The sequence below is a fragment of the Flavobacterium aestuarii genome (assembly GCF_040049115.1).
Taxonomy (GTDB): domain Bacteria; phylum Bacteroidota; class Bacteroidia; order Flavobacteriales; family Flavobacteriaceae; genus Flavobacterium; species Flavobacterium aestuarii.
This window is the reverse complement of the sequence record NZ_JBDLZZ010000002.1, coordinates 57672-115342: the sequence shown is the minus strand read 5'-3', so window position 1 is coordinate 115342 and position 57671 is coordinate 57672. Positions and strand designations below refer to the sequence as shown.

Annotated in this window: 40 protein-coding genes and 1 tRNA gene (2 of these 41 cut by a window edge); 10 read left to right on the top strand and 31 right to left on the bottom strand. The window is 35.3% G+C overall.

Going from position 1 to position 57671, the window contains the following annotated elements; all coding sequences use genetic code 11:
• The 19 genes from ABEG11_RS02405 to ABEG11_RS02315 all read right to left on the bottom strand — a co-directional run.
• Positions 1-1309 carry the 5' portion of a gliding motility protein RemB gene (locus ABEG11_RS02405; RefSeq protein WP_348822605.1) on the bottom strand. It extends 806 nt beyond the left edge of the window, so 1309 of the gene's 2115 nt are visible here — the first part of the coding sequence; its start codon is at positions 1307-1309; the stop codon falls past the left edge of the window.
• An 18-nt stretch (positions 1310-1327) separates the two neighbouring features.
• A complete protein-coding gene (deoC, locus tag ABEG11_RS02400; RefSeq protein WP_348822604.1) occupies positions 1328-2071 on the bottom strand; it encodes a deoxyribose-phosphate aldolase in 744 nt (247 codons plus the stop codon).
• 98 nt (positions 2072-2169) lie between these two features.
• Positions 2170-2496 carry a VanZ family protein gene (locus tag ABEG11_RS02395; RefSeq protein ID WP_348822856.1) on the bottom strand — a complete coding sequence of 109 codons (327 nt, stop codon included), beginning with the start codon at positions 2494-2496 and terminating at the stop codon, positions 2170-2172.
• Positions 2497-2554: 58 nt separating this feature from the next.
• Entirely contained in the window at positions 2555-2935 is a 381-nt protein-coding gene (gene gcvH / locus ABEG11_RS02390) for a glycine cleavage system protein GcvH (RefSeq protein WP_348822603.1), read from the bottom strand.
• Positions 2936-3017: 82 nt separating this feature from the next.
• Positions 3018-10289 (bottom strand): T9SS outer membrane translocon Sov/SprA, encoded by a 7272-nt coding sequence (gene sov / locus ABEG11_RS02385; RefSeq protein WP_348822602.1) that lies wholly within the window; start codon positions 10287-10289, stop codon positions 3018-3020.
• 25 nt (positions 10290-10314) lie between these two features.
• A complete protein-coding gene (ruvA, locus tag ABEG11_RS02380) occupies positions 10315-10896 on the bottom strand; it encodes a Holliday junction branch migration protein RuvA (RefSeq protein ID WP_348822601.1) in 582 nt (193 codons plus the stop codon).
• Positions 10897-11043: 147 nt separating this feature from the next.
• Positions 11044-13329: an NADP-dependent malic enzyme gene (locus ABEG11_RS02375; RefSeq protein WP_348822600.1), complete on the bottom strand. Its 2286-nt coding sequence runs from the start codon at positions 13327-13329 to the stop codon at positions 11044-11046.
• A 149-nt stretch (positions 13330-13478) separates the two neighbouring features.
• Positions 13479-13904, bottom strand: coding sequence for a CBS domain-containing protein (locus ABEG11_RS02370; RefSeq protein ID WP_348822599.1), 426 nt, complete (start codon positions 13902-13904; stop codon positions 13479-13481).
• A gap of 187 nt (positions 13905-14091) precedes the next feature.
• Positions 14092-15018: a tRNA epoxyqueuosine(34) reductase QueG gene (gene queG / locus ABEG11_RS02365; RefSeq protein WP_348822598.1), complete on the bottom strand. Its 927-nt coding sequence runs from the start codon at positions 15016-15018 to the stop codon at positions 14092-14094.
• Complete coding sequence (locus ABEG11_RS02360; protein ID WP_348822855.1) at positions 15015-16355, bottom strand: cytochrome P450; 1341 nt, start codon at positions 16353-16355, stop codon at positions 15015-15017. Before ABEG11_RS02360 ends, queG begins: the two co-directional genes overlap by 4 nt.
• An 18-nt stretch (positions 16356-16373) precedes the next feature.
• Positions 16374-17396, bottom strand: a complete 1023-nt coding sequence (gene ruvB / locus ABEG11_RS02355) for a Holliday junction branch migration DNA helicase RuvB (protein ID WP_348822597.1) — start codon at positions 17394-17396, stop codon at positions 16374-16376.
• 83 nt (positions 17397-17479) lie between these two features.
• Positions 17480-19276: a cytochrome c oxidase subunit I gene (locus tag ABEG11_RS02350; protein WP_348822596.1), complete on the bottom strand. Its 1797-nt coding sequence runs from the start codon at positions 19274-19276 to the stop codon at positions 17480-17482.
• A 31-nt stretch (positions 19277-19307) separates the two neighbouring features.
• Positions 19308-20465 (bottom strand): cytochrome c oxidase subunit II, encoded by a 1158-nt coding sequence (locus tag ABEG11_RS02345; protein WP_348822595.1) that lies wholly within the window; start codon positions 20463-20465, stop codon positions 19308-19310.
• A gap of 19 nt (positions 20466-20484) precedes the next feature.
• The gene (locus ABEG11_RS02340) at positions 20485-21849 is read right to left on the bottom strand and encodes a quinol:cytochrome C oxidoreductase (protein ID WP_348822594.1); all 1365 of its coding nucleotides are present in this window, start codon (positions 21847-21849) and stop codon (positions 20485-20487) included.
• 30 nt (positions 21850-21879) lie between these two features.
• Complete coding sequence (locus tag ABEG11_RS02335) at positions 21880-22428, bottom strand: c-type cytochrome (protein WP_348822593.1); 549 nt, start codon at positions 22426-22428, stop codon at positions 21880-21882.
• Positions 22429-22436: 8 nt separating this feature from the next.
• The gene (locus ABEG11_RS02330) at positions 22437-22961 is read right to left on the bottom strand and encodes a DUF3341 domain-containing protein (RefSeq protein ID WP_111409729.1); all 525 of its coding nucleotides are present in this window, start codon (positions 22959-22961) and stop codon (positions 22437-22439) included.
• On the bottom strand, positions 22954-24357 hold the full coding sequence (gene nrfD, locus ABEG11_RS02325; protein WP_348822592.1) for an NrfD/PsrC family molybdoenzyme membrane anchor subunit: 1404 nt from the start codon (positions 24355-24357) through the stop codon (positions 22954-22956). The genes ABEG11_RS02330 and nrfD overlap by 8 nt, the downstream gene beginning before the upstream one ends.
• 36 nt (positions 24358-24393) lie before the next feature.
• Entirely contained in the window at positions 24394-27456 is a 3063-nt protein-coding gene (locus tag ABEG11_RS02320) for a TAT-variant-translocated molybdopterin oxidoreductase (protein WP_348822591.1), read from the bottom strand.
• Between the two features lie 83 nt (positions 27457-27539).
• Positions 27540-28877 carry a c-type cytochrome gene (locus tag ABEG11_RS02315; protein WP_348822854.1) on the bottom strand — a complete coding sequence of 446 codons (1338 nt, stop codon included), beginning with the start codon at positions 28875-28877 and terminating at the stop codon, positions 27540-27542.
• A 218-nt stretch (positions 28878-29095) separates the two neighbouring features.
• Between ABEG11_RS02315 and ABEG11_RS02310 the strand changes: the two genes are divergently transcribed.
• Entirely contained in the window at positions 29096-29485 is a 390-nt protein-coding gene (locus tag ABEG11_RS02310; protein WP_348822590.1) for an SPOR domain-containing protein, read from the top strand.
• A 29-nt stretch (positions 29486-29514) separates the two neighbouring features.
• Here ABEG11_RS02310 and ABEG11_RS02305 read toward each other — a convergent pair whose 3' ends face one another.
• The 4 genes from ABEG11_RS02305 to rimP form a co-directional block, all read right to left on the bottom strand.
• Positions 29515-30282 carry a 5'-methylthioadenosine/adenosylhomocysteine nucleosidase gene (locus tag ABEG11_RS02305; protein WP_348822589.1) on the bottom strand — a complete coding sequence of 256 codons (768 nt, stop codon included), beginning with the start codon at positions 30280-30282 and terminating at the stop codon, positions 29515-29517.
• Positions 30283-30416: 134 nt separating this feature from the next.
• Positions 30417-33323: a translation initiation factor IF-2 gene (infB, locus tag ABEG11_RS02300; protein WP_348822588.1), complete on the bottom strand. Its 2907-nt coding sequence runs from the start codon at positions 33321-33323 to the stop codon at positions 30417-30419.
• A 90-nt stretch (positions 33324-33413) separates the two neighbouring features.
• A complete protein-coding gene (gene nusA / locus ABEG11_RS02295; RefSeq protein WP_348822587.1) occupies positions 33414-34667 on the bottom strand; it encodes a transcription termination factor NusA in 1254 nt (417 codons plus the stop codon).
• A 14-nt stretch (positions 34668-34681) separates the two neighbouring features.
• On the bottom strand, positions 34682-35146 hold the full coding sequence (gene rimP, locus ABEG11_RS02290) for a ribosome assembly cofactor RimP (protein WP_348822586.1): 465 nt from the start codon (positions 35144-35146) through the stop codon (positions 34682-34684).
• A gap of 179 nt (positions 35147-35325) precedes the next feature.
• Between rimP and ABEG11_RS02285 the strand changes: the two genes are divergently transcribed.
• Positions 35326-36153: a universal stress protein gene (locus tag ABEG11_RS02285; RefSeq protein WP_348822585.1), complete on the top strand. Its 828-nt coding sequence runs from the start codon at positions 35326-35328 to the stop codon at positions 36151-36153.
• A gap of 94 nt (positions 36154-36247) precedes the next feature.
• Here ABEG11_RS02285 and ABEG11_RS02280 read toward each other — a convergent pair.
• Positions 36248-36318: transfer RNA gene (locus ABEG11_RS02280), tRNA-Gln, on the bottom strand.
• Positions 36319-36580: 262 nt separating this feature from the next.
• Here ABEG11_RS02280 and ABEG11_RS02275 point away from each other — a divergent pair.
• Together ABEG11_RS02275 and ABEG11_RS02270 are read left to right on the top strand one after the other, a co-directional pair.
• On the top strand, positions 36581-39856 hold the full coding sequence (locus tag ABEG11_RS02275; RefSeq protein ID WP_348822584.1) for a glycosyltransferase family 117 protein: 3276 nt from the start codon (positions 36581-36583) through the stop codon (positions 39854-39856).
• 180 nt (positions 39857-40036) lie between these two features.
• Positions 40037-40675: a polysaccharide deacetylase family protein gene (locus ABEG11_RS02270; RefSeq protein ID WP_348822583.1), complete on the top strand. Its 639-nt coding sequence runs from the start codon at positions 40037-40039 to the stop codon at positions 40673-40675.
• A gap of 25 nt (positions 40676-40700) precedes the next feature.
• Here ABEG11_RS02270 and ABEG11_RS02265 read toward each other — a convergent pair whose 3' ends face one another.
• Both ABEG11_RS02265 and ABEG11_RS02260 read right to left on the bottom strand, forming a co-directional pair.
• Positions 40701-40997, bottom strand: coding sequence for a thioredoxin family protein (locus ABEG11_RS02265; RefSeq protein ID WP_348822582.1), 297 nt, complete (start codon positions 40995-40997; stop codon positions 40701-40703).
• 72 nt (positions 40998-41069) lie between these two features.
• Positions 41070-42305, bottom strand: a complete 1236-nt coding sequence (locus ABEG11_RS02260) for a metallophosphoesterase (protein ID WP_348822581.1) — start codon at positions 42303-42305, stop codon at positions 41070-41072.
• Positions 42306-42634: 329 nt separating this feature from the next.
• Here ABEG11_RS02260 and polA point away from each other — a divergent pair, with 329 nt between their 5' ends.
• Positions 42635-45469 carry a DNA polymerase I gene (gene polA / locus ABEG11_RS02255; RefSeq protein WP_348822580.1) on the top strand — a complete coding sequence of 945 codons (2835 nt, stop codon included), beginning with the start codon at positions 42635-42637 and terminating at the stop codon, positions 45467-45469.
• 111 nt (positions 45470-45580) lie between these two features.
• On the opposite strand, the gene ABEG11_RS02250 is transcribed toward polA, so the two are convergent.
• The 4 genes from ABEG11_RS02250 to ABEG11_RS02235 form a co-directional block, all read right to left on the bottom strand.
• Positions 45581-46726, bottom strand: coding sequence for a hypothetical protein (locus ABEG11_RS02250; RefSeq protein WP_348822579.1), 1146 nt, complete (start codon positions 46724-46726; stop codon positions 45581-45583).
• A 40-nt stretch (positions 46727-46766) separates the two neighbouring features.
• Positions 46767-49400: a DUF5916 domain-containing protein gene (locus ABEG11_RS02245; protein WP_348822578.1), complete on the bottom strand. Its 2634-nt coding sequence runs from the start codon at positions 49398-49400 to the stop codon at positions 46767-46769.
• Between the two features lie 48 nt (positions 49401-49448).
• Positions 49449-50786, bottom strand: a complete 1338-nt coding sequence (locus ABEG11_RS02240) for an outer membrane protein assembly factor BamB family protein (protein ID WP_348822577.1) — start codon at positions 50784-50786, stop codon at positions 49449-49451.
• A gap of 90 nt (positions 50787-50876) precedes the next feature.
• On the bottom strand, positions 50877-52730 hold the full coding sequence (locus ABEG11_RS02235; RefSeq protein WP_348822576.1) for an alpha-amylase family glycosyl hydrolase: 1854 nt from the start codon (positions 52728-52730) through the stop codon (positions 50877-50879).
• Positions 52731-52938: 208 nt separating this feature from the next.
• On the opposite strand from ABEG11_RS02235, the gene ABEG11_RS02230 reads away from it, so the two are divergent.
• Positions 52939-54009, top strand: coding sequence for a sensor histidine kinase (locus tag ABEG11_RS02230; protein WP_348822575.1), 1071 nt, complete (start codon positions 52939-52941; stop codon positions 54007-54009).
• Positions 53996-54724, top strand: a complete 729-nt coding sequence (locus ABEG11_RS02225) for a LytR/AlgR family response regulator transcription factor (RefSeq protein ID WP_348822574.1) — start codon at positions 53996-53998, stop codon at positions 54722-54724. The genes ABEG11_RS02230 and ABEG11_RS02225 overlap by 14 nt, the downstream gene beginning before the upstream one ends.
• A gap of 63 nt (positions 54725-54787) precedes the next feature.
• On the opposite strand, the gene ABEG11_RS02220 is transcribed toward ABEG11_RS02225, so the two are convergent.
• The gene (locus tag ABEG11_RS02220) at positions 54788-55813 is read right to left on the bottom strand and encodes a LacI family DNA-binding transcriptional regulator (protein ID WP_348822573.1); all 1026 of its coding nucleotides are present in this window, start codon (positions 55811-55813) and stop codon (positions 54788-54790) included.
• Between the two features lie 347 nt (positions 55814-56160).
• On the opposite strand from ABEG11_RS02220, the gene rplM reads away from it, so the two are divergent.
• The 3 genes from rplM to rpsB form a co-directional block, all read left to right on the top strand.
• Positions 56161-56616: a 50S ribosomal protein L13 gene (gene rplM / locus ABEG11_RS02215; protein ID WP_348822572.1), complete on the top strand. Its 456-nt coding sequence runs from the start codon at positions 56161-56163 to the stop codon at positions 56614-56616.
• A complete protein-coding gene (gene rpsI / locus ABEG11_RS02210) occupies positions 56616-57002 on the top strand; it encodes a 30S ribosomal protein S9 (RefSeq protein ID WP_348822571.1) in 387 nt (128 codons plus the stop codon). Before rplM ends, rpsI begins: the two co-directional genes overlap by 1 nt.
• Positions 57003-57191: 189 nt before the next feature.
• A protein-coding gene (rpsB, locus tag ABEG11_RS02205; protein ID WP_348822570.1) for a 30S ribosomal protein S2 crosses the window boundary here: on the top strand, positions 57192-57671 show its 5' portion. 300 nt of this gene lie beyond the right edge of the window; the window shows 480 of its 780 coding nt (coding positions 1-480); its start codon is at positions 57192-57194; the stop codon falls past the right edge of the window.

Below are 57671 nucleotides of genomic sequence, written 5' to 3'. Positions count from 1 at the left end.
TGGATACATTCCAGCTCAAATAATGGTTTACGGCATACTTTGACGCATACGTTTTATCCACAGTAACTTCTGGGCGAACATCCTTTAGCCATACATAATCTACACTATATTTTATTTTCCAAAAATTAGCATCAATCTTAAAAAAAGGATAAGGACTGCTTCCATCACTTAAAAACAATGAACGGTATCCGTCCCCGATAAAATTTTTTCCATAACCTAATTGCAGGTCTAAAAATTTTGCGGCATTATATGAAATATTAGCATCTGCCAAAGGAAAATCATAAGCATCTGTTTTATATTGTTTGGCAATACCTATTCCAGGAATAATTGCAGGATTACCACCAGATGGTTTTATCGAATTAGCATAAGCATTATAGTAATCAGCAAAACGTCCTTGGCTTTCGTAGAAAGTAGTTGTGAAATTCAATCTCGAACCAAGTCCCCCCTTAAAATTAAGAGCTCTTGTGTTTACATACGTATAATCTGTTTTGCTTGGATTAGAAATTCCGCCCTGTACATTAAACAAAAAATTAAGAGCAAACCAATAGCCTTCACCTTGAATTTCGGCTAAATTTTCGTTCCATGTTTTTCGCCCCCACCAGCTTGTTTTATTTTTCATTAAGCCAGCATTAACTTTCTGGAAATTATAATATTTTTCAACCTCGGCATACGTATATGGTTTTGAAGCCGTATGATTGTTACTCCCAACTTGATTCATTGCCATATCAAATTGCGCATAATAGCTATGAGAAAAAGGAATGTTTAAATGACTTGTAAATTGTGGATTATCAAACTTCTTGTACACAATACTGTCTAATTCTGTCAATCCTTCATTAAAATTGATGTTTTCATTTTTAGCTTTTGCAGCAGCAGCAATTTCTTCTGGAGATAATAATGGAATTGCTATGTTTAAATTAAACTTGGAATATGTTGCATTTCCATTGTAAGTAGGAGGATCTATTGTTGGAAAGTTTCCAAAAACCCTTTTGGTTTCAGCAATAAGCTCTTCATTATTTGAATTTACAAATAAAATTTTAAACTTTCCAGTAGCATCGACTTCAAAAAGCACCTTAATAACATCTTTATATTGGTTCTGTTTTAATTTTTCTGGCACTTGAAAATTTCGGTACACCAATTGCTGCACTTCGTTAAAAAAACAATTCTCCAAATCCTGTCTTTCTAAGTTTTGACAGCTTAAAAAGACAGGAAATCGATCGTATGAAGATTCCAATGCTTTATTATCTGGAGTTTGGGCATCTGCAAAAAATACACACAATAGCAAAAGGAAAGTAAGGGCTTTTTTAATCATTTTTAAAATTTAAATCTATCAATATTGTGAAGAAGCTTCTTCCCCATTTGCAATAGCTTTGGCTCCTGAGGTTCCAATGCGTTTTACACCAAGTTCAATCATTTTTAAGGCTTCCTCATACGTTCTTACACCGCCGGCAGCCTTTACAGGAAGCGGTCCCGAATTTTCGAGCATTATTGCAATGGAAGGAACCGTAGCTCCATTTGGCAGATTATTTTCAGTTTTATAAAAACCTGTGGACGATTTTACAAAAACAGAACTATAATCTTCAGGCTTAAAATTAGCAGTCACTACATTTTTAATCAATGCCGTGAGTTCGCCCACTTGCAAGTCATTGAGCGCAGCCACCTCAATAATCCACTTCACAGCTTTGCCGTTTTCAATTCCAAGCTGAGTCCCTTTCAAAACTTCATCTTTCACTAATTCAGTTTTTCCTGCTTTGAAAGCTTCATAATTACAAACAAAATCTAGCTCATCTGCACCATTTTGAATACATTCAAGAGCTTCATCAAGCTTTTTATTTACATCCGATGTTCCTTCTGGGAAATCAATTACGGTGCCTGCTAAAACTTTAGAATCAGCATCCTTAATCATTTTTTTAGCCAAAGCTACTCTGTCTGGGCGTATCATTATCAGCTTAAATTTTTCATTTATGGCCTCTTGGATAAAATCCTTAGCAACAGCTTCATTTTCATATTCACTCAGGTCAGCTTGACTATTTGTTTTTAAATAGGTAGAATCGAGATAATCTTTAATATTCATTTTCACGATTTAAAAAGTTAGAAAGCAAAATTACATTATTCGGAGGAAACGACATCAACATGATTCAATAGAAACAAAAAAACCCACCGAGGTGGGAATTATTTTTTTAGTATTGAACTTAAAATTTTGAATTTATTGCAAATTATAACAGTAAAAACAGACAATGCTGCTCCGGCCAAATTAGCTACGCCATCCAAAACGTCTGCTTGCCTTGATACTGTCAGTAAGCCTTGCAATAATTCAATTCCAATCCCGAAAACAAACGACAACAGGAACGAAATCAATAAAGGCTTATATACAGATTCTAATTTTAATTGTTTATAAAAAAATAAAAACCAGACAAATGTAAAGACGAAATGAAAAAATGCATGAATCAATTTATCTAAATCTGGAATATTTATTACGGGAAGATCACTTGATTGCACTAAGCAAAAATAAGTTACTATTCCCGTCCAAGACAAAGCAACTAAAAAGAGAAAATATTTAGGCACCAATAAGTTCTTTATAAGCTTCACTGGAAAGCAGTTCTTCTACTTCAGAAGGATTAGATATTTTTACTTTAATCATCCATCCGTCGCCATAAGGATCAGCATTTACACTTTCTGGAGTACTTTCTAAAGCATCATTGAATTCAATAATTTCGCCAGATAATGGAAGAAACAGATCGGAAACGGTTTTTACAGCTTCAACAGTACCAAAAACTTCATCTTTGCTTAAAGTCTGATCTAATGTTTCTACTTCAACATAAACAATATCTCCTAATTCTTTTTGTGCAAAATGCGTAATTCCTACAGTTGCAATATCGCCTTCAAGACTAACCCATTCGTGATCTTTTGTATACTTTAAATTTGCTGGTATGCTCATAAAATTATAATTGATAATTAATAATTATTTTTTGCACAAATGTAACAATCTTATATGCAATTATGATTCAGATTTTAAAAAATTAATTTCCAAAATTATATCTAAAAGTGAAACCTGATCTAATATTAGTTAAAGGAAATGAAGTCGAAATAACTGGTTTGGAAAAAGAGTGATTATAATAAAAAATAATGGTCAAGTTCTTGCTCAGAGAATAATCTGCTGTGGTATTCAGTGTCCAGATGTTTTGTCCACCGCCTAATTGATTATTGTCATAATCCAAATAACGCACAATTGTCTGGTTATCTCTGTAAGTCAAATCGGCCTTTATATTAATATCACTTTTAATTACTCCTGTGGGATTATCTGCTAGTCTCGAAGAAAATGTTACGTCTTTTATTCTATATCCCAAACCAACCACATATTCAACACCATGCACCTCAGTCAGCAGATTATTATCAAAGCTCATAGACAGAGCCCTGTCCTTATTTATCTGAGTCGATAATTTAAACGAATTTTTCAGTTCGAAATCAACGCGTACCAGCGGATTAAACTGCTCTACCAAAGTAACATTAGACATAATGGTTGGGCTATAAAAATTACCGCTGTCATCTTGTCCCTCAGGGTTTTTAGCATAATTAAAATTCGATCTAAATGAATTAACAGTATACGAGGCTCTATAATTCTGGGTTAAAGAAAATCGTTTAAAGGCTTTTTTAAAAAATTCATATCGCATTAATCCATTATATTTAATTGCCCAATTGGGAATTGGAAATTTTTTAAATATGTCCAATGAAACATCATTAGCGCTTGTTCCCGAATATGCAGCTAAAAATGATGGCAATAAGACGGCTTGACTGTTTTTCCCAAATCCAACTGGATAGCCATTATTTGCAATGGTGCTTTTTCTGAATGAATTGTTTGGATTTGCCGGACTTTCAATAGGCGCAGCATTATCTTCCGGAGGCAGTGAACTAATATCATATCGCGGTACCGGCTCTCCAGCATAATGCTCATTCGCCAATCGATCTGCAACAGAAAGCCTGTTATTTCTGAACTGATCAAAAGCCGAAGATCTTACTTCATTACTGGTTGAAAATGAAGTTCCAATCAATACAGTTGAAATAGAGAATATTCCATAAGTATAAGGCGATCCAGATTTGTATTCCCCACTAGAAGAGACATCATACTGCTCCGAAAAGTTTTCAGAGTATGAACGATCCGCTAATAAATCAATTTTAAGGTCTGGAATTATTTCCAGATTTGCTGATCCTTTAAAGTCTTGTTTTTTTACTGTTGCATAGTTTTGATTAAACTCTGGATAAGTGGTTAACCAGCCGTTTTTAGCTGCCTCAAAGCGAACATCGCTCTGGCTTCCAAAAACGAAGCCTAAAGTTGGTTTGGACGATCCAAAAAAACCGACACCAGGTGTATACCCCGGCAAAACTGTTCCTTGATTTTCGGTAAATGTCAACTGAATGCTTTTGATGCTTGTAAGCACCCCTTTTAACCCATCAACAAACTGATTTTGATTAATCTTTTTTAAAGGGTCTTTCTTTACAATTTTCTCACCTGGTTTTGGAGGAGCCACAGGTTTAGGCTTTGCAGCAGCAGAACCTTTCCCAATCCCTATATACTTATACAGTGTCTCCATATTGAAGGTTGTATTAAAACTGGTTGCCTTGGCATTTTGTATTGTATTCCCCAAGTTATATGATGCGCCATCAATATCAATATCACTTAACGCTGTAGAAGTCTGCTGCCAGCTGTAATCACCAGTGTAAGAATAATTCGCTTTAATAAAACCTAAAACCGGAATTTTATTCAATGGGATTTCATAATTTAAAACAAACTGCTGCATGTGGAAATTGGCAGTTCCAGTATCTAAATAACGATCCCAGATAGTAAAATTATCTATTGGCTCATCAAATTCGTCCAAATAATTTTTAACTAAATTCCTCGATGCCGCCGTGTAGTTAATTTTTAACGATTTGGTCAGATTAAAATTAAAGCCATATTGGTAATTAAAGCCGAAATTTCTTCTGTACAATGGTTCGAAACCAATACCAATATCTTCAACTTGCCTAAACTGCTGTTCGTTGCTTTGTCTGACAATATTGGTATTAAAAGTAATATTAGAAGGCAAATAGTTAAAATTGAGATCGCTTAGAAATTTCCAATACGTGCTTTTTTTCATAAATTTCGTTTTTTGAAAAGGCTCGATGGGTTTTGGCTGGAAAGCAAAAGCATATTCGACAGTTGTTCTGGATTGCTGATCCATATTTTTTTCAATCTCAAAATCATGACGCTGCACTTCATTATAATATTGCGAAAAAGTAAAATTCTCTACATCATAGGGCATTGGCTTTTGCTCTGCAGCCCTGTCTTTTCGCACTCCAATCAAGTTAATGCTTTTACGTTTTGTATAATCTATCGCCCGATTTAGTTTTGCTTTTCTTTCAGCTTCTGTTTCTGCATCGTCCAGAACTTGTTTCAGCTTTATATCTTCAAAAAAAGGATCATATTCTGGTTTGATAATTTCTTCCCCAATTGAATAATTAAACGGTAAATTAACCCCCCATTTTTTAGGCAAAAACCTTCCAAGATTAATATTAGTCACTATATTATACTGCTGAATATCTTCTCTGCTTCTTTCATTTGGACCTTGCTCTATAGTTCCAAAACCAAAGTTTTTTATATTCCCGGTCATTGAAACTGTAGCTAAGTCTGCAAAATTTGTATCGATATTTAACAAAGCGGCAATCCCTCCTTTGTTGTCCATATCGGCCAGACGAAGCTCATTGAACCATACTTCACCTTTAATATCCTGATGGGGCTCATTGCTTTTAACTCCAAGCATAATATTACGGATCAAGCCAAGATTTGGATTTCCTTTTATTCCTAAACGCAACTTGCTGTCACCGTCCCCTCCTTCAACCGCTGGATCATCATCTGCATAATAAATTCCATCTGCCGGCAGAGTAGACTTATCAATTTTTAAATATTTCAATTTTAGATTTGTCAATTTATCTAAGGCTAAATCTATTTCATTTTCTGACGGCCAGACTAAATCGGCATTCATCGGCGGGCAATTCTTGTCACTTGAAGAGGATGAAGCCAGAGTTACTTTCAGCGGAATTTCAATTTGATAAAAATCTGTTGAATAATCGGCACCAATACGTAAGAAAGCAGCCATCTGATTGTCCTTTAATTCTATTTCCTCTGGTAAAGACTCGGCATGCAGAAACATTTTAAGATTTTTATACTGGCGCATATCAATATTAAAATTTTTGAAAGCTCCTCTCCCGTCCAATGGCTCAAGTCCTCCTCCAGAAATTTTCATAGACAGCGACTGCTCATCTTGATTAATAACCGTATTATTATTATACAGCTGTTCTCTTTGAACACTTGGCGGACTGATATAATTTATTGGACATCTGTTAGAATTCTCTTCAAGATTTACCGAAGCTGTTTCAAAAACAGTCGCATCATCATCTACATTCATATCATTAGTGTCTAATGAATTTGCATAACGTCTCCACTCCCCACGCATTAAATCCAATGATCCAAAACGCAGCGTAACTTGATCTGTAAAATCCGTCACAAACATTCTCATAAATCGGATAGACCTAAAATCTGAAATTTTTCCTATAGTATTTTGTGGTTGGGAAATTGGTATTTTGAACTGAATCCATCTGGCTTCAGTATTAGTTCCATTTGCTAAAGTGACTACTGTATTTCGTACATCCGAAACATAATTTTGCCCTACACTCATGTCTGGCTTGATGTCTATACTATATTCATAATAGGCATTTATGGTATTCATTGTATTATCCCTATTAACATCTTCCACATCTGGAATTGTTGACGAACCTCTATTTGGAGAATTGATATTTACAGTAGAGTTATTTTCGATCCCATTATAATTTTTGTAGCGGTCAAGCACTCCTCCTGTTGTATTGAGGTAATAAATATAATCATCGCCTGCTGGATCAGGATCAGATGCATAATTGTTATACACCCTTGCCTCTTCTTTTGACGAAAGCCCATCAAATCCTATATCCTGATTAGCACGGTTGCCTTCGTTATTATCAAAAGCATAAATCAGTGATTGTGATGCTGGAGCATTACCCCAAGGCGGTGTTGGATTTACCATAATCTGATTGGGACCAAATCCGTTTTCATATACCTTACGGTCATCTTTCAGGACATCTTCGGATATTTCGCCAAGATTAAAATAAATTTTACCCGAATTGGTATTAGATGTTTTTCCCTGACCTACATAAGGATCCATGACCCAAAATTGAATGTATTCAACATTGCTCTGTTCAAAATTGGTAGCGCTTAACGACCTTATAATTCCCCCAAAATTCAGCCCAGGATCATTAGAAACATCTAAGCTGTTATTATAAGGCCCTCTTTCTTTTGGGTAATAACTCAAATCCAATGTATTTACAACAAGTGATTGGCCTTGGGCAATATCTGTAAGCGGATACAGTTCCTCACTATAAACTCTCCTCGTTGCATTGGTAGACAAATCATCATTTGTAATTCCGGATGGCTTGGAGGTATAAAAAACAGGATCTACAGAATACCAAGACAATTTTGCTCTTCTAAAACCATAAGTTAAATCATTTGACTCTCCAAAAAAATCATAAGCGGGCGGTTTTTGCGCACCTTCCTTTGTTGGTGTAGAAGACAAACTCCATGCATATGGGGAACGCAGATCTATTGAAGACTGAGAGCTTTCAAAATCATCAACATATATTGTAGACTCACCTTGAAACTTATCACCATCTGAGGCATTAGGCATTAAATAAGCGACCTCTCCACTAACGGATATCGACGAAGGAGCGTCGGTATCTATATTAGGCAGCTTATTGACCAAACGGGTAAAAAAAGGAACTTGCGACGAATAATTGCCATGAAAACCAAAAATACTGTTATTGACAGATTCTTGACCATAGCTGGATTTCTGTGTAAATGGTTTTTCTTTCATATTCAAGAAAGTGGCACCTACCATAAAATTTTCTGAAATTAAATGATCTACGTTCACACCAAAAAACCTTCTGGTCTGCTGGCCAAATATTGAATTATTCTCGAGTGAAATTTCAATAGGCGTACTGGATGCCTGCAAAGAAGGATCAAGAATTTGAACTTTTCCTAATTGATAATTGACAGCATAATCCACCCCTTCGACCAAGACCCTTCCTGCAGCAGTGACTTTTACAGATCCTAAGGGAACATTGAAAGCACCAATTGGGATTCCGTCTCCTCCAACAGATTTATATTTTCCACGCAAAAGAAATTTATTCAGCTCTGGAAATTGAATTGCCTTAGCCTGCGTAACGCTGTACATATAAGGATTCACATATTTCTTTTGATTCTCATTATAAGTTGTTACATCATTATAGTTTTCTGCAGGGTCATTAGTTCTCAATTTAGAAAACAGTAATTCTCCAAAAGGTTCTTTAGTTGTAAAAATCAATCTTCCGTTTTGAGTATCAACGGTCATTCCTGGAATAAAATCAAAAAAACCGTCACCGCCTGCTTGGGGATCATTATTATAATTGAGTTTATCTACATCTAAGACTTTTAATAACGTAGTATTATCAACCTTAACTGCAGGATCGGGATTTGGCGGAAATTCAGGACCTGTAACTGGCGTAATATAATTTAAAGCAGATGGATTTTTATATAATATATTAAGCCTGAAATCTTCTTGCTGTAACTGATAAGCTCCCTGAATCTGATAAATATTTTTCATCATCAGGTTCCATACTGGATCTGCAACATTCAGCAGACTGCTTTTTAGCATTTTCAATATTAATGTTTGCGAAACAACAGTTTGGTTAGAGGGCTGGTTTCCTCCAACCACAGTAGCATCTATACCGTCATTTCCAAACTCTCCCACTTGATATACTTCATCACCAATGGAATATTCATAGGCCACAGCCAGAATTTCATCATTTCCTAACCTTTGCTGCAAGGAAATATATCCTAGTTGTGGATGAAAAGTGTATTCGTTAGGCAATAACTTTCGAGCGTTTTCTAACTTTGAATAATCCTGTCCCTCACTGGCGTTAGTGCCCCCAGGAAGCAGAAATCCATCTTTGGCGGTTACAATTTCCCTAATGCTGCTATTCAGATAACCATTGCCAGTCTTAATCCTGGCTGGATCGTAATTATTGTTTCCATTGTCAGTAGGAGAATTCGCGGGTTTAAGAAACATTCCAGCCGGTGGCCCTCCGGAAGCACCGTCTTCCAGTACTACAACCTTTCCATCTGGCAAACCTTTTAATTGAGCTTCTCCCAAATCCTGAAGCGCAATAATATTTCTTAAATTATTACTGGTAGTATTTACCCTATTCTGTTTATTGGTTACCCATACTTCTATCCTGGTAATCTGAACCCTGGATTTAATAAAAGGATAATCTTTTAAAGAAGCATCGTATTTATCTCTAAAATATTGCGACAGGAAAAAGTGCCTGTCATTATCGTAGTCTAAACCATACATTTCAAATTCCTGAATTGTTCCGCCTCCTTGTGCTGTTACACTCTTAGCTTGCGATTTTTGTTCAGAGAAAACTCCCGTAACGGTAGTTTTACCAAACTGCAATTCAGTTTTTACTCCAAATAAACTTTGAGCTCCTTGAATCAAAGTACTATTCAGAGGCATGCTTACATTTCCAACTTCAATTTTGCGGACAATATCATCATCAGCTGGCGTATATTCTAATTTTAATAAATTTTGAAAGGCAAAAGTCGACTGGGTATCAAAATTAGCATTCACATTAAGTCTTGTACCCACTTTTCCTAATAAGCTCATACTTATCCGCTGATTAAAATCAAATGAGGTATTGGTACGGTTTCTAGGCGAAAATGCAGGATTGTCTTGTTTGGTATAAAGCAACCCAAGATCTACTTCAACAGAACCAGTAGGTTTTACATCGATTGTATTGCTCCCAAAAATGGATTCGAAGAGACCTGAACGTATGTAATATCGAGGCAATAAATCTTTTTTGGCATCATCACTGCCTTTCTTATTTCCATCGATAGCGTCTAGTTTTTTTCCAAAATATTCGTTCATTGATTCCTTTAATCTCAATTTTTCATACTCAGCAGGCGTTAAAACTACTGGATAATTGATATTAAAATCATCAACGGAACTGGTGTAGACATACGTATCAGTAACTGGGTCATAGGTATATCCAGACAATATGCTCTGAGGGTTTGCCAATTGAAGCTCGCCAACATCGTATCCTTTTTTTATAGTATCCTGAACAGCATCCTGCACCTGAGCCTGAGACACAAATCCACAAAAAAATACCAGCAAAAAAAAGTAAATTTTATGCATATAAATTAGTCGTCTAAATGACCTCTTATAAATTTTTTAAAGCTTTTTTAATTATAGTTTCCACAGTAGCCTCTGGATCCTCTTTAATAATTTTTTCAATAATTTTTTCCGAAGTTTTTCTAACAAAACCAAGAACTTCTAGAGCAGATAACGCCTCATCCTTATTAGTATTGCTTTGTAACATTGAAACTTCGTCCAAATCATACAATTTTAACACTTTTTCTTTTAAATCGAGAATGGCTCTCTGTGCCGTTTTAGCTCCAATGCCTTTTATCTTTTGAATTGCTGCAACATCTCCAGAAGCAATTGCATTGATAATCTGCTTGGGTTCCAAGGACGAAAGCATTGTACGTGCTATTCCTGCACCAATTCCAGAAACTGATATCAGCATTTTAAAAATTTCTCTTTCAGACTTCTCAACAAAACCAAACAAAGTGTGCGCATCTTCCTTTATTTGCAGATAAGTAAACAGCTTAATAAAATCACTATTAGGCAACAGTGAAAAAGTATGCAGAGATATATTTACATGATAACCAACTCCTCCACATTCAATCACTACTTCTGTAGGGTTCTTCTCTACTAATTTTCCTTGTAAATGTGCTATCATAAAATAATTTATCTATTCAAATATAATAAAAATTTGAGATTAAAAGATAAATGCATTGCTGATATTAGATTACTCCTTTTTTAGGATAACCCTGCAAATGACATTTTGTTCTTAAAATCTCAAACTTAAATCTTTCGTATTTTGTATCTATTTTCCTTGTGCTCTTGCGCTTTTTTCCTGAGCGTCAATTACTGCGATTGCTGCCATATTTACCATTTCCTCTACGCTGGCTCCCAATTGAAAAACATGGACTGGATGTTTCATTCCCATCATAACTGGCCCGATTGAACCAACTTTATTTAGTTCTTTCAATAATTTATAAGTAATGTTTGCTGACTCAAGATTTGGAAAAACCAGAGTATTCACTTTTTTTCCAGCTAATTTTGAAAAAGGGAATTTAGCAGAAAGCATATCTGGATTCAAGGCAAAATCGGCTTGAACTTCTCCGTCTACAATAATGTCCGGATGATACTCATGCAAATAGGCAACTGCTTCTTTTACTTTTGAAGCGCTTACATTTCCTGAAGAACCAAAATTAGAATAGGAAACCATTGCTATAACAGGTTCAACACCAAACATTTTAGCTGTATTAGCAGTCATAACGGCAATTTTTGCCAATTCTTCTGCTGTAGGATTTACATTTATTGCTGTATCTGATAAAAACATTGGCCCTCTGCTGGTCATCATAATATTCATTGTAGCGACCAATGAAACATTAGGTGCTTTTCCAATAATTTGCAATAGTGGCTTAACAACAGTAGGGTAACTTCTGGAATGACCAGAAACCATTGCATCAGCTTCTCCTGTATTTACCATCATGGCGGCAAAATAATTACGTTCTCTCATGAACTTTTCCGCATCATAAAGTGAGGTTCCGTTTCTTTTTCTGGACTCCCACAATACAGTAGCATATCTAGTTCTTCTTTCTTGCTCCTCGTTTAGTTTTGGGTCAATAATCTGCACATCTGCATGAAAACCCAGTTCCTCTTTTAATTCTAATATAATTTCTTTATTTCCTAATAAGATCGGAAATCCAATACCTTCTTCATATACAATTTGAGCTGCTTTTAAAACGTCTAATTGTTCTGCTTCGGCAAAAACTATTCGTTTAGGATTAGTTTTGGCTCTATTGGTAATCAGACGGATCATTTTATTATCGTTCCCCAATCGATCCAATAATTCTTCCTTATACTTTTCCCAATCAGTAATTGGATTCAATGCAACCCCTGATTCCATAGCTGCTTTTGCAACTGCAGGAGCAACCTCAGATATTAATCTTGGATCAAAAGGCTTTGGGATAATATACTGCCTTCCGAAAACCAGTTTTGTAGCTCCATACGCTATATTCACTTGCTCCGGTACATTTTCTTTAGCGAGTGCTGCAAGAGATTTTACTGCAGCCATTTTCATAGCTTCATTAATCTTTGTAGCACGAACATCTAAAGCTCCTCTAAAAATATATGGAAATCCAAGCACATTATTTACTTGATTAGGATGGTCTGATCGTCCTGTCGCCATAATTACATCCTTGCGGGTAGAAATGGCAAGATTATAGGCTATTTCAGGATCTGGATTTGCCATGGCAAAAACAATTGGATTATCCGCCATTGACAGCAGCATTTCTGCAGTCATCACATTTGCAGTGGATAATCCCAAGAAAATATCAGCCCCTTTTAAGGATTCTTCAAGGCTGATAGATGGTCCATCAATAGCATATTTTAATTGCAATTCAGACAGATTAGGATTATCCTTAGTTAAAAGACCTTTGCTGTTAAACATTAAAATATTCTCCATTTTTACACCCAATAAAACATACAGATCCGCACATGCAATAGCGGCAGATCCTGCTCCGGAAACAACCATCTTTACATCTTCAGCTTTTTTACCTGCTAATTCTAATGCATTAATCAAGGCCGCCGAAGATATAATTGCTGTACCATGCTGATCATCATGCATTACAGGAATATTGAGTTCTTCTACAAGTCTGCGCTCAATTTCAAATGATTCTGGTGCTTTAATATCTTCTAAATTAATACCTCCAAATGTTGGTGCTATATTTTTTACAGTCTGTATAAATTCTTCAACATCTTTAGTTCCAATCTCAATATCAAATACATCTATATCTGAGAATATTTTAAATAAAAGACCTTTTCCCTCCATTACGGGTTTTGAAGCTTCTGGCCCAATATCACCAAGTCCCAAAACGGCTGTTCCGTTTGAGATTACTGCTACAAGGTTTCCTTTCGCTGTGTATTTATAAACATTATTTATGTCTTTAGCAATTTCCAGACACGGTTCTGCAACTCCCGGAGAATAAGCCAAAGACAAATCTCTTTGTGTTGCATATTTTTTGGTTGGAACTACTTGTATTTTCCCAGGAGTAGGTTTAGCGTGATACAATAACGCTTCGGTTCTTTTACTATTATTGTCCATTTTTATTTTTTTTCGAATAACAAAGATAAGGTACTAGCTTTAAAACTGAAGCTTTTATCACAATCTCTTTTAGTGTTTTGACATAATTTATAACAAAAAAAAATAGCTGCAATTTAATGCAGCTATTTAATAAAAATTTCAACACACAATTACTGTGAAATATATGAATCCAAATGCTTAATGGTTTCTTTTTGAACTTCAATTATAGCTTTTACAACATCTCCAATAGAGACAAGTCCAATTATCACTTCATTTTCAATCACTGGCAGATGTCTTATTCTTCTTCCGCTCATCAATCCCATGCAATATTCCAAATTATCAGAAGGTTTAACGGTTACAACATCACTCTCCATAATTTCGCTAACAGGTGTTTTCTTAGAAGACTTGTCTTTTAGAACAATTTTCCTTGCATAATCTCTTTCCGATAAAATTCCTTTTAAAACTCCATCGTCAATCACCAGTATTGCTCCAATGTTTTTCTCTCCCATAACCCGTAATGCTTCGAATACGGTAAAGTCCGAAACAATAGAATACACCTCTGATCCTTTTGTTCTTAGTATTTGATTTACAGTCATAATAGATAAATTTTAGAAAGTTAAATTTAGAAAAAAAAGATATACGAAAAGCAAAAATTAAAATTTAATCTTAAGAGCAAACCTTAAAATTTAAAGAAACTGATGGTTTTTTAAATAAACAGAGCTGTTTTTTAAGCAGTAAAAACTGATAATTTTTAAAACTAAAATGGATTGATCCAGAAAAAAACTATTCCAGAAAAAAAATATTCCGCTTTACTCCCTGAAATTTGGATCGTTTAAGAGGAGAGTCCTTAAACACTTTTTTAAAAGTCTCCTCCGTAATTTCAATCCAATCCTTTTTGGACATTGAAAGTAATTCGATGTTAGCATTTAATAAAGGTTCATTATGCGGTTTTGAAAAACGGTTCCAAGGGCAGACATCCTGACAAACATCGCATCCAAAAGCCCAGTCATCAAATTTGCCTTTCATTTCCATTGGAATATTATCTTTCAGTTCAATTGTAAAATAAGAAATACATTTACTGCCGTCAACCACATACGGAGCAACAATTGCCTGTGTGGGACATGCATCAAGACAAGCAGTACAAGAACCGCAATGATCAGTAACTGCATGATCATATTCTAAATCAAGATCTATAATAAGTTCAGCGATGAAATAAAAAGAGCCTACCTTTTGAGTGAGTAAATTGCTATTTTTTCCAATCCATCCTAAACCGCTTTTGGCAGCCCAAGCTTTATCCAAAACTGGAGCTGAATCTACAAAAGCGCGACCCGAAACTTCACCAATATGCTGCTGAATTGAAAACAGGAATTCATTAAGTTTTTCTCTGATGACAAAATGATAATCCTGACCATATGCATATTTGGAAATTTTATAAGAGTCAGGATTTTGAGTTTCCGAAGGATAATAGTTCAGCAGGAGCGAAACCACACTTTTAGCATCATCAACTAACAAAGTTGGATCTAAACGCTTATCAAAGTGATTTGCCATATAGGCCATCTGCCCATTATAATTTTTATTCAGCCAATTTTCTAAACGGGGAGCTTCCTGCTCAAGAAAGCCTGCCCTCGAGATACCGCACGATAAAAAACCGAGGCGTTTAGCTTCAGATTTTATAAATTTGGAATAGGCTTCTTTCGAATTGATTGTCATCTTTTAGCAAATAAAACTTCTACACCCACAGGTTTCAAAGTAACCAGCGGATTAAACTGAACCTCACCGCTAACGGGTTTTATCTCATATTTTTTTACAATTTTAAAAAGCGTCAGACACATTTCATAAATAGCAAAACCACTGCCAATACACATTCTGGGACCAGCCCCAAATGGATAAAAATACTGCATGGAATGTTTTTTCTGTTCACCTAAAAACCGTTCAGGATTAAACTCATCCGGTTTTTTCCAATATTTTGGATTTCGGTGCACTTCATAAATTGAAATACCAATAAGCGATCCTTTTTTTATATGATAAGAACCAATTGTATCATCGGCAACATTCTGCCTGTCCACAATCCAAGCTGGCGGATACAGACGCATGGATTCATTTAGAACAGCATTGATATAAGTCATTTTCTGCAGCTGAGTAACAGTGTCGCTTTCATGGAATTCAATTTCTGTAATCTCTTCCCAAGCTTTTTGCTGAACGTCAGGATGCTTTGCCAAAAGATAAAGCGTAAAAGTCAGGGCATTTGCAGTTGTTTCATAACCAGCTACAAAAAGGATTTTAATTTCGTCAATTAATTGAGAAATTGACATTCCTTCGCCTGTATCTTCATATCGTGTTTCAAGAAGCATATTCAGCAAATCATTAGCCTGCACATCTGAAGCTGCTCTCTCCTCTATAATTTCCTTAATTATAGTATTGTTCTCTAAAGATAATAGAAAATGTTTTTTTGTTTGTCCGCTCAAGTAAAACCACCATCCTTTATGCGGAAGCCTAACTTCTTTAATTAAGAACTTTTGTACTTCATCAACAATAAACTTTATTCTGCTCAATTTTTCTTTTGACGCAGAAAGATGAAATAATGATTTGGCAACAACATTATAAGCCAATTGACTCATCACAGGAAATATATCGACCGGTTTTTCTTCAGGCAAATTATTTAATTCAGAGACTATAATCTGTTCCATATTGATAACCAGTTCATTCATCTTCTGCTTGTGAAAAGCAGGCTGAATTAATCTTCTTTGCTTCAGCCAAAAGTCGCCATCCGAAGTCAAAAGTCCTTTCCCAAGATATTTCGATAGATATACCGTTTGAATGTTAGACTTATAATAATTTTTATGGTTTTTCTGCAGTATGTATGCAGCAATTTCATTATCCCTTGACAGCACCAGATGTTTGGTTCTGCCAATTCTAACAGAAAAAGTATCACCTAATTTGTCAAAATATTTTTTATGAAAGGGAATCGGATTTTTACGAATACCTTCAGCATCTAAAAAGAAATTAACTATTGAAAGTTTTTCAGGATAATTGTATTTCTTCTTCATCACAATTGGCACAAAATTTTAAAAAAGTCCGCCCTGAATATTCGTTTTAATTTTACCCAAATGCTTATAGGCTTTCTCCGTAACTTCTCTTCCTCTTGGTGTTCGCATAATAAACCCTTCTTGAATCAGAAAAGGTTCATAAACTTCTTCGATTGTTTCACTGCTTTCAGAAACGGCAGTTGCCAAAGTTGACAACCCAACAGGGCCTCCTTTGAACTTATCAATTATTGTATTCAGGATTTTGTTATCCATTTCATCAAGACCGTGAGCATCGACATTCAATGCTTTCAAGGCATAACGGGCAATTTCAATATCGATAGTTCCATTTCCTTTTATCTGGGCAAAATCGCGGACACGGCGCAACAGAGCATTAGCAATACGAGGTGTTCCCCTGCTTCTTCCAGCTATTTCAATAGCCGCTTCCATAGTAATCGGCATTTTAAAAATCATGGCACTGCGTTCAACGATAGTTGTCAAAAGTTCAGTTGTGTAATATTGTAATCGGGAAGAAATTCCAAAACGGGCACGCATCGGGGCAGTCAAAAGTCCTGAACGGGTTGTTGCACCAATAAGTGTAAAAGGATTCAAATTTATCTGAACCGTTCTGGCATTTGGCCCAGACTCGATCATGATATCAATTTTGAAATCCTCCATAGCCGAATATAAATATTCCTCGACTATAGGACTTAAACGATGAATTTCATCTATAAATAAAACATCGCGCTCTTCAAGATTAGTAAGCAGCCCAGCCAGATCGCCAGGTTTATCTAAAACGGGACCCGAAGTAATTTTGATACCAACGCCAAGCTCATTAGCTAAAATATTAGCCAGTGTAGTTTTTCCTAAACCTGGAGGGCCATGAAAAAGGGTATGATCCAAAGCTTCACTACGCTGATTGGCAGCAGCAACAAAAACTTTAAGATTATCCAATACCTGATCTTGACCCGAAAAATCATCAAAAGCCAAAGGCCTTAATCTTTTCTCGATATCAAGTTCTTCTGAGCTAAAATTATTATTCGTAGGATCTAAGTTCTCATTCATCCGATAAAGGTAAAAAAAGTAATCGTTGTAATAAAAAAATGCCTCTCAATAATGAAAGGCATTTATATAAATTTTTCGAAATTTTAGTGGTGTAAAACTACTTCTCCTTCTTTCATTGGAACCGTTTGAGGTACAAAATCCTCATCGTGTCCAGGGTTACTGTAGTCATAAGGCCAACGGTGTACTTCCGGAATTTCACCAGGCCAGTTTCCATGCATGTGTTCTACAGGAGTAGTCCATTCCAAAGTATTGGATTTCCATGGGTTTTGCTCTGCTTTTTTACCGTAAAAAATACTAACAAAGAAATTATACAAGAATACTAATTGAAAAGCTCCACCGATCAAGGCAAAAGTTGTAATCAATACGTTTACATTTTGCAGATCATCAAATAATGGGAAGTTTGTGTTAGTATAATAACGTCTTGGCAAACCTGCTAATCCAATAAAGTGCATTGGGAAAAATACTCCATAAGCACAAACTGCAGTTACCCAGAAGTGAACATAACCTAAGTTTTTGTTCAGCATTCTTCCAAACATTTTTGGAAACCAGTGATAGACTCCAGCAAACATTCCATAAAGAGCAGAGATACCCATTACCAAATGAAAGTGAGCAACTACGAAATAAGTATCGTGAACGTTAATATCCAAAGTACTGTCTCCAAGAATGATTCCTGTTAAACCTCCAGTGATGAAAGTAGAAACCAAACCAATTGAAAACAACATCGCAGGATTCATCTGAAGATTACCTTTCCAAAGCGTAGTAATATAGTTGAATGCTTTTACTGCAGATGGAATTGCAATTAACAATGTTGTAAATGTAAATACAGATCCCAAAAACGGATTCATACCCGAAATAAACATGTGGTGTCCCCAAACGATTGTAGACAAAAATGCAATTGCAATAATTGACATAATCATCGCTCTGTAACCAAAGATTGGCTTACGAGAGTTTGTAGCAATGATTTCAGAAGTAATACCCAATGCAGGTAAGATTACAATATAAACTTCAGGGTGTCCTAAGAACCAGAACAAGTGTTCAAAAAGAACAGGAGAACCACCTTGATAATGTAAAACTTCACCAGCAATATAAATATCAGACAAGAAGAATGAAGTACCAAAACTTCTATCAAAAATTAATAATAATGCTGCAGATAATAAAACAGGGAAAGAAACAATACCAATAATAGCTGTTACAAAGAAAGCCCAGATAGTAAGCGGCATTCTTGTCATTGACATTCCTTTAGTTCTTAAGTTAATAACTGTTACAACATAGTTCAAAGATCCCATTAAAGAAGAAGCGATGAAGATTGCCATAGAAACTAACCACAAAGTCATACCTAATCCTGAACCAGGAATTGCTTGTGGCAAGGCGCTCAATGGTGGATAGATTGTCCATCCTGCAGAAGCTGGTCCAGCTTCAACAAAAAGAGAACAGATCATGATTACACTTGACAAAAAGAATAACCAGTATGAAATCATATTCATAAAACCTGAAGCCATATCACGGGCTCCAATCTGCAGCGGTATCAGTAAATTACTAAAAGTTCCACTTAAACCAGCTGTTAATACAAAGAATACCATTATGGTACCATGTATTGTAACTAATGCCAAATAAATATCATTAGCCATTACACCATTTGGTGCAAACTTATCACCTAACAAAACATTGAAAATCTTGAAAGACTCTTCTGGCCAAGCCAATTGCATTCTGAATAGCAAAGACATACTTACACCGATAACACCCATTATGATACCAGTTAACAAATATTGCTTAGCAATCATTTTGTGATCAATACTAAAAATATATTTAGTAATGAAAGTGTCTTTATGGTGGTGTTCGTGTTCGTGATCGTGTCCGTGATCGTGACCTTCTGCTGACATATATTTATACTTTAAATTTTCTTAATAATAATTATTTCATTGCTATTTTAGCAACAGCTGCAGTATCTTTTGCTACAGCTGAATCCTTTTGTAAAGGAGCTTCGGGAGCAGCTGGTTCAGCTTTTGAAGCTTTAACTTCACTAACAAGAGTAGCCTTTTCGCTTAACCATGCTTTATAGTCTTCTGGTGTATCAACTACAACTTTCATTTGCATATTATAGTGAGAAGAACCACAAATTTTATTACATAACAACAAGTACTCAAAAGTGTATGGATCCAGAGCAGGCTCTCCTTTTGCAACTAATTCAAGACTTTTCTTAGCTCTGATTGCATTAATATTAGCAACTTTCTCAACCATATAAGGCAAAGCTTGATATTCTGCTGTAGTATAAATGGGAGTAAAAGCAAACTCAGTAACCATACCTGGAACACAGTTCATCTGAGCTCTAAAATAAGGAAAATAAGCTGAGTGCAATACATCTTGAGATCTCATTTTGAAATGAATCTTTTTACCTTTAGGGATATGCAGTTCAGAAACCACGATATCATCTTGAGAATAAGGATCAGACATATCAACACCTAAGGTATTAACACCATCAATTAATCTAACATTTGCTTTACCCAAAACATTATCAGGACCTGCATATCTTGCAGTCCATTTAAACTGCTGAGCATATAATTCAATTACGACAGTATCATCATCCTCATCAATAAACATAATATTTGTCCAAGCATATAGACCGTAAAGAATCAATCCAGCTAATACAACTGCAGGAATAACACTCCAGATAGCTTCTAACTTATTATTATCTGCAAAATATAAGGCTCTTTTATCCTTATTACCTCTGTATTTGAAAGCAAAGTAGTGCAATAACACTTGAGTAATTGCCTGAACAGTAAAAATCAACACCCATGTAATATTCATCAGGCGATCAATTAATGCTCCATGATCAGAAGCTGGAGTATGGAGGACCAAAGGTCCCCATGTATAAACTCCATATATAGTAAAAATATAGATGAAGGCTAAAAAACCAAACATCAAATATCCTTGAACATTGTTATCATCATCAGTTGCAACCTGCGAACTGTCCGAAGTCGAAGCAACCTGCGTTAAATCGAATATCTTGGTCAATTGCCATATTGCAACGGCTAATAAAACCAGAACTATAATTACCAACAAACTCGTCATCTGTTTATCTCTTTAAATATTAATAATGAAAATGTTTACTCTCTTCTATAAATGGATTTCTTTTTGGCAACAAAGGAGCTTTAGTTAATGCTGTAAATACAACAAAAATAAATAATCCAAGAAAGAATGAAACGGATGCAATCTCTGGAATACCAATAAACCAGCTATTACCAACAGTACCAGGCATAATCATATTAAAGAAGTCAATATAATGACCCGCTAATATTACAATTCCAGCCATAACTAGAACCCAAGTGATTCGTTTGAAATCGGTATTGATCAAGATTAATACAGGAAACAAGAAATTCATGACAACAGCACCAAAGAAAGGCAGGTTATACTCTTGAATCCTGGTAATGAAGTAAGTAATCTCTTCAGGAATATTAGCATACCAAATCAACATAAATTGAGAAAACCATAGGTAAGTCCAGAATACGCTGATACCAAACATAAACTTAGCTAAGTCATGAATATGGCTAGTGTTTACGTGTTCTAAATATCCGTTAGATTTCAAGTAAAGTGCTACCATACAAATCATAGTGATACCACTCACAAAGAAACTTGCAAATACATACCATCCGAACAGAGTACTGAACCAGTGAGGATCGATTGACATAATCCAGTCCCAAGACATAATTGATTCAGTAACAATAAAGAAAACTAAAAATCCAGCTGAATAGTTAAAATTCTTTTTATAAAAACTATTATCATTTGATTCATCTTGAGCCAGACAGTTTTTTCTAGAAAAATAACGGTATAAATTCCATCCAGCCAAAAATACAGCAGCTCTGACAATCCAAAATGGAAAGTTCAAGAAACCTGATTTAGTCTGGATTAACTCATCATGTTTTACTACTTCAGGATCAAGCCAGATAAACAAATGATTAAAGTGAAGACCACAAAGTACAAGTATGATAAAAAATATTACTGAACCTACAGGCAAGTAAGCAGTAATCCCTTGCATAACTCTAAACAGAACTGGAGACCATCCAGCTTGTGAAACCTGCTGAATAGCATAAAAAGCTAGAGTTCCTAAAGAAAGCAGCATAAAAAATATACAAGCTACATATAAAGCTGCCCAAGGCTTGTTGCTTAATTGATGAAAAACATGCTCCAAATGCTCTTGGTGTTCAGTATCAGCTTTTGCCTCATGCTTTCCAGCCCCAGCTGCATCATGCTCAGGCGTAACTGCCTCATGAGCACTTTCAGAACCATGAGCAGCAGCTGCAGCTTCATGATGTCCTCCATGTGAGTCAGCAGCAAGAAGAGCTTCAACTTCTTGAATATTTTTAGGTGCACTCAAAAAACCATATCCAATTCCTAAAAGACCAATGGCCATTAAGACGAAAGAAAAAGTTTTTAATTTACTTGAAAATGTATACATATCTATTACGATCAGTTTGTTCAACAATTATTATTGTGCTTTTAGTTTAAGAACATAGTCAGCAACTAGCCAGCGTTCGTGAGCACTCATTTGATTAGCATGTGAACCCATAGCATTTAAACCATAAGTTTCAACAAAGAAAATACTTCCTTCTGTAATATCTCTATCTTTATAGTTAGGTACACCAAGAAATTTTTCTCTTTCGACTAATTTTCCTTTACCATCACCAGCAGCACCATGACAGCTGATACAATAAATTTCATAAAGCTCTTTCCCTTTGTCAGAACCTCTGTCTAATGAATCTAAAGGAGATTTTAAATTGGCTTTTGCCAAAGCATAATCTTCTGGAGTATTATTATATTCAAATGGCTCAAAACCTCTATTGATAGAACCTGCTGCAGGAAGCTGACCCTCTTTACCATTTTTAAACACATCAACTGGAGCCGTACTATAAGTTTCAGCACTTACTGCCTCGTACATATTAGGCATATATTGATAATTTGGACTGTCATTATGACGGCATGACGAAACCATTACCATTAAACCAAATACAAATGTTATTTTATATAAACTTTTCATATCTACAATTAATGCTTTTCAATTACTTTAACTTCTACTGCACCAGTTCCTTCAAAAAAAGAAACTAATTCCTCCTCATTATTATTAACGGCAACTTCCATTAAAAAATGATCATCAGTAGTTCTTACATCTGGATTTTCAGCTTCTTTAAACGGCCATAATCTGCTTCTCATATAAAAAGTAATAACCATTAAGTGAGCTGCAAAAAAAACAGTCTCTTCAAACATAATAGGCACAAAAGCCGGCATATTATCGATATAGCTGAAACTTGGTTTTCCACCAATATCCTGTGGCCAATCCTGAATCATGATATAATTCATCATCCAGGTTCCAAAAGACAAACCACACAATCCGTAAATAAAAGCACATATAGCTAAACGTGTAGGTGCAAGTCCCATTGCCTTATCAAGCCCGTGAACTGGAAATGGCGTGAATACTTCTTCAATATGATGATGAGCTGCGCGTGTCTTTTTTACAGCATCCATCAAAATATCATCGTCATTATAAATGGCGTATATAACTTTATTACTCATGATGTGAATGTTTATTAGCTTCTCTTTCTTTAATATAATTTTCTCCTGTAGCCTTCAATATTGTTTTAACCTCTGCTTGTGCAATAACAGGGAATGTTCTTGCATACAATAAGAATAATACAAAGAAGAAACCTATTGTACCGATAAAAATCCCAATGTCAACAAAAGTTGGAGAAAACATAGTCCATGAAGATGGTAAATAATCTCTATGCAATGAAGTTACGATAATTACAAATCTTTCAAACCACATACCGATATTAACTACTATCGAAATTATGAAAGAAAACATGATACTCGTTCTTAATTTTTTGAACCACATAAATTGTGGAGAAAACACGTTGCAAGTCATCATTGCCCAATAAGCCCAAGCATAAGGTCCTGTAGCTCTGTTCAAGAAAGCATATTGCTCATACTCTACTCCAGAATACCATGCAATGAATAACTCAGTAATATAAGCAACACCAACTATAGAACCTGTAATCATAATTACAATATTCATCAATTCGATATGCTGAATAGTGATATAAGCTTCAAGATTAATAACTTTTCTCATAATAATAAGCAAAGTATTAACCATTGCAAATCCTGAGAATACCGCTCCTGCAACGAAATAAGGAGGGAAAATAGTGGTATGCCATCCTGGAATTACAGAAGTAGCAAAGTCCATCGATACAATGGTATGTACAGAAAGTACAAGAGGCGTAGCTAAACCAGCAAGAACTAAAGAAACTTCTTCAAAACGCTGCCAGTCTTTTGCTCTTCCGCTCCATCCAAAACTCAAGATAGAATATATTCTCTTATTAAATGGGGTGATTGCTCTATCACGCAGCATTGCAAAGTCAGGCAATAAACCTGTCCACCAGAAAACTAATGAAACAGATAAATACGTAGAGATTGCAAATACGTCCCAAAGCAATGGTGAGTTAAAGTTTACCCAAAGAGATCCGAACTGGTTCGGAATTGGCAAAACCCAGTATGCTAACCAAGGACGTCCCATGTGTATAATTGGAAATAAACCCGCTTGTATTACAGAGAAAATAGTCATCGCCTCTGCGGAACGGTTAATAGCCATTCTCCATCGCTGACGGAATAATAAAAGTACTGCAGAAATAAGAGTTCCTGCGTGACCAATACCAACCCACCAAACGAAGTTAGTAATATCCCAAGCCCAGCCAACTGTTTTGTTTAATCCCCAAGTACCAATACCTGTAGATACTGTGTATATAATACAGCCTAATCCCCAAAGGAAGGCTATTAATGCGATTGAAAATACAATCCACCATTGTTTATTTGCTTTACCTTCTATAGGCGCGGCTACATCTACAGTTATATCGTGATATGATTTATCACCTATAACTAAGGGTTTTCTAATGGCTGCTTCGTAGTGAGACGACATAATCCTTTATTTGATTCTTAATTAATAATTTTTGTACTAGGTATTTCTAACTTTAACATGGTATACAACATTTGGTTTTGTACCAACATGCTCTAATAAATGATAGCTTCTTTCATCTTCTGCCAATTTAGTAACAGCAGCATCTTTATCATTTACATCTCCAAATACCATAGCTCCAGTAGAACAAGCACTTGAACAAGCAGTTTGGAATTCACCATCTTTTACTGTTCTTCCTTCGTTTTTAGCTTTCAGGATTGTTGCTTGTGTCATTTGAATACACATAGAACATTTTTCCATTACTCCACGGGAACGAACATTAACATCTGGGTTTAATACCATACGTCCTAAATCATCATTCATATGATAATCAAATTCACTGTTTTTGTTGTATAAGAACCAGTTGAAACGACGTACTTTATAAGGACAGTTGTTAGCACAGTAACGAGTACCAACACATCTGTTATATGCCATTTGGTTTTGACCTTGTCGGCCATGCGATGTTGCAGCAACTGGACAAACAGTCTCACAAGGAGCATGGTTACAGTGCTGACACATTACCGGCTGGAAAGCAACTTGCGGATTATCTCCCGCTTTCTCCATTTCATTGAAAGTAGACAATGAACTAGATAAACCAGCTATATTTTCTTTTCTTTCGTTATCGCCTTCAAAAGTGCTTTCAGAAGAATAATATCTATCAATACGCAGCCAGTGCATATCACGGCTTCTTCTTACTTCAGATTTACCAACTACGGGAACATTGTTCTCAGCATGACATGCAATAACACAAGCTCCACAACCAGTACAAGCATTCAAATCAATTGAAAGATTAAAATGGTGTCCTGTAGAACGATCAAATGAACCCCATAAATCAACAGTTGTAGTTTTTACTTCTTTATGATCTAAAGATACAACTGGTTTTTCATTCCAGATTTCAGCATCTTCCTCATTAAAAGTTTTAAGGGTAGTTTCTTTAATGATGTCTCCTCTGCCCATTAATGTTTTTTGTCCTTGAACACAAGCAAATTCATGCTCTCCACTTGCTTTTTCAATTGTAACAGACTGCACATTATTGAATCCGGCATATAAAGCATAAGCATTAATACCTACTTGCATTTCTTCTTTCAAGGCAGCTTTACGGCCATATCCTAAAGCCATTCCCACAGTTCCTAACGCTTGACCTGGCTGAACAATTACCGGAACATTTTCCAGCTTTACACCGTTAGCAGTCAAATTTGCGTAGCTTCCGTTTAATCCGCCATTTGCGACGATTTCATTAGTTAATCCCCATTTCTTAGCATCCACATTAGAAACAGTAACATAATTATCCCAAGAAACTCTTGTTAATGGATCCGGAAACTCTTGCAACCATGGGTTATTAGCCTGCTGGCCATCACCTAAACCTGTCTTGGTATATAATACCAATTCAGTAGCGACAGCTTTTGCCTGGGCCAGTGCATTAGCAGCGCCTGCATAATCAGCAGTTCCACCCGCAGCTGCAGGAACAATACCTACATATACACCATCATGCAGAACTTTATTCCAAGAAGTACCCACAGTTATTGAAGCAGAAAAAGCTTTCAAATAATCGTAGTAAGTCCCAGGAATTCCGTTTAATGATAATAAAATATCTTGAAATTGTTTTGTATCGAATAATGGACGAATAGTTGGCTGAGTTAAACTATAAGTTCCTTTTGTCAAGGTTAAGTCTCCCCAAGCTTCCAAGTAATGAGGAACTGGAGCAGCAATTGTAGTCAACGAAGCAGTTTCATCTTCTTTTAAAGATAATGTAACTGAAGTTTTTACTTTTTTCAATCCTTCAACAAATAATTTGCTATCTGCCAAAGTATATACTGGATTAACGCCACTCATAATTAACGTATGAACACTTCCTGCATTCATATCCTTAACTAATTGAGCAACTTTTTCATTAGACCCTTTACGTATTTGTCTAGTACCAGAAGTAGTGAAAGCCTCACTAGCCAAAACTTGATTAATTGCAAGAACCAATAATTGAGCATTTTTATCCTGAATACCAGAAACCAAAACTCCTTTAGATCCCGCAGCTTTCAACTGTTGAGCAGCTTTTGCAACATCTGCCTTAAAAGCATTATCCAATGAACCAGCAACTGATCCACCAGTAATAATATTATATATTTGAACCAATGCCTGTTTTTGATTAGCAGTTGACATTGCAATACGCTTATCAGCAGCAGCACCAGATAAAGTCATATTAGACTCTAGTTGTATGTGTTTTGATATTGTTTTCTTTCCAGCAGTTCCAGACGGAATTCTGCCTTTGGCATATCCTGCATCATATCCGCCACCTTGCCAATCTCCAAGGAAATCAGCTCCAACAGAAAGGATTAATGAAGCTTTTGAAAAATCATAATCAACCAAAGCTCTTTCACCATAAACAGCTTCAAAAGCATCTAAAGCTTCAGAAGAAGAAACAGCATCATATATAACATGTTTAGCATTTGGATTTTTACCGATAAAGTCAGCAATCAACTTTTCAGTAGATGGACTTGCCAAAGTATTTGTCAAAAATACAACTTGTCCTCCTTTTGCTTTAGCATCAACAATACTAGATTTGATTTTTGAATCAACTGCAGACCAAGAAGATTTTTTAGCATCTACCTTAGGCTCTTTCAAACGCATACTATCATACAATGACAATATAGAAGCATGAACTCTGGCATTAGCTGTAAACTTAGCTCCAGCAATAGTGTTATTATCAATCTTAATTGGACGCCCTTCACGAGTTTTTACCAAAAGATTTGCAAAATCAAAACCATCAAAAACTGAAGTTGCATAATAATCAGCTACCCCAGGAACGATTTGTTCCGGCTGCAAAACATAAGGAATTGACAAATGCACAGGACCCTCGCAAGCAGCAAGAGAAGCTGCAGCTGTACTAAAACCAACGTACTTTAAAAAGTCACGACGTGTAGTTGAAGAAGAAGACAAAGCTGCTTCATTTCCTAAAAACTCATCCGTAGGAATCTCTTCAACAAATTCGTTATTTCTAAGCGCCTCAACAATAGAACTATTTCCGTCTAGTTCTTCAACACTTTTCCAGTATTTTTTGTTTGATGACATATTATATATAAATATTAATCTTAATAATTTCTTTTTTGTTCTTTCCTTTAATCTAAATCACTTTATGCGATACAATTAAATTCTTAATAGTGACATTTACCACACTCTAAACCGCCCATCTGAGCAGCAGTAAGTTTCTCTACGCCATATTTTTTAGAAAGTTCTTCGTGTATTTTTGTGTAATACTCATTTCCTTCCATTTTAACATCAGTTTTTCTGTGGCAATTAACACACCATCCCATTGTTAAAGGAGAGAACTGTTTCATAATTTCAAATTCCTGAACAGGACCGTGACAAGTCTGGCACTCAATACCAGCAACAGTTACGTGCTGAGAGTGATTGAAATATACAAAATCAGGTAAATTATGAATACGAACCCATTTTACAGGCTCAGTTTTTCCAGTATAAGATTGTGAAGCAGCATCCCAGCCAACGGCTTTGTATAATTTTTGAATTTCTGCATCATAAAAAGCCTTGCTGTATTCAGGTGTTGCCGTAGTTTCAGCAACTTCACTGATGCTTTTGTGACAGTTCATACAAACATTCAACGAAGGAATACCTGCAGTCTTGCTTACACGTGAAGCAGAGTGACAATATTTACAGTTAATTTCATTATCCCCAGCGTGAATTTTATGAGAGTAGTGAATTGGCTGAATTGGCTGATAATCCTGATCTACACCAACTTGCATAAAATATCCATATACTAAATAAGCACCTGCTAAAAGCATAAAAATAACAGAAACCAGAACTAAAAATTGATTTTTTACAAAAGCTTTCCAAATTGGCAATGTTGGTTCTTTCTTAGCTACTTCAATACCATTTGCAGCAGCTACTTTTCTCAACACTTTGTTTACCAACACCAGCATTACAATAAGTATTGCCATTACTAATGACAAAGCTCCCAATATAACATTATTAGACACACCATTTTCTTGAGAAGCATTAGCAGCAACTTCGGCAGTACCACCAGCAGCAGGAGCTGCTGCAGCTTCAGCTTTTGGTTCAGAAGTATACGCTATAATATTATCAATATCTCCTTCAGATAATTGAGGAAAAGGAGTCATTGGAATTTTATTATTCTCTTCAAATACTTTAACAGCTGCCGCATCACCTGATTTAATTAAATCGCCACTATTGTGAACCCATTTATAAATCCAAGCCATGTCATGTTTAGCAGATATCCCTCTCAATGCTGGACCAGTAGATTTACCATCAAGTTTGTGACAAGCAGCACAATTGGCATTAAAAAGCTCTTTACCTTTTACAGCATCACCTCCAGAACTCGCTGCTGGAGCCGCTGCAGCATCCGCAGCCGCTGGAGCTGCATCTTGAGCAAGTGAAGCTACGGAAATGCTCAACATTAACGCTAAGCTTAAAAATAATTTCCTTGAATTCGAATTATGGTTACCCACCTTTTTCATATTAATATATTGATTATCTACTAAAAATTGTTCGCTTATCATCTAAATAAATCAGAAGACGAAACCCTCTTATTTTAAAAACTGCGACAAAAATACGACTTAAGAACTATTCTCAAAACCTTAAAATAATCTTAATTATAATTTATATCAAATCTAAATAAGGAATCCAATTCAATTTCCTGTTAAAATGTTATTTTTGTAAAATAAATAAGCAGATTATGAGATTTTTAAGATCATTACACCCATTATTATCAGCAGCGTTATTTTGTTGTATCACAATGAATATAGACGCTCAAAATCCGAATTTAACTGTAAATCAAGACCCAAAATTCGAGCAATTGCTGACAGAAAAAAGGAAATCAAATCCAAATTTATCATATAATGACCGTTACAAAATTCAAATCTTTAACGGAGTAAGCGAAACAGCAAAAAAAACATTATCCGAATTCAAGCAAGAATTCAAAGATCTAGATGGAACTATTATTTTTAACACCCCTAATTACAAAGTTTGGGTAGGGAATTTTAGAACTAGAATGGAAGCCGAACGTAATCTCCCAGAAATCAAAAAGAGATATAAAAGCGTATTTCTGATTAAACCTAACAAATAAAAGGGTTAGGCATTAAATAATTCATAAACTTAATTTTTACAAATAAGTTTATGAATTATTTCTACTCCAAATATTGATGCAACTTCCGAGACAAATTGCTGAAATTCTACAAAAGAATTTTCATTAGCAGTATCAGATATAATTCGGATAATAACAAAAGGAATATTGTATTCAAAACAGACCTGAGCCACTGCCGCGCCTTCCATTTCAACACATACAACATCAGGAAGCCTTCCTAAAAGATTCTCTTTCTCTGCATTGGCAGAAAAAAATTTATCACCACTTGCAATCTGACCAATAATTACTTTCTGATTTTCCAACGAAAATAAATGTTTTTGATTAGAAGAAAGCAAATTAATTAAACTTTTCTCATTAATCAGTCTGGAGATAATCTCCAAAGCATTTCTTAATAAATTCTCATCAGGGTGCAAAATTGTTTTCCCCAAAAGCGGAATTTCAAATTGCTTCATTAAAGGACGGGCATCCATGTCATGCTGTACTAAACTATCTGCAATTACTATATCACCAATATTCAAGTTTTGATTAATAGCACCAGCAACACCTGTGAATATCAACTCTGTAATCCCAAACTCAACAATTAAATGAGTTACAGTCGTAGCAGAAGCCACTTTCCCCCATCTGGAAAAAACGACCACTACTTCAATGTCGTTTATTAATCCAGTATAATAGACACGCATGCCTCTTGTAACTTTCTTTTTATTTTTAATCAAAGAAATAATTCCGTTAATTTCTTCTGGCATTGCGCCAAGTATTCCAACTCGTCTTTCCTGTATCATAAAAAACTTTTTAGCCAATAAAAATAATACTTTAAAAAACTAAAATACTATACCAGCATCATTGTTAAGGTGTTAATCTAATAAACAAAAAAATCCCAACGAAATGGGATTTTTATAAATATATAAATTGAATATTATTTCAATTTCTTTTTAATAGCTACTTCATGGTAAGCTTCAATAACATCTCTTTCCTCGATATCATTGTATCCTTTAATCTGAATACCACAATCGTATCCTTTAGAAACTTCTTTAACATCATCTTTGAAACGTTTCAAAGCAACAAGCTCTCCTTCATGGACAACTACACCATCTCTAATGATTCTGATTTTACCATTTCTGGTAATTTTACCATCAGTAACCATACATCCAGCAATTGTACCCACTTTTGAAATTTTAAACAACTCTCTGATTTCTGCAGTACCAAGAACCTCTTCTTTCATCTCTGGCGCCAACATTCCTTCCATTGCATCTTTCAAGTCATCGATAGCTGCATAGATAATTGAGTAATAACGGATATCGATTTCTTCCTTATCAGCCAGCTGTCTTGCATTTCCAGCAGGACGAACGTTAAATCCGATAATAATTGCATCAGAAGCAGAAGCCAACATTACATCGGTTTCAGTAATTGCTCCAACACCTTTATGTATAATGTTGATTTGAATTTCTTCGGTAGATAATTTTGAGAACGAATCAGATAAGGCTTCAACAGATCCATCAACATCTCCTTTAAGTATGATGTTCAATTCCTTAAATTGACCTAATGCAATTCTACGTCCAATTTCATCTAATGTAATATGTCGTTGTGTACGTACAGACTGCTCGCGCATTAATTGAGAACGTTTAGCAGCAATTTGCTTAGCTTCTTTTTCGTCTTCAAAAACATTGAACTTATCACCTGCAGTTGCAGCACCATCTAATCCTAGAACAGACACAGGCGTTGAAGGCCCAGCTTCTTTTACAACATTCCCTCTTTCATCATGCATAGCTTTAATTTTACCATGATGTTTACCAGCCAGCATATAATCACCAATTTTAAGGGTTCCATGCTGCACCAATATAGTAGAAACATATCCCTTTCCTTTATCCAAGAAAGCTTCTACAACTGTTCCTTGAGCTGCTTTATTTGGATTAGCTTTCAAGTCTAGAATTTCTGCCTCCAATAATACTTTTTCTAACAGTTCTTTTACACCTGTCCCAATTTTGGCAGAGATATCATGTGATTGAATTTTTCCACCCCAATCTTCTACCAATAAATTCATACCAGCTAAACGCTCTTTAATTTTTTCAACGTTCGCATTTGGCTTATCAATTTTATTAATTGCAAATATAATTGGAACACCCGCAGCTTGTGCATGCGAAATTGCCTCTCTGGTTTGTGGCATGATATCATCATCTGCCGCTACTACAATAATTGCGATATCTGTAACTTGAGCTCCACGAGCACGCATTGCCGTAAATGCTTCGTGACCAGGTGTATCAAGGAAAGCTATTTTTTGACCATTATCCAATGTTACACCATATGCACCAATATGCTGCGTAATCCCTCCGGATTCTCCCGCAATAACATTTTCTTTACGTATATAATCCAGTAAAGATGTTTTACCGTGATCGACGTGACCCATTACAGTTACAATCGGTGCTCTGAAAACTAAATCTTCTTCTTTATCCTCAACAACCTGAATAGCTTCTTCAATATCAACAGTAATGAATTCTACTTCATATCCAAATTCGTCAGCAACAATTGTTAATGTCTCTGCATCCAAACGCTGGTTTTGAGTAACCATGATTCCAAGCGACATACATGTTCCAATCACTTTGGTAATTGGCACATCCATCATAATAGCAATTTCACCTACAGTAACAAATTCTGTAACTTTAATTGTTTTGCTTCCTTCATCTAAAGCTCTTTGCTCGTCATCAGATTTCTGACGGTGCGTGTCTCTTTTATCTCTTCTATATTTGGCCGCTTTAGATTTACCTCCTTTACCTTGAAGCTTCTCTAAAGTTTCACGAATTTGATTTTTAACCTCTTCTTCCGTTGGCTCAACTTTTGCAACAATTGCAGGCCTATTCCCTTTTACAAACCCAGGTCTTGCACTTCTATTGGCATTAAAACCTCCACCACCAGTATTTGGGGTAATCTTATTAGGATTTGGCGCTCCAGTAACACCAGGAGTTGCAGGAGGTTTTGGAGCTCCAGGTTTTGGAGCAATTCTCTTGCGTTTATTTTTATTCGCATTATTCACACCAGGAACTCCAGGTGCACCAGGCTTGTTAGGCGTAATTTTAGGATCTTCTTTTTTCTTCTTGGGTTTATTAAATTGAGACAAGTCAATAACCTGACCAGTTAAGGTTGCACCAGAAAGTTTTTGGTATTGTGTAGCTATAGATTCCTCAACTGGAGATTCATTTACAGAATCATCTGTTCTTTTCTCAACAACAATTTCCGATTGTTTAACCTCATTCTTGACTTCCTTAAATTTTGGTTTGTCTTTAACCTCATTGTCTTTGGAAGCAGGAACCTCTTTTACGCTTTCTACTGGAGCTTCAATTTTCACTACAGGCTCAACAGCTTCTTTCTTAACTTCAACAGCAGGTGTCTCTTTTGGAGTTACATCTACAGGAGCAATTACTTTTTCAGCAACAACAGGATCTGGAACAGTAACAGCTTTCTTAGGATTAAGATCAATTTTACCAACTTGAACAGGTCCGGACAATACAGCTCTCGCTTTAATAATTTCTTGCTGTTTTAGACGATCCTCTTCTATTTTTCGTTTGTCTTCGACTTCTTTTTCGCGTTCTATACGTAAAGCTTCTTTTTCCTTCCTTTTCTCCTCACTTACTTCCTTTGAAGCTTCCTTATTCCCCTTGTCGCCTGCAAACTGATTTTGGAGGATATTAAATTCCTGTTCAGAAATTTTTGTGTTAGGATTTGACTCAATAGCAATTCCTTTATCCTTAAGATAATCCACAGCTCTTTCTAACGAAATATTTAATTCCCTTAAAACCTTGTTTATTCTAATAATTCTCTCTTCAGACATAAAATCTTTTTATTTTTACCTTATTCGTTGTCCCATTTTTACTTTACAATAAAAATAGAAATTTATTTTATATGAGGAATTAACAGCCTGTTAACTATCAAACTCTTCATTTAATATTCTCATTACATCCAAAATCGTTTCCTCTTCCAGATCTGTTCTTCTAACTAAATCTTCAACATCGTGTTTCAAAATACTTTTAGCAGTATCCAAACCAATTTTTGCAAATTCTTCTATAACCCACTCTTCAATTTCATCTGAAAACTCGGTTAATTCAACATCATCATCATCTGCTGTTGTTCCTGCAACATCACCTTCACGAATTACATCCAATTCATATCCCGTTAACTGCCCAGCCAAACGAATATTATGACCTCCTCTACCAATTGCTTTAGAAACTTCTTCTAATTTCAAAAACACTTCAGCTCTTTTAGCTTCCTCGTTGATTTTGATAGAAGAAACTTTGGCAGGACTTAATGCTCTTGTAATATACAATTGAATATTATTGGTATAATTAATAACATCAATATTTTCATTTCCTAATTCACGAACAATTCCATGGATACGAGACCCTTTCATACCAACGCAGGCTCCAACTGGATCAATACGATCATCATAAGAATCAACAGCTACTTTTGCTTTTTCACCTGGAATTCTTACCACATTTTTAACCATAATCAAACCGTCAAAAACTTCAGGGATTTCCTGCTCAAATAATTTTTCCAAGAACTTATCTGAAGTTCTGGACATAATAATTTGAGGTTTGTTGCCTTTCAGTTCAACGCTTTCAATTATACCTCTAACATTATCTCCTTTACGGAAAAAGTCAGAAGGAATTTGTTTTTCTTTTGGCAAAATGATTTCGTTTCCGTCATCATCCACCAAAATTACAACTCTTGGACGTACGTGATGCACTTCGGCAGTATAAATATCTCCAATAATATCTTTAAATTGCTTGTAAAGATTAGTATTATCGTGTTCGTGTATTTTTGAGATCAAGTTTTGTCTTAAAGCCAATATCGCCCTTCTTCCTAAATCTATCAATTTAACTTCTTCTGAAACTTCTTCGCCAATTTCGAAATCGGCTTCAATTTTTCTAGCTTCAGTTAATGTAATTTCCTCATTTTCAAAATCCAAATCCTCGTCAGCAACGATTACTCTTCTTCTCCAAATCTCCATATCTCCTTTATCAGGATTTATGATGATGTCAAAATTATCATCTGAACCGTATTTTTTCTTCAATGCATTTCTAAATACATCTTCCAAAATTGCCATAAGCGTTACACGATCAATAAGTTTATCATCTTTAAACTCTGAAAATGAATCGATTAATGCTAAATTTTCCATGCGAATTCTTTAAATTAAAATGTTACTGTAACAACTGCTTCTTTAATATCAGCGTAAGGTATCTGCAATTCTTTTTGAACCGTCTCTTTTCCCTTGCCTACTTTTTTGGCTTCTCTGGCTTTCCAAGACAAAATTATAAAAAGATCATTAGCTTCAACTAATTCTGCTTCAATATTTTCATTATTGGTTTTAACGATTAAAGTTCTGCCAATATTCTTTTTATACTGTCTTACCAGTTTTAATGGTGAACCAACTCCTACCGAAGCAACTTCCAAGGAGAAATCCTGTTCTTCCCTATCCAAGTTTCCTTCAACAGCACGACTTACATCAATACAGTCCTGCAAGATCACACCATTATCCCCATCAATCCCAATACTAATTTTAAAACTATCCGTTATAGTCAAGTCAATTAAAAAAATAGATGGTTTTTCCAGAAGAGCCTCTTCTACTACCTGCTTTACTTTCTCTTTAAATGTCATAATCTTTATAAAAAGAGGCACGCTATGCGTGCCTCATTATCTAGTATATTAATAAATAACGATGCAAATATAGTCTTTTTTTATAAATCAAAAAAATTGATTAGTATTAAAAAAAATTTATATCTTTCAATTAAATTTTAAAAACACTTTTATTAAAAAAGTAACAAACTTAACCTACCATGAAAAAAATTCTTATCCCAACTGATTTTTCAAAATATGCTGATGAAGCTATAGAAGTTGGTGCACAAATTGCAAAACAGCACAATAGTGAAATCATCTTGATTCATATGCTGGAATTGCCTACACATCTGAATGACGCAATTTCTGGCGAAACGAGCATACCTGAAATCATGCTTTTTAAACGCAAAGCAGACGAAACACTAAAAAGCATAAAAACCCGACCTTATTTAGCTGGAATAAAAGTCACTGAAGTGGTAAGACTTGATGGCGCATATAAAGGGATCAACAATTACGTTAAACAAAACAACGATTTAGACTTAATCATAATGGGATCTCATGGCTCTACAGGAATCAACGAAATTCTAGTGGGTTCAAATACTGAAAAAGTAGTAAGACAATCAGAAGTTCCCGTTTTGGTAATCAAAAATAAATCAGACAGCTTCAATGCATCAAATATTATTTTTGCTTCAGATTTTTCAGATGAAATCAAAAAACCTTTTAAGAAAGTTATAGAATTCACTAAACTGTTTGGATCAAAACTGAACCTGGTAATGATCTGCACACCAAACAGCTTCAAAAGCACTTCGGCAGCCCGTAAGATTGTGGCAGATTTCGTTTCCGAATTTGACATGCCAGAATACTCTTTTGAAATATATAATGAAAGCAATATTGAAAAAGGCATTATAAACTACTCAAACGAAAACAACGGAGACATAATTGCTTTTTGCACACATGGAAGAACCGCATTAAATCATTTCTTTACAGGAAGCATTTCCGAGGATCTAGTAAACCATTCCTCCAAACCGGTATTAACCTTTAGAGTATAATATAAAAAAGAGGGAGTTCATCAGTTTTGAGAAACTCCCTTTTAAAAAAAAATTATTTCATAAAAAAAGCCTCTCAATTGAGAGGCTTTTTATGTTGGTCTACTAGGACTCGAACCTAGAAAGACTGCACCAAAAACAGTTGTGTTACCATTACACCATAGACCAGCAAACTTGCTAACATTTCTGCTTAGCGAGTGCAAATTTAGAACAAATTCCTAGTTGTGCAAACTTTTTTCAGCTTTTTATTCAAAAAAAAATCAAAAAAATCATTTTTAAAAATCACTTTCTTATTAATTAATTGAAAAACAAAGCATTTGCACTTTTGATTATTTTCCATAAAATTATAATAATGCAACTTCACTTTATAAAAAAAACATTTTCTTTGTAACACTTTTTAAAACACATAAAAAAAACAGAAGACAAGTATATGACATCATTCAATTTCAACAAATGGAATACCATTACAGGTTGGTTTGCCTTTTCAATCGCACTAATAACTTATACCCTTACTGTTGAACCCACAATGAGCTTTTGGGATTGCGGGGAATATATTGCCACTGCTGCAAAACTAGAAGTTGGACACCCTCCAGGAGCTCCTTTATTCCAAATGATTGGTGCTTTCTTCGCCATGTTTGCACTAGACAAAGAACATATTGCTTTGATGGTTAACATGACTTCGGTTTTTTCGAGTGCTTTTACCATATTATTTATGTTTTGGTCCTCGACAATAATTTTAAAAAAAATTATAAGCCAATATAGCGAAATCACTGACAGCAATTCCTTTGTTATACTTGGGAGTTCATTGGTAGGCTCACTTGCCTATACATTCTCTGATAGTTTTTGGTTTAATGCTGTAGAAGCCGAAGTTTATGCAATGGCCAGCTTCTTAATTTCTTTACTGTTATGGCTAGGTCTGCGTTGGGAACAGGATATGGACACCCCTAGAGGCCACAAATGGCTGTTATTGATTTCATTAGTAGTTGGCTTGTCATTTGGGGTTCACTTTATGGCTTTACTGACTATTCCTGCAATTGGATTTTTATACTTTTTTAAGAACTATAAGGTAGTAACTGTCAAAAATTTTATAATTGCCAATATTGTAGTAGTCTCTGTTTTACTTTTCATATTTAAATTATTATTGCCGTTAACAATGGCATTCTTTGGTAAAACTGAAGTTTTCATGGTTAACTCCCTAGGATTGCCTTTTAATTCAGGAACAATTTTTGTAACCTTGCTCTTAATAGCTTTCTTTTATTTTGGATTGAATTATACGCGAAAGAAAGGATTAATACATTACAATACATTAATATTATGCATCCTTTTTATTCTTATCGGATTCTCAACATGGCTGATGCTTCCGATCCGTGCCAATTCTGAAACTGTCATCAATGAAAACAAACCTTCTGATGCTGCCGAAGTTTTAGCATATTATAACAGAGAGCAATACGGAGTTAATCCATTATTTTATGGTCCGCAATACACAGAGTCTTTTACCGGATTGGATCCCGAAACACCATATCTTGACAAAGCTCCCAATTACGAGAGAGATTACAAAACTGGCAAATATGTTATTGTAAACAATTATATAAATGCAGAACAAAATTCGGATGACAGCCAAAAAACCATATTGCCAAGAATGTGGAGCCCTGACCATATTGAAAATTACATCAATTTTACACATCCACCAGCCTTTAGAATAAATCCCAATTATCCTTATGAAGATGATTTGGTAAAATACGGACTGGATCCAGAAAAATTAACTGAAGAAGACTATAATAAAGCTATTGCACAATTAAGAAATGAAACTGAAAAAACAGTTAGCGAATTCAGACAAGCATATGCTCAGAAACAGATTGATAATGATGGCTATGTAGCTTTCCTTAAACACTACAAAGATTATCTGATTATAGAAAAGCCAACTACAGCAGATAATTTCAGCTTTATGTTTGAATACCAGTTTGGCTATATGTATTGGAGATATTTAATGTGGAATTTTGTTGGAAGACAAAACGACGAGCAAGGAAGATACGATTATCTTGATGGAAACTGGATAAGCGGTATTCCATTCGTTGACAATATGCATATTATTTCTCAGGATAATTTACCTTCTGATGCATTAAACAACAAAGGCAGAAACGTGTATTTCTTCCTGCCTTTTATATTAGGGTTAATTGGAATCATGCATCATGCAAGCAAAGACAGAAAAAGTTTTTATGTATTATTAGCTCTTTTCCTTTTTATGGGTATTGCATTAAAAATCTATCTAAACGAAAGACCATTCGAACCACGAGAAAGAGATTATGCCTTAGTTGGATCATTTTATGTGTTTGCTATCTGGATTGGTTTTGGTGTATATTCACTTTACGAAAGTTTTCAAAAATATCTTTCTCCAAAAATTGCAGGCCCAGCCATTATAGGGGCATCATTACTCGCTGCGCCACTATTGATGGCGTACCAAAACTGGGATGATCACGATCGCTCTGGAAAATATACAGCTACGGCGATGGCCAAAGCTTATTTAGAATCCTGTGATAAAAACGCTATTTTATTCACTATTGGAGACAATGACACATTCCCTTTATGGTATGCTCAAGAGATAGAAGGCATCCGTACTGACATTAAAATAGTAAACACAAGCTTATTCATGACAGATTGGTACATCGATCAGATGAAGAGAAAAGCATACGAATCGAATGCACTCCCAATTTCGTTTACCCATGATGAATATGTAGGAGACAAATTGGATTATGTAGCACATATTCCAAAAACAGAAAGCCGTTGGGACTTAAATGCTTTTATCACATTTATAAAAGACCCAAGATCTACAGTAGAGATGGAGAATGGACAAACTATACACTTCTATCCCACCAATAAAATAAGAATACCAATAGACAAAGCTAATATTATAAAAAACAAGGTAATCAATCCAAAACTATATGATTCTATTGTTCCATACATAGACATTGACATAAAAGGAAGTGCTATTTATAAAAACAGATTGATGATGCTAGACCTTATTAAAAACAATAACTGGAAAAGACCTGTTTATTTTAGTGGAGGCGCATTTGACCCTGAAGATTATTTATGGATGAAAGAATATCTTCAGCTGGAAGGCATGGTTTATAAATTAGTTCCAATAAAAACAGCGTTGCCAGAAGATTCTGGACAAATGGAAATGGGACGAATTGATACCGATAATATGTATGCCAAAGTAATGGCATGGGACTGGGGCAATAGTGATAGCGATAAAATATACCATGACCCGGAAACACGCAGAGAAAGCCTTACCTACCGCATGAATCTATCCAGACTAATGAATCAGCTCATCGCCGAAGGAAAAATAGACAAGGCGAAAAAAGTTATTGAATTAGCTATGCAAAAAATGCCTTTGGACAAATTTGGCTACTACTCATTAGTTGAGCCATTTGCTAAAGGTTATTATGATGTGGGTGAAAAAGAAAAAGCGCATGATTTACTCAAAAAATTGATAAATAAATATCACGAAAACCTAAATTATTACGCCAAATTAATCCCTTCTGAACAATCGGATGTGAGTATAGAAATAATAACTGATCTCGAAAGATACAGAAGCCTGCTTACTGTCATGCAAGAAAGCAAAGATGTCGAATTTTATAATTCCAGCAAAAAAACCTTCAATACCTATATAGAAATATTTGCCCGATTTGGACGCAAAAAAGAATAAACATTTTGACATAAATTCAAAACAATTAAAATGTAGTGTCTCAAAAAAGCACTACATTTTTTTTGCTCAAAATTGAATTTAATTGTACTATTGAATTATCAAATGCCTTTAATCCAGATCAGAATATCCTTGAAACAATCTTAAACGACACACTTGTCCAGAATTTAAATATTGCCTGCTATGAAGCCCTATTGGATCAAGACGAATGTATTTATAAAAAGAATATTCTCAAATTATATTTGGGATTTTCCTAATACAGAAAATAAAATCTATCTGACTTTTGATGATGGTCCAACTCCGGATGTAACACAATGGGTTCTGGAAGAATTAAAAAAACATAAAGCAAAAGCAACCTTTTTCTGCATTGGCAAAAATATTGACAGCAATCCAGACTTATTCAAAAAAGTAATTGATGAAGGGCATGCAATAGGAAATCACACTTTTAATCATTTTAATGGATGGACAACAAAAACAGATGATTATCTAAAAAACATTGCGCTATGCCAAGATGCAATCAATAATCTTAATCCTGAAAACAGCAGGCTATTCCGCCCGCCTTATGGTAAAATAAAAACATCGCAATCGAAAAAACTGCGAAAATCAGGATATAAAATAATTATGTGGGACGTTCTCAGTGCCGATTTTGATCAAAGCATAACACCTGAAAAATGTCTCGAAAATGTACTCAAAAATGTAGTTTCAGGAAGTATAATTATTTTTCACGACAGTGTAAAGGGCTACAAAAATCTAGAATACGTATTGCCTCGCACCTTACAGACACTTAAAAACAGAGACTTTATATTTGAAGTAATCCGATAGTAAAAAAAGAAGAAATTATTTTAAACTATAACTGTTCCTGAACAATACCAATTAAGGTATTGGCATCTAATTCTCCAGACTGTCTCCAAATCATCATACCTTCCTTATAAATCATAAGAGTTGGCAAACCTTTTATTCGCAAAGCATCTGCTAATTCTGGATTTTTATCTACATCGATCATGATCACTTTTACTTTATCTCCAAGTGCAGCCGCAACATCTTTTATAACAGGATGCATCGAAAGCGATGGCTCGTTCCAGTCTGTGTAAAAGTCTATTAGCACTGGAACTTGTACGTTTATAAGTTCTCCAAATTTTGACATAAAACCAAAATATTAAATTTTTATTAGTTTCAAAAAGAGATATTAGTTTACAAATTTAGCATTTTAAACTAATTATGCTAATTTTTCGCCCTTTATTAGTTGAATAACTGTAATCTCGGGCATAATTCCAACTCTGCCAGGGTAAGCATGAAATCCAAATCCTCTGTTTACATAAACGAACCTGCCAATGTTTTCATATAGTCCCGCCCATTGCTTATAGACATATTGAGCCAGACTCCATTTAAAATAACCTGGTATTTCTACGCCAAATTGCATTCCATGCGTATGGCCAGACAGTGTTAACTGAAAATGTTTATCATCATGCTGTACTATTTGATCCCAATGGCTTGGATCATGGCTCATCAATATTTTAAAATCTTCTTTGGTCAAATGCTGCGATGCCTTATTCAAATCCCCAGCCTGCTTAAAATTATGCCCCCAATTTTCCACTCCCACTATAGCAATTCTAGCCCCATCTTTTTCTACAAAAGTGTGCTCATTTAACAATAATGAAAAACCAATCTGGCCATATAATTTTTTAATGTTTTCAAAATTCTCATTCTTGGCCGCCTGCGATGGCCAGGTAACATATTCGCCATAATCATGATTTCCTAAAACTGAATATTTACCATATTTATGTTCCTTGATTTTATTGAACGTTTCAATCCAGGGATACATTTCTTTGGCATGCGTATTTACAATATCGCCAGTAAACAATATTAAATCCGAATGCTGTTCATTTATCAAATCAATGGCATGACTGATTTTTTCTGGGTTATCAAAACTTCCACTATGCACATCCGATATATGGGTTATTGTAAAACCATTAAAAGCATCGGGTAAATCTGCAAAATATATAGGCTGTTTTATCACCTTATAATTATATTTCCCTTCAAAAATTCCATATATCAGAGAAATAAAAGGCACCGCTGCAAGTCCTAAGCCAACTTGGCTGATAAATTTTCGTCTTGATGGCAAAAAAGCGGCTTTGGAATTATTATCAATAAAATATTTTATGGATCCTTCAGCCAGTCGAAAAACATCTTCTCCTAAAAGAACTATAGCCATCACTATTTTTGGAAGATACACCACCAGCAGTAAACCCATGGTGAACATGGTCTGCTTTGTCTGTCCAACTGAACGGTCAAATTGAGTGAAAGAATAAAGGATAAAGACAAAAACCAAAAGGCTAATCAGTTGATAAGAAATGAGAACCCATTTCAATTTTATCAATGTTTTAATAGCCTGATAGGCATAAAGTTCAATAACAAAAAGAACAACCCCTAAAAAAAACAAACGTAAGATCATTATTTATACAATTTTAAACAAAGTAACAACTATTGGAAATGTTAAAGATTTATATTATCATAATTTTAACGCAAAAAAGCATGTAAATATATGATTGCCATTTTCAAATAACTAAATAATTTATAGTTACTAAATAATCGCTGCTTCATTTCCTCAATTAATCATTATCAAAGCAATTTCATTCCTTCCATTCACAGCAGCAAGGACAATAACAAAGAATTTGACATAACATCAAAACCCATTCACCGTATTGTTAACGGAATTATATTGAATAAACAAATTAGTTTTAAAAATCAATTGTTTATTTTTACGCCTCAAAATTTATTTTTATGTCACAAAAACGTCTTTATCTGCTCGATGCCTACGCCTTGATATTCCGTGGTTACTTTGCCTTTATAAAAAACCCAAGAATCAACTCTAAGGGAATGGACACATCGGCCATCATGGGATTCATGAATGCCTTGATGGATGTTATCAAAAGAGAAAAACCTGATCATTTAGCAGTAGCTTTTGACAAAGGCGGAAGCACTTACCGCTACGAAATGTATCAGGAATACAAAGCGCACCGTGACGAAACTCCCGAAGCCATAAAAATTGCCATACCTTATATATGCGAGTTACTAAAAGCAATGCATATTCCAATTATTGAAGTCCCTGGTTTTGAAGCCGATGATTTGATTGGAACTATTGCCAAACAGGCCGAAAAACAAAATTATCAGGTTTTTATGGTAACCCCCGATAAGGATTTTGCACAATTGGTTTCCGAAAATATTTTTATGTACAAGCCCGCAAGAATGGGTAACGGAATCGAAATTTGGGGAGTTCCAGAAGTTTTGGAAAAATTTGAAATCGAACGGCCAGAACAAGTGATTGATTTCTTGGGAATGATGGGCGACGCTGCCGATAATATCCCCGGCCTGCCAGGAGTAGGAGAAAAAACAGCCAAGAAATTTTTGAAAGAATACGGTTCAATGGAAAATCTTTTAGCCAACACACATCAACTAAAAGGTGCCATAAAAGAAAAAATCGAAGCCAATGCTGAGTTGGGATTATTATCTAAAAAACTGGCAACTATCCTGCTCGACTGTCCTGTAACTTTCAACGAGACAGAGTATGAATTATCCCAACCAGATGTTGAAAAAACCGATGCTCTGTTTCAGGAACTGGAATTCCGCCAGATGAAAGCACAGTTCGACAAATTGTATAATCCATCTGCCGAAGAAGAAAGTACAAATCCAGAAACACCAGCTGCCAAAAAAACGCCAGCAAAAAAATCCAACGAAGAACAATTCGATTTATTTGGATTTTCCGAAGAAGAAACTAGCGAAGCACAACACAGTTCGTTCTATGCAACTCTTGAAAATACCGAACATTTTTACCAAATCATACAAGGTGATTTTGCTGTAAAACTGCTGTTACAAAATTTACTTCAGCAGACTTCCGTATGTTTCGATACCGAAACTACAGGAATTGATGCTTTGAATGCCGAATTAGTCGGGATGTCATTCTCTTATGAAAAAGGAAAAGCATTTTACGTTCCTTTTCCGGAGAGCCAGGAAGAAGCTCAGACTTTAGTTGATAAATTCAAGCCTTTTTTTGAAAATGAAGCCATCGAAAAAATTGGACAGAACGTCAAATACGATTTGAAGATTCTTTCGAATTATGGTGTTCAGATCAAAGGAAAGCTGTTCGATACGATGATTGCCCACTATTTGATTAATCCTGATATGCGCCATAATATGGATGTATTATCTGAAACCTATTTAAAATATTCACCAAAATCCATCGAAGATTTAATTGGCAAAAAAGGCAAGGGACAAAAATCAATGCGTGAAGTACCATTGGAAGACATCAAAGAATACGCTGCAGAAGATGCTGATATTACCTATCAATTAAAGCAGAATTTCAGTCCTATCCTGGACAAAGCAGAAACCAAAAAACTATTTGACGAAATCGAAATTCCGTTAATACCAGTTTTGGCCGCAATGGAATTGGAAGGAATTAACCTTGACGTTCCTTTTTTACAATCGATGTCAATTGACATGGCTGCCGAAAGCAATGCATTGGAACAAAAAATATATGAAACTGCCGGTGAGAAATTCAATCTGGCTTCACCAAAACAATTAGGCGACATTTTATTCGAAAAATTAAAAATTGGCGGTGCGAAACAGAAGAAAACCAAAACAGGTCAATACGCTACAGGCGAAGAAGTTTTATCGTATTTGGCCAATGATAACGAAATTGTCCGCGATATTCTCGAATGGCGCCAGATGGTAAAACTGCAAAGCACTTATATTGACGCTTTGCCAAATCAGGTTGATAAAAAAACTGGACGCGTTCACACCGATTATATGCAGACTGTTGCTGCAACGGGACGTTTGAGTTCTAATAATCCCAACCTGCAAAACATTCCAATACGTACCGAAAGAGGTCGATTGATCCGAAAAGCATTTATTGCACGTGATGAAAACCACACTTTGGTTTCTGCGGATTACTCTCAGATAGAACTGCGAATTATTGCTGCTTTATCTGGCGAAGAAAATATGATTAAAGCATTCCAAAACAACGAAGACATTCACAAAAGTACAGCTGCAAAAGTATTCAATGTGCCATTAGAAGAAGTAACCAAAGAACAGCGAAGCAATGCCAAAACTGTCAATTTTGGAATTATCTATGGGGTTTCTGCCTTTGGGTTAAGCAATCAGACATCGCTTTCACGAAAAGAAAGCGCCGAACTGATTGATGCGTATTATTCGACTTATCCAAAACTCAAATCGTACATGTCTAATCAGGTGGATTTTGCCAGAGAAAAAGGTTATGTACAAACGGTTTTAGGAAGAAGACGTTATTTAAAAGATATCAATTCGGCCAATATGATGGTCAAAAGCGGTGCCGAACGAAATGCCGTAAACGCTCCGATTCAGGGTTCTGCTGCCGATATTATCAAAATTGCAATGATTAATATCCATAAAAAATTAGTTTCAGAAAACTGGAAATCCAAAATGTTACTGCAGGTACATGATGAGCTTGTGTTCGATGTTCACAATTCAGAACTCGAAAAAATACAGCCGATGATTAAACACGAAATGGAAAATGCCTTCAAAATGGATGTTCCGCTGGATGTTGAAATTGGAATGGGCAGGAATTGGCTGGAAGCGCATTGATTTTAGCTGACAGTGTTCAGTTGTATAGATTGATTTATTAAAGATATAAAAAAACCGTCTCGTTAAAGAAAATGAGACGTTTTTTACATTTTTACCCAACAATAACGAATACTAGTTTTTATCAACTTCAGAATATTTTTTTGGAACATCGGCATACTCCAAAATCTGTTTCCAATATTCTTCCAGACTTGCAGGTCTTGGACGCCAATCCGGATCGGCTACATTCTCCAGAGCTTGTTCCCAATTCTTTTCGCTCAGAAAAGCAATGTCAATATCGCAACCCGTAAGTTCTTTTATTGGTTTTAAAAAAACATATCCATCCCCAATATCTTCCAATGCAAAGTTTTTATGTCCCAAAGAATAATAACTATCATCCCGCAATTTGCCCAAAGGCGTGTTAACCAAATCAAATCCCACTGCTTCGTTATTTAGTTTTTGCATTATGGCTTCAATAACTCCATTTGCAGGAGAAACCAAATTCGGTTTGGTATCGGGAAGATTCATAAAAGGTTTATGCAACAAAATCGTGTAAACTTTCTGCGGATATTTGGCATATAAAAGATTTCCAAAATAACCATTTTCTAATCGGACAAAATCTTCACCAACAAAATCATATACTGGGAATTTATATTTTGTAAAAGCATGAATATCTCCTGTAAGTATCAAAATTTTTTCCTGCTTTGCTATAATTTCTTTCTCAACAATACCAAATCGATAGGCTTCGGTATTTCCTTTGTAGAAAACTTTTTTCATCTTCTCCGGAGTCCGGTAGCCCGAAAAAGAAGACCAATTGTATCGGTAGCTTAAATTTAAAATACGGAATTTCTTCGCCGATTTGGACAATGATTTATTAAACGACCAAACCTCTTTATATAAATCTGTATAACCTTTAAAAACCCACCCCGAATTGTAATTGAACATTAGTTTCCGAGCCAAATCTTCATTGTATTCCGGTGCTAAAATTAAGGAGTCCAACGTTTTCTGGTTTTCGCTTGCGCCAAATTCCATTCCGATGGTATATACACCTTTTTTATACAAAACAGGAATCAGGCTTTTTACCAACTCTAGATTTTCCTTAACCCTGTGTTCTTCGGACAAAAGGATAATATCTTTGGTTGCAAATTTTGATGCAATGTATTCCTGAGGCGACATTTTATTTTTCGACAAATATTCCATTGATTTATCTATAGCTTCAGATTGTGAAAACAAACACATCGGAAGAAACATTAACAGAAACGGAATAGCTTTTTTAAACATAATAGTATCTTTTAAATTCGTAAATAATCATCGTTTTCAATCATAACAAAAAGCGGTAAGTTGCTTTTAATATAAATGTATTCTGAGGCTGTTTGCCTAAAATCTGGGTATCCATATTGACAAACAAATCATCTACAGGGCTACCTGAACCATTTGTTCCCTGAGACCAAACCAAATAAATTTCGGAGCCGGGAATGTATTCCCAGCGCAAAACCAAATTGGAACGAAACTGAACAAATGAAAAATCAGGATTCAAGAAAGAATAATCAGTAGTTCCGTTTTGATTTTCATCCACACTATAAAGATTGGTATTGCTGTCAAAAGAAATTTGATTTGCACCATAACTAATCGTCCGATCCTGATAATAAGATGCCCTTGGATTTGTAACATAGTTAAACTTCGAATATTTTCCCGTTGAAGCAAAAGGCTGTCCGTAGTACTGGATAGTAAAATTTGGGTTAATATTGTAATTCAACCTCAACGATGCACTGATCGTCTGCTGATCCATATTGGCCGTGATGTACCGCATTCCTCCTTCAAAAGGAGATTGGGTAACGTACTGAGTCTTGCTTTGATTGACATTGAAATTTGGATTTAAAGTAATTGACAATGAATTAGTCGGTTGATACGTAATACTCGGATCCAATTCTTTATATGAAAACGAATTATTTTTTCCTTGTGCAAAAAACACTCCAGCCTGAAAGCGAAGCTTTTTTCGGGTATCGGTACCAAAAGTATTATAGCTCACAAATTCGTCCGAAAATCTGAATTTTGGTCCGCCCTGCAAATACGCATTGTTATAAATTCTCGGTTTGTATGAAAATCCAATGTTGGCCCACCAATAATTATTGAACTCTCCTTTTCCCAAAAGATCATAATAAGTACGGTTATGAAAACCTCCAAAATCATAAGTAACAAAAGGCTCAAAACGCACCATTCCGCTTCTGAAAACGCCAAAAGGTTTTAAGGATTGATAACTAACAAATAAGGTTTGCCTGATTTCATCGGCCTGACGAAGAAAACCAATGTCATTCAGTTCCAATTCCGGTGATCGCCAGGTCAGACTGGCATTATATCTCCAATGTCCATCAGAAGCTTTGCCCGCCTCGATCTTCCCTCCTGTTCCGGTCAATGAAGTACGATCACTGTCCACCGAAACATAATTGGCATCAACTCTTTGAAACAAATGCGTCATTTCTTTTTGAGTATTCGTAATGGATTCTTTGGATCCAGTAATATGACTGCCTACAATGTTTCCAGCCACAAAATATTTTCTGTCCTTCCAATTGTGCTTAAAATCAAGTCCTCCTGAATAAGCCGATTCATGCAAAAAAGTGAATTGTGGCTCATCAGTGTTTCTATTGGTTGCCGTTACAATTGCTCCTAAAAAACTATTCCGATCATTGAAATCTTTTTGGGCACGCCCCACAAAATAATTGGTAAGTGGTTCTACCAGCACCTCTTTTCGTTCTGTGCCATTGTCAATTTTTGCAAATTCGTCAGCAGTTACACTTTCCAAAATCCCCAAAGACCAACCGTTCTTGGTTTTACCGCTGAATTTCCCTGCTCCCAAAATGGTAGAATTTTGCGGTCGCTTGACAAAGTCCTCTTTTTGGCTGGCAATGATCCCCTGAGGACTTCTTCCGATTCGTCTGGAATAAAACAAATTGTCTTCATTGTTTCCAAAATTATAATCGAAAATGTTTTTGTTTTCGATAAAAAAAGGTCGCTTCTCCTGAAGAAATACCTGAAAACCATCCAAAGCAATTACGGCCGGATCAGCTTCAACCTGGCCAAAATCAGGGTTGATGGTCAAGTCCAAAGTCAAGTCATTTGTAATTCCGATTTTGGCGTCAAGCCCAGCATTCAAATTAAATTCCTGCCCTTCCCGAAACGGATTGCCGGGTTCCTGTTTATAAGTATCATACTGTGTCAGGAAATAAGGCTGGATTTCAAGTTGTTTTTGGGGTTTCAAGTTAATCAAACCCTGCAAATTCCCAAATTCACTTACCCATCCCGGAGCATCGGCAGGAATACGCTGCCAAACGGAACGTTCCTGTTTTCTAAAATACCGACGTGTTGCCTGAAAACCCCAAACTTGATTCTCGCTGGCGCTGAATTTCAACTGGCTCAACGGAATTTTCATTTCGGCAGTCCAGCCTTCAGTATCAATATTGGTTTTTACATACCAGATCGGGTTCCAGCTTGCGTCCCAATTATTACCGTTGTCGGCAATAAACTCATCACTTTTCACCCCTGATGCCGAAATTGTAAATGAAAATCCGGTACGTTTATCATGATAACTATCGATATTAACTTCAACAAAATCACCATCAAAACCATCACGTCTCGACAATCGTTTTACAATTTTATCAGGTTCTTTATCATAACATTTGAAAGCCACATACAAGAACTTCGAATCGTACACAATTTTAAATTTGGTTTGCTCTGTTGGAGCTGTGTTTTCATCGGGGAGATTCTCTATAAAATCTGTTTGCCAATCTACAATATCCCAACTGACATCCGTCAAAAGCCCGTCAATTATTGGAGCTTTATTATTTTCTAATGGTTTTGTGGTATAAATTCTCTTTTCATTTTTGGGCATATCCTGCCCTGAACAGAAATAAAAAGCGAATAAGAATACCAACAAAAACCGTATTTGCTGAATAATCATACTATTTTATTTATGCCAAATTAATTTGTAATCTGATGTGTCTGATTGTTATTTCGTAAGCAAGCCGATGGCATAACAATTCCCATCGGCACTGCCAAAATAAACAGTGTTATTAGCCACAAAAGGAGAAGAAACAATGGATCCCAATTTATAAAACTGATCCATCACCGCTTTATTAGTATCATAATTGGAAATATCTCCTTCTTTGACAGCATAAGGAAAATCAAGAAGATCATTTTTTAATGTTTCCGGAGCAAACTTCTTTCGGCTTTCGGTACAGAAACTATTCCATTCCTTGCCCAAAGATTTTGTGTTCACCGCGAAAAAATTTCCTGTAAAATCTCCAAAGTAAGCTGTATTTCCAGCTATAGCAGGAGAACCGTACATATAGCCATTGCCTTTAAACTTAAACAATTCCTTACCTGTTTTGGCATCAATTCCAAGCAACTCATAAGTATCTGAAGTCCCCACATACACAACATTATCGGCAACAACAGCCGAACCGAGTATCCAGGAATAAGCGGCATCATACTTCCAAACCAGTTTTCCGGTTTCGGCATTTAAAGCAAATAAAAAAGGATCACGCGCCCCAAAATAAACCATATCATTGGCAACAACCACACTGGATAAAATTCCTTTGAAACCGACTTTCGTTTGTGTTTCAAATTTCCAGCGCTCTTTTCCGGTTGTGATGTCAATGGCGTATAAATTAGCATCCCAACTACCGATGTAAAGTGTGTTTTTATACAGAACCGGACTGCTGTGAATTGATTCTTTCGCAGCAAACTTCCACTTCAGTTCACCTGTATTGGCGTTGAGCGCATACACATTACCGTCACTGCTTCCGAAGAAAACAGTCGGATTTTGTTTATCAGAATTGATGACTGGCGATGACAAAAAGAAGTCCCACAAATCATCCATATATTTATCAGCGGGTTTCAATCCAAGGAAACCTATTTCCCCGGACCATTTTTCACCTCCGGTTTTGAATTTCCATTTCATCTGACCTGTTTTGGTATCAACGCCATAATAATAACCATCGAAACTGCCCACATATACGGTGTTGTTGAAAATAGCCGGAGAGCTGTGTACTGCCCCTCCGGTTTTAAATTTCCATTTTGTTTGTCCTGTCTTTTCATTAATCGCATACAAATTTCCATCACCGCTGCCTATATACACTGTTCCCTCATTTACAATTGGTGAGGAAAATATTTTTCCGTCGGTCTTGAAAGCCCATTTCAAATTACCCAAAGGTTTGTAATTTTCACCTTTAAACACACGGTTTTGAAATACATTTACTGTTGATTTTTCCTGTTGCCCAAAAACAGCAGGAGTGTTTATTCCAAAAAGAAGTAGTGTTAAGGCTAATAAATAGGGTGGCTTCATTATAGTTGGTTTTATAGTTAGCAATCCGTTGAAAATTAAATAGGTTAAATCAAAGATATATTTTTAGTACAAAAAAAGGTTGGTCGCTTTCTATTTGCTCAATTCCAGAACCCACATTTTAGTTCCAGGAATAGTAGTTTTCTCTGATGTTCTCAGAACTTCACCGGTCAGAACATTTTTTGCGGAAGCGAAACCAGCCGTTCTTTCGTCATATTTTTGAAAATCAATTTCTTTTGGCGAATCACTTGTATTCATCACGCACATTATCGTTTGGTTTTCATCGTATCTGAAATAGACATACAGCCCGTCAACAGGCACATAATGCATCATTTTTCCGGTTTTGATCGCCGAGGAAGTTTTTCTGTAATTAGCCAATTTACGAACCAAATCCTGTGTTGATTTTTCATCATCGGTCAATCCTTTTCCTGTAAAAGCGTTTTTGGTATCTTCTTTCCAGCCTCCGGGAAAATCAGCTCGCACCAGACCATCAGGAGCTTTGAATCCTTTCATCAAAACTTCGGAACCATAATACAATTGTGGAATTCCCCTGCAGGTCAACAACCATTGGAAGCCCATTTTTTGCTTCTCTACATTCTCCCCAACCAATGAGAAAAAGCGAGGTTCATCATGATTATCCAGCAATAATACTTTTTGCATCGGGTTTTTGCTTAGGTAATCACTACTTAACGTATAGTACAATCTATTCACCCCTTCTTTCCATCCAAAAGGTTCTGTCAAAGCGGGAATGATTCCGTAATACAATGCTTGAAAATCCACCACCGAAGGCAGGTTGCTTTTGAAACTCACATCCATATTGTTTTGCTCAAAATACGCCTGATTGGCCACACCGTGAACCATGATTTCTCCAAAAATGCTGATTTTAGGGAACTCATCCATAATCGCTTTGTTGCAACGATTGGCAAAATTCAAATCATTGTAAGTGTAAGTATCCAAACGAACGCCGTCTATACCAAACTTCTCAATATGCCAGATACAGTTTTGGATGATGAAATTGGCCATAAACGGATTGTCTTGGTTGATGTCCGGCATTATCTTATCAAACCAGCCGTTGCTCATTCTTTTTTTATCCGATTTGGTGCCATACGGGTCGAACAAAGGAATTTCTCTGTAATTGGTTTGCGTATAAGTTGGCCAGCGGTGTACCCAATCATTCGCAGGCGGATCCAATTCTAAAAAATGGAAAGAACCAATATGATTGTAAACCGCGTCAAAAATGAGTTTCATGCCTCTTTTGTGTAATTGGTCACTCAATTTCTCGTACAAAGCATCACCTCCATATCTTTTATCAATTTTATAATGATTGGTAATAGCATAACCGTGTTCAGTTCTTTTTTCCATATCATTTTCCATAACAGGAGTAAACCATAAAGTAGTAACACCAAGTCCTTGAATATAATCCAGATTATTAATCACTCCTTGCAAATCTCCACCATGACGATCGTACATTTCGTTTCGATTAAGTGATTGGTCTCGCATTCCTTTTACGCGATCGTTCTTTGGATCACCATTACTAAACCGGTCCACCATAATTAAATCGATAAAATCGCTGGAAGTCACTCCTTGTGCATACTGAGTTCCATTACCTGGTCTGCGGTTATAAAGAGGCCATTTTATTTTTTGCTTCCATCCTTTTTGATTCAATTCGATAATTACATCGCCGGCAACAGCTTCTGGTGCTATGACAATATCTATGGCAATATATTTTTGGTTTGGAAAAGAATAAGTGTTTGTTACGGTTATTCCGGGATAATTGATAGTTACTTTATCCGAGGTAAAAGAATCGTCTGTACTTCGAATAAGTAATTGAATGGAATTGGTCTTCATTCCTACCCACCAATTTGTTGGATAGACTTCGGTATTTTTGGCATTTACGGCCAAAGAAAAACCAAAGACCAGCATTAAAATTAAAGCAGTTTTTTTCATAATAGTTGTTTATGTTTTTTAATAGTCTGCGAAAGATATTTCACTTTTCGGCTATCAAAAAGACACTTATTCAAACAACATGATTTGTATTGCAAACAACAATCGAAAGCTTTTGTGCCATTTAAATAAGAAAATCGTTTTCTGCAACAGATCGATTTTGATTCTAAAACAAAACCCTTAGCTTTACATTTCAGAAAACAGATTAGGCATGAATGATCTAGCTATATATCCGGAAAACACATCTCAAAAAATAAAAATGCATATTTACTATTGGCTGGGATATATCTTGCTATTTAGTTTAATCCAGGGTTTACCGACACATGATTTTCAGAGAGCATTATATAATGAATGTTACAGCGTTTTCCCTAAAATTTTATTTGTCCTGCTTATTGTAGAAGTAGCAATGCCTAAGTTATTTTTCCGAAAAAAAAAGGCCTTGTTCATTTTAACTTACATCTTTTCGATTCTTTTCTTTGCCTTCATCCAAAGGTTAATCGACAACTACATCATTATTGCCTATTATTTGACTGAATGGAAATCAGAACCATTATTATCGGCACCTGTGTTCCTTTATAATGTCATTAAATTACAATTTGTTGTCACTATCCCTTTGGTCATAAAACTTGTCTATTACCTTGCCGAAGCTAAAAACAAAGTTCAATTAAGTATTTCCGAGAAACTGCAAGCCGAATTGTTTTCATTGAGAAACCAATTCCACCCACATTTTTTATTTAATGTACTCAATAGTTTGTATTCGAAAATCCTCAGCAAATCGGATGATTCGGCAGATATTGTTCTTAAGATTTCTGATTTTCTGCGTTATTCCGTTTATGAGGTAAATACCAAATACATCCCTCTGGAAAAAGAAATTGAGTATTTAAAAAACTATATTGAGTTACAGCAATTACGGTTTGACAATCGGCTCGAACTTAGTTTCAGCACCAGTGGAATTATGGAAAATCAGGTTATCGAACCGTTCTTGATCCTTCCTTTTATTGAAAACAGTTTTAAATATGGTTTGGATGATGCCAATTCCGCGGCTTGGATTACCATTTCGATTACAGCTTCGGAAGAATGGCTGGTAATTAAAATTGAAAATAGTGTCCCTGATGACTTTTCTAAAAATAAAAACTTAGAAAACCCATACAGCGGTGTTGGGATCACTAACGTAAAAAGGCGTTTGGAGTTGCTTTATCCGGATCAGCATATTTTGACCATTAAAAATAAAGTTGATTCCTTTTTTGTTTCTTTAAAAATAAAAATAAATGACACCCACTAGAATCAATTGCATTATCATAGAAGACGAACTTCCAGCATCGATATTGCTTGAGATGCATATCGCCAAATTTGACTTTTTGGATTTGAAAGGCAAATTCATGAGTACAAACAATGCTCTGAATCTTTTGAAAACCCAAAAAATAGATTTGCTCTTTTTGGACATTAATTTACCCGGAAAATCGGGAATTGAATTTGCAAAATCGTTACCAAAAGATATCGGAATTATTTTCACAACTGCCAATCCCCAACATGCGGTAGAAGGATTCGAATTGGAAGCGATTGATTATTTATTGAAACCTATTTCATTCGAACGATTTTCAAAAGCAATACACAAATACTGTAAAATTCAAAAAACAAACCAGCAATTTGAACACTTGGCACAAGCCGAAACAGAACAACCTTTTATATTCGTCAAATGCGAAAGAAAAACACTCAAATTATATCTTAATGAGATAGACTATTTTGAATCCCAAGGTAATTACTTACTCATTTATACCGAAAGCGATTGCTTTAAAACCCATCAATCCATTACAGAAATGATTGAAAAATTACCCGAGGGATTGTTTTACCGAATTCATCGTTCGTTTTTGATTCCTTTGAAAAAAGTAACTCAATTCAATAGCCGTTCCGTAACTATTAAAAATAAAGTTTTACCAATTGGGAGGTTTTACTGTTCTGCCACGATAGATTTATTGCAATCATTAATGAAAAACTAAAAACTTTTATTGCCAAAAAAACATAAAAAAACCATTCATTATATTTCTGAATGGCTTTTAGTATTATTTAGTAGATTCTCTTTCCTTTAATTTTGTTTTGATGACAACGGTTTCAAAAGGTTTATGCTCATCTTTAGATTCCAATCTGTCAATTAGCAGCCTTACAGCTTCTTCACCAATCTCAATTCCATGCTGGCTTACAGTTGTTAAACTAGGTGATAATCTTCTGGAAGCGAGAATTCCATCAGCAAAACCTATAATTTTCAAATCCTTAGGAATTTTATATCCTTTCTTTACTCCAACTTTTAAAGCTGCTACCGAATCGCTTTCTTCCAAAGCAAAAACTCCATCTACTAGATTATTAGAATACAGTTCATTAATTTTTTCAACCAGATCATGTTCAGATTCGGATTCAGTCCGGATAATAATATTTTCATTGATTGCTATATTATTTAATTCCAATGCTTTTAAATAACCTTCAGCCCTTAATTTACCAACACTTAAATTATTTGAAGAGGAAATTAATGCAATATTTTTACATCCTAAATCAATTAAATGCTGGGTCGCATTTTGACCCGAATCAAAATCATCGACAATAACTTTATCACATTCTACCTCGTCAGTAGTTCTATCAAACATTACAATAGGAGTTCCGTCATTTATTATAGAATTAAAATGACTGTAATCATGCAGCTTTTGAGCTTCCTCAGAAATAGACAATACAAAACCATCTATTGTTCCATTACTCAGCATTTCCATAGTATGTGCCTCTTTATCCAAGGACTCATTAGAAATACACATAATAACATTATAACCTCTCTCATCAGCTACTTTTTCAATACCGCTGAAAACTTTGGCAAAAAAAGAGTTTAATATATTAGGTATAATAACCCCAATTGTTTTAGTTTTTCTGTTCTTTAAATTTAAACCAATAACATTGGGCTTATAATTTTTTAATTTGGCATATTCCTTAATTCTAACCTTGGTTTGTTCGCTAATTTCAGGACTATCATTTAGCGCCTTCGAGACTGTTGATACCGAAACATTAAGTTCTTTTGCAATTTGTTTTAATGTTGCTTTTGCTTTCATTGGGAGAGTGGTATTTGAGGTATTTTAAATAGTCTTAAAAATAAAATTCTTCATAATTAACAATACACAGCGATATTTCTACTGAAAATATGAAAAAAAGCATGTATTTAGTTCAATTAAGACGGAAAATTACAAAAAATTTGCTACATCAAAAAAATATTATTCTAAATTATTACAAAAGAATAAAACACAAATAAAATAAAATTCAATTTTATTAAATATACATTTGATTATCAGGACTAACTCTCAAAAAAAATAATTAATTAAGCTATTTGGTTTTAAAATAATTAATTGTACTTTTGCAACCCCTTTATTGGGGATGGAATGTTTAATTAAAATATATTATTGTGAACGCATTAAGCTACAAGACAATTTCAGCAACAAAAGCCAACTCTACAAAAGAATGGATTGTTGTAGACGCTGAGGGTCATAACTTAGGACGTCTTGCTACTAAAGTCGCTATGATTTTGAGAGGCAAGTACAAGCCAAGTTATACACCACACGTAGACTGTGGAGATAACGTAATTGTTATCAACTCAGAAAAAATCAACCTTACAGGTAACAAATTGGATGAAAAAACATACATCCGTCACACTGGCTACCCTGGAGGACAAAGAAGTTTAACTGCTAAAGTAATGCAAGCAAAAAACCCTGCATTATTAGTAGAGAAAGCTGTAAAAGGTATGTTGCCTAAAAACAAATTAGGAGCAGAACTTTTTAGAAATTTAAATGTTGTTGTGGGTCCTGAGCACAAACAAGGAGCTCAAAAACCTAGAACTGTTAACCTAAACGATCTTAAGTAATGGGAGTTATTCACAAAATCGGTAGAAGAAAAACCGCTGTTGCACGTGTTTATGTTTCTGAAGGAACAGGAGTTATCACTGTAAACAAAAAAGAATTTGCAACTTATTTCCCAACTGCTACATTACAGTACAAAGTTTTACAGCCAATGTCTATGACAGAAAACGCATCAAACTTTGACGTAAAAGTAAACGTTTACGGAGGTGGTACAAATGGTCAGGCAGAAGCTGTAAGAATGGCATTGGCACGCGTTATGTGTGAAGTAAATGCTGAAAACAGAGGAATCCTTAAACCAGAAGGTTTATTAACAAGAGACCCAAGAATGGTTGAACGTAAGAAATTCGGTCAGAAGAAAGCTCGTAAGAGATTCCAATTCTCTAAACGTTAATATTGCCTGTCTTGTATCATACATACGAGACACTCTAGAATGCATTAAAAAATTTAAAACAATGTTGTTGTTGTCCCATCGAGGTGGGAAATTAGTTTAGCATCTAAATGAAGCCTAGAGCCTAAAGCTTAAAGCTTAAAGCTCATAAGGACCATTGCTAATTCAACAGAACGTAAACTAGTACAAAAAATGTCAAACAAAGTAGAAGTAAAAGAATTACTAGAAGCAGGTGTTCATTTCGGACACATGACTAGAAAATGGGATCCAAACATGGCTCCTTACATTTATATGGAGCGTAATGGTATCCACATTATCAACCTATATAAAACTGCAGCAAAAATCGAAGAGGCAAATGAAGCTTTGAAAAAAATCGCTGCGTCAGGTAGAAAAATATTATTTGTTGCTACCAAAAAACAAGCAAAAGACATCGTTGCTGATAAAGCAAAAGCTGCAAACATGCCTTACATCACTGAAAGATGGCCTGGCGGAATGCTGACTAACTTTGTAACTATCAGAAAGGCAGTTAAAAAAATGTCTTCTATTGATAAAATGAAGAAAGACGGAACATTCAACACTCTATCTAAAAAAGAGCGTTTGCAAGTTGATCGTCTTCGTGCTAAATTAGAGAAAAACTTAGGATCAATTGCAGATATGTCTAGACTTCCTGCA

Coding starts and splice junctions, on each gene's coding strand:
- deoC (WP_348822604.1), bottom strand. CDS start 2,071: ATGAATATTAAAGATTATCTCGATTCTACCTATTTAAAAACAAATAGT.
- gcvH (WP_348822603.1), bottom strand. CDS start 2,935: ATGAGCATACCAGCAAATTTAAAGTATACAAAAGATCACGAATGGGTT.
- sov (WP_348822602.1), bottom strand. CDS start 10,289: ATGCATAAAATTTACTTTTTTTTGCTGGTATTTTTTTGTGGATTTGTG.
- ruvA (WP_348822601.1), bottom strand. CDS start 10,896: ATGATAGCACATTTACAAGGAAAATTAGTAGAGAAGAACCCTACAGAA.
- ABEG11_RS02375 (WP_348822600.1), bottom strand. CDS start 13,329: ATGGACAATAATAGTAAAAGAACCGAAGCGTTATTGTATCACGCTAAA.
- ABEG11_RS02370 (WP_348822599.1), bottom strand. CDS start 13,904: ATGACTGTAAATCAAATACTAAGAACAAAAGGATCAGAGGTGTATTCT.
- queG (WP_348822598.1), bottom strand. CDS start 15,018: ATGACAATCAATTCGAAAGAAGCCTATTCCAAATTTATAAAATCTGAA.
- ABEG11_RS02360 (WP_348822855.1), bottom strand. CDS start 16,355: ATGAAGAAGAAATACAATTATCCTGAAAAACTTTCAATAGTTAATTTC.
- ruvB (WP_348822597.1), bottom strand. CDS start 17,396: ATGAATGAGAACTTAGATCCTACGAATAATAATTTTAGCTCAGAAGAA.
- ABEG11_RS02350 (WP_348822596.1), bottom strand. CDS start 19,276: ATGTCAGCAGAAGGTCACGATCACGGACACGATCACGAACACGAACAC.
- ABEG11_RS02345 (WP_348822595.1), bottom strand. CDS start 20,465: ATGACGAGTTTGTTGGTAATTATAGTTCTGGTTTTATTAGCCGTTGCA.
- ABEG11_RS02340 (WP_348822594.1), bottom strand. CDS start 21,849: ATGTATACATTTTCAAGTAAATTAAAAACTTTTTCTTTCGTCTTAATG.
- ABEG11_RS02335 (WP_348822593.1), bottom strand. CDS start 22,428: ATGAAAAGTTTATATAAAATAACATTTGTATTTGGTTTAATGGTAATG.
- ABEG11_RS02330 (WP_111409729.1), bottom strand. CDS start 22,961: ATGAGTAATAAAGTTATATACGCCATTTATAATGACGATGATATTTTG.
- nrfD (WP_348822592.1), bottom strand. CDS start 24,357: ATGTCGTCTCACTACGAAGCAGCCATTAGAAAACCCTTAGTTATAGGT.
- ABEG11_RS02320 (WP_348822591.1), bottom strand. CDS start 27,456: ATGTCATCAAACAAAAAATACTGGAAAAGTGTTGAAGAACTAGACGGA.
- ABEG11_RS02315 (WP_348822854.1), bottom strand. CDS start 28,877: ATGAAAAAGGTGGGTAACCATAATTCGAATTCAAGGAAATTATTTTTA.
- ABEG11_RS02310 (WP_348822590.1), top strand. CDS start 29,096: ATGAGATTTTTAAGATCATTACACCCATTATTATCAGCAGCGTTATTT.
- ABEG11_RS02305 (WP_348822589.1), bottom strand. CDS start 30,282: ATGATACAGGAAAGACGAGTTGGAATACTTGGCGCAATGCCAGAAGAA.
- infB (WP_348822588.1), bottom strand. CDS start 33,323: ATGTCTGAAGAGAGAATTATTAGAATAAACAAGGTTTTAAGGGAATTA.
- nusA (WP_348822587.1), bottom strand. CDS start 34,667: ATGGAAAATTTAGCATTAATCGATTCATTTTCAGAGTTTAAAGATGAT.
- rimP (WP_348822586.1), bottom strand. CDS start 35,146: ATGACATTTAAAGAGAAAGTAAAGCAGGTAGTAGAAGAGGCTCTTCTG.
- ABEG11_RS02285 (WP_348822585.1), top strand. CDS start 35,326: ATGAAAAAAATTCTTATCCCAACTGATTTTTCAAAATATGCTGATGAA.
- ABEG11_RS02275 (WP_348822584.1), top strand. CDS start 36,581: ATGACATCATTCAATTTCAACAAATGGAATACCATTACAGGTTGGTTT.
- ABEG11_RS02270 (WP_348822583.1), top strand. CDS start 40,037: ATGAAGCCCTATTGGATCAAGACGAATGTATTTATAAAAAGAATATTC.
- ABEG11_RS02265 (WP_348822582.1), bottom strand. CDS start 40,997: ATGTCAAAATTTGGAGAACTTATAAACGTACAAGTTCCAGTGCTAATA.
- ABEG11_RS02260 (WP_348822581.1), bottom strand. CDS start 42,305: ATGATCTTACGTTTGTTTTTTTTAGGGGTTGTTCTTTTTGTTATTGAA.
- polA (WP_348822580.1), top strand. CDS start 42,635: ATGTCACAAAAACGTCTTTATCTGCTCGATGCCTACGCCTTGATATTC.
- ABEG11_RS02250 (WP_348822579.1), bottom strand. CDS start 46,726: ATGTTTAAAAAAGCTATTCCGTTTCTGTTAATGTTTCTTCCGATGTGT.
- ABEG11_RS02245 (WP_348822578.1), bottom strand. CDS start 49,400: ATGATTATTCAGCAAATACGGTTTTTGTTGGTATTCTTATTCGCTTTT.
- ABEG11_RS02240 (WP_348822577.1), bottom strand. CDS start 50,786: ATGAAGCCACCCTATTTATTAGCCTTAACACTACTTCTTTTTGGAATA.
- ABEG11_RS02235 (WP_348822576.1), bottom strand. CDS start 52,730: ATGAAAAAAACTGCTTTAATTTTAATGCTGGTCTTTGGTTTTTCTTTG.
- ABEG11_RS02230 (WP_348822575.1), top strand. CDS start 52,939: ATGAATGATCTAGCTATATATCCGGAAAACACATCTCAAAAAATAAAA.
- ABEG11_RS02225 (WP_348822574.1), top strand. CDS start 53,996: ATGACACCCACTAGAATCAATTGCATTATCATAGAAGACGAACTTCCA.
- ABEG11_RS02220 (WP_348822573.1), bottom strand. CDS start 55,813: ATGAAAGCAAAAGCAACATTAAAACAAATTGCAAAAGAACTTAATGTT.
- rpsI (WP_348822571.1), top strand. CDS start 56,616: ATGGGAGTTATTCACAAAATCGGTAGAAGAAAAACCGCTGTTGCACGT.